Source organism: Xanthomonas sp. fls2-241-TYG-148 (genome assembly GCF_030208815.1).
Classification (GTDB): domain Bacteria; phylum Pseudomonadota; class Gammaproteobacteria; order Xanthomonadales; family Xanthomonadaceae; genus Xanthomonas; species Xanthomonas campestris.
On the sequence record NZ_JARVTE010000018.1, the window covers coordinates 57672 to 115342 of the forward strand.

39 protein-coding genes and 1 riboswitch (2 of these 40 cut by a window edge) are annotated in these 57671 nt (G+C 66.5%); of the genes, 21 read left to right on the top strand and 18 right to left on the bottom strand.

Going from position 1 to position 57671, the window contains the following annotated elements:
• From QRM60_RS16785 to QRM60_RS16810, 6 genes are all read right to left on the bottom strand, one after another.
• On the bottom strand, nt 1-1080 hold the 5' portion of the coding sequence (locus QRM60_RS16785; RefSeq protein ID WP_285446659.1) for a mannitol dehydrogenase family protein. The gene continues 384 nt to the left of window position 1, outside the view; only the first 1080 of its 1464 coding nucleotides appear in the window; its start codon is at nt 1078-1080; the stop codon falls past the left edge of the window.
• A 111-nt stretch (nt 1081-1191) separates the two neighbouring features.
• A complete protein-coding gene (locus QRM60_RS16790; protein WP_285446660.1) occupies nt 1192-3882 on the bottom strand; it encodes a glycoside hydrolase family 3 protein in 2691 nt (896 codons plus the stop codon).
• Nucleotides 3883-3884: 2 nt separating this feature from the next.
• Nucleotides 3885-5567 (bottom strand): glycoside hydrolase family 43 protein, encoded by a 1683-nt coding sequence (locus QRM60_RS16795; protein ID WP_285446736.1) that lies wholly within the window; start codon nt 5565-5567, stop codon nt 3885-3887.
• Nucleotides 5568-5587: 20 nt separating this feature from the next.
• Nucleotides 5588-6847: a D-mannonate dehydratase ManD gene (gene manD, locus QRM60_RS16800; RefSeq protein WP_011039173.1), complete on the bottom strand. Its 1260-nt coding sequence runs from the start codon at nt 6845-6847 to the stop codon at nt 5588-5590.
• 11 nt (nt 6848-6858) lie between these two features.
• Nucleotides 6859-8823 carry a sialate O-acetylesterase gene (locus tag QRM60_RS16805; RefSeq protein ID WP_285446661.1) on the bottom strand — a complete coding sequence of 655 codons (1965 nt, stop codon included), beginning with the start codon at nt 8821-8823 and terminating at the stop codon, nt 6859-6861.
• Nucleotides 8820-11030 (bottom strand): alpha-glucuronidase family glycosyl hydrolase, encoded by a 2211-nt coding sequence (locus tag QRM60_RS16810; protein ID WP_285446662.1) that lies wholly within the window; start codon nt 11028-11030, stop codon nt 8820-8822. The genes QRM60_RS16805 and QRM60_RS16810 overlap by 4 nt, the downstream gene beginning before the upstream one ends.
• Nucleotides 11031-11191: 161 nt before the next feature.
• Here QRM60_RS16810 and QRM60_RS16815 point away from each other — a divergent pair, with 161 nt between their 5' ends.
• The gene (locus QRM60_RS16815) at nt 11192-12277 is read left to right on the top strand and encodes a LacI family DNA-binding transcriptional regulator (protein ID WP_029216879.1); all 1086 of its coding nucleotides are present in this window, start codon (nt 11192-11194) and stop codon (nt 12275-12277) included.
• 65 nt (nt 12278-12342) lie between these two features.
• Here QRM60_RS16815 and xylA read toward each other — a convergent pair whose 3' ends face one another.
• Entirely contained in the window at nt 12343-13683 is a 1341-nt protein-coding gene (xylA, locus tag QRM60_RS16820; protein WP_285446663.1) for a xylose isomerase, read from the bottom strand.
• 416 nt (nt 13684-14099) lie between these two features.
• On the opposite strand from xylA, the gene ttcA reads away from it, so the two are divergent.
• The 3 genes from ttcA to QRM60_RS16835 all read left to right on the top strand — a co-directional run bounded on the left by ttcA (nt 14100) and on the right by QRM60_RS16835 (nt 16804).
• Nucleotides 14100-15002 (top strand): tRNA 2-thiocytidine(32) synthetase TtcA, encoded by a 903-nt coding sequence (gene ttcA, locus QRM60_RS16825; protein ID WP_115541525.1) that lies wholly within the window; start codon nt 14100-14102, stop codon nt 15000-15002.
• Between the two features lie 65 nt (nt 15003-15067).
• Complete coding sequence (locus QRM60_RS16830) at nt 15068-15976, top strand: recombination-associated protein RdgC (RefSeq protein ID WP_114999333.1); 909 nt, start codon at nt 15068-15070, stop codon at nt 15974-15976.
• Between the two features lie 42 nt (nt 15977-16018).
• The gene (locus QRM60_RS16835) at nt 16019-16804 is read left to right on the top strand and encodes a SprT family zinc-dependent metalloprotease (RefSeq protein ID WP_285446664.1); all 786 of its coding nucleotides are present in this window, start codon (nt 16019-16021) and stop codon (nt 16802-16804) included.
• Nucleotides 16805-17411: 607 nt separating this feature from the next.
• Here the strand turns inward: QRM60_RS16835 and QRM60_RS16840 are convergent.
• The gene (locus QRM60_RS16840) at nt 17412-18284 is read right to left on the bottom strand and encodes an alpha/beta hydrolase (RefSeq protein WP_285446665.1); all 873 of its coding nucleotides are present in this window, start codon (nt 18282-18284) and stop codon (nt 17412-17414) included.
• Nucleotides 18281-19246: a ferrochelatase gene (gene hemH, locus QRM60_RS16845; protein WP_043921524.1), complete on the bottom strand. Its 966-nt coding sequence runs from the start codon at nt 19244-19246 to the stop codon at nt 18281-18283. The genes QRM60_RS16840 and hemH overlap by 4 nt, the downstream gene beginning before the upstream one ends.
• Before the next feature lie 154 nt (nt 19247-19400).
• Between hemH and QRM60_RS16850 the strand changes: the two genes are divergently transcribed.
• The 5 genes from QRM60_RS16850 (at nt 19401) to QRM60_RS16870 (ending at nt 22647) form a co-directional block, all read left to right on the top strand.
• Nucleotides 19401-20297, top strand: a complete 897-nt coding sequence (locus tag QRM60_RS16850) for a YSC84-related protein (protein WP_057673647.1) — start codon at nt 19401-19403, stop codon at nt 20295-20297.
• A 72-nt stretch (nt 20298-20369) separates the two neighbouring features.
• On the top strand, nt 20370-20597 hold the full coding sequence (tatA, locus tag QRM60_RS16855; RefSeq protein ID WP_011039162.1) for a Sec-independent protein translocase subunit TatA: 228 nt from the start codon (nt 20370-20372) through the stop codon (nt 20595-20597).
• Nucleotides 20598-20612: 15 nt separating this feature from the next.
• The gene (tatB, locus tag QRM60_RS16860) at nt 20613-21200 is read left to right on the top strand and encodes a Sec-independent protein translocase protein TatB (protein ID WP_285446666.1); all 588 of its coding nucleotides are present in this window, start codon (nt 20613-20615) and stop codon (nt 21198-21200) included.
• Nucleotides 21197-21934 (top strand): twin-arginine translocase subunit TatC, encoded by a 738-nt coding sequence (gene tatC, locus QRM60_RS16865; RefSeq protein ID WP_011039160.1) that lies wholly within the window; start codon nt 21197-21199, stop codon nt 21932-21934. Before tatB ends, tatC begins: the two co-directional genes overlap by 4 nt.
• Nucleotides 21935-22053: 119 nt before the next feature.
• Complete coding sequence (locus QRM60_RS16870) at nt 22054-22647, top strand: hypothetical protein (RefSeq protein WP_042595858.1); 594 nt, start codon at nt 22054-22056, stop codon at nt 22645-22647.
• Between the two features lie 194 nt (nt 22648-22841).
• Here QRM60_RS16870 and QRM60_RS16875 read toward each other — a convergent pair whose 3' ends face one another.
• The 3 genes from QRM60_RS16875 to QRM60_RS16885 all read right to left on the bottom strand — a co-directional run bounded on the left by QRM60_RS16875 (nt 22842) and on the right by QRM60_RS16885 (nt 26939).
• On the bottom strand, nt 22842-23741 hold the full coding sequence (locus tag QRM60_RS16875; protein WP_011039159.1) for a BPSS1780 family membrane protein: 900 nt from the start codon (nt 23739-23741) through the stop codon (nt 22842-22844).
• 45 nt (nt 23742-23786) lie between these two features.
• Nucleotides 23787-24551, bottom strand: coding sequence for a glutamine amidotransferase (locus tag QRM60_RS16880; protein WP_285446667.1), 765 nt, complete (start codon nt 24549-24551; stop codon nt 23787-23789).
• A gap of 576 nt (nt 24552-25127) precedes the next feature.
• Nucleotides 25128-26939 (bottom strand): GspE/PulE family protein, encoded by a 1812-nt coding sequence (locus tag QRM60_RS16885; RefSeq protein ID WP_285446668.1) that lies wholly within the window; start codon nt 26937-26939, stop codon nt 25128-25130.
• Between the two features lie 91 nt (nt 26940-27030).
• Between QRM60_RS16885 and glyQ the strand changes: the two genes are divergently transcribed.
• The 4 genes from glyQ to QRM60_RS16905 are packed head-to-tail and all read left to right on the top strand — an operon-like array spanning nt 27031 to nt 31874.
• The gene (glyQ, locus tag QRM60_RS16890; protein ID WP_285446669.1) at nt 27031-27939 is read left to right on the top strand and encodes a glycine--tRNA ligase subunit alpha; all 909 of its coding nucleotides are present in this window, start codon (nt 27031-27033) and stop codon (nt 27937-27939) included.
• 28 nt (nt 27940-27967) lie between these two features.
• Nucleotides 27968-28210, top strand: a complete 243-nt coding sequence (locus tag QRM60_RS16895; protein WP_285446670.1) for a hypothetical protein — start codon at nt 27968-27970, stop codon at nt 28208-28210.
• Nucleotides 28207-30300, top strand: a complete 2094-nt coding sequence (gene glyS / locus QRM60_RS16900) for a glycine--tRNA ligase subunit beta (protein ID WP_285446671.1) — start codon at nt 28207-28209, stop codon at nt 30298-30300. Before QRM60_RS16895 ends, glyS begins: the two co-directional genes overlap by 4 nt.
• Nucleotides 30300-31874, top strand: a complete 1575-nt coding sequence (locus tag QRM60_RS16905; protein WP_285446672.1) for a tetratricopeptide repeat-containing sulfotransferase family protein — start codon at nt 30300-30302, stop codon at nt 31872-31874. Before glyS ends, QRM60_RS16905 begins: the two co-directional genes overlap by 1 nt.
• A 174-nt stretch (nt 31875-32048) precedes the next feature.
• Here the strand turns inward: QRM60_RS16905 and QRM60_RS16910 are convergent, their stop codons facing one another.
• The gene (locus QRM60_RS16910; protein WP_285446737.1) at nt 32049-34739 is read right to left on the bottom strand and encodes a TonB-dependent receptor; all 2691 of its coding nucleotides are present in this window, start codon (nt 34737-34739) and stop codon (nt 32049-32051) included.
• 237 nt (nt 34740-34976) lie between these two features.
• Between QRM60_RS16910 and QRM60_RS16915 the strand changes: the two genes are divergently transcribed.
• The 5 genes from QRM60_RS16915 (at nt 34977) to QRM60_RS16935 (ending at nt 42340) form a co-directional block, all read left to right on the top strand.
• Nucleotides 34977-36758 (top strand): autotransporter assembly complex family protein, encoded by a 1782-nt coding sequence (locus tag QRM60_RS16915; RefSeq protein ID WP_285446673.1) that lies wholly within the window; start codon nt 34977-34979, stop codon nt 36756-36758.
• Nucleotides 36755-40612 (top strand): translocation/assembly module TamB domain-containing protein, encoded by a 3858-nt coding sequence (locus tag QRM60_RS16920; protein WP_285446674.1) that lies wholly within the window; start codon nt 36755-36757, stop codon nt 40610-40612. The genes QRM60_RS16915 and QRM60_RS16920 overlap by 4 nt, the downstream gene beginning before the upstream one ends.
• Before the next feature lie 637 nt (nt 40613-41249).
• Entirely contained in the window at nt 41250-41672 is a 423-nt protein-coding gene (locus QRM60_RS16925; protein WP_285446675.1) for a hypothetical protein, read from the top strand.
• Between the two features lie 10 nt (nt 41673-41682).
• On the top strand, nt 41683-42132 hold the full coding sequence (locus tag QRM60_RS16930) for a 3-dehydroquinate dehydratase (protein ID WP_285446676.1): 450 nt from the start codon (nt 41683-41685) through the stop codon (nt 42130-42132).
• Nucleotides 42113-42340 (top strand): hypothetical protein, encoded by a 228-nt coding sequence (locus QRM60_RS16935; RefSeq protein WP_040942082.1) that lies wholly within the window; start codon nt 42113-42115, stop codon nt 42338-42340. Before QRM60_RS16930 ends, QRM60_RS16935 begins: the two co-directional genes overlap by 20 nt.
• 182 nt (nt 42341-42522) lie before the next feature.
• Here QRM60_RS16935 and QRM60_RS16940 read toward each other — a convergent pair whose 3' ends face one another.
• Nucleotides 42523-44250, bottom strand: a complete 1728-nt coding sequence (locus QRM60_RS16940; protein ID WP_285446677.1) for a PQQ-binding-like beta-propeller repeat protein — start codon at nt 44248-44250, stop codon at nt 42523-42525.
• A gap of 797 nt (nt 44251-45047) precedes the next feature.
• Nucleotides 45048-45587, bottom strand: coding sequence for a gluconokinase (locus QRM60_RS16945; protein ID WP_285446678.1), 540 nt, complete (start codon nt 45585-45587; stop codon nt 45048-45050).
• 158 nt (nt 45588-45745) lie between these two features.
• On the opposite strand from QRM60_RS16945, the gene QRM60_RS16950 reads away from it, so the two are divergent.
• From QRM60_RS16950 to QRM60_RS16960, 3 genes are all read left to right on the top strand, one after another.
• Nucleotides 45746-47128 (top strand): MFS transporter, encoded by a 1383-nt coding sequence (locus tag QRM60_RS16950; RefSeq protein ID WP_076040948.1) that lies wholly within the window; start codon nt 45746-45748, stop codon nt 47126-47128.
• Nucleotides 47129-47172: 44 nt separating this feature from the next.
• Entirely contained in the window at nt 47173-49527 is a 2355-nt protein-coding gene (locus QRM60_RS16955) for an NdvB protein (RefSeq protein ID WP_285446738.1), read from the top strand.
• A gap of 701 nt (nt 49528-50228) precedes the next feature.
• Nucleotides 50229-53672: a PAS domain-containing hybrid sensor histidine kinase/response regulator gene (locus QRM60_RS16960; protein ID WP_115529495.1), complete on the top strand. Its 3444-nt coding sequence runs from the start codon at nt 50229-50231 to the stop codon at nt 53670-53672.
• Nucleotides 53673-54512: 840 nt separating this feature from the next.
• On the opposite strand, the gene QRM60_RS16965 is transcribed toward QRM60_RS16960, so the two are convergent.
• The 3 genes from QRM60_RS16965 to QRM60_RS16975 form a co-directional block, all read right to left on the bottom strand.
• Nucleotides 54513-55094, bottom strand: a complete 582-nt coding sequence (locus QRM60_RS16965; protein ID WP_225041044.1) for a manganese efflux pump MntP family protein — start codon at nt 55092-55094, stop codon at nt 54513-54515.
• A gap of 4 nt (nt 55095-55098) precedes the next feature.
• A riboswitch (yybP-ykoY riboswitch) is annotated at nt 55099-55270 on the bottom strand.
• 115 nt (nt 55271-55385) lie between these two features.
• Nucleotides 55386-56906, bottom strand: a complete 1521-nt coding sequence (locus tag QRM60_RS16970) for a S41 family peptidase (RefSeq protein ID WP_285446679.1) — start codon at nt 56904-56906, stop codon at nt 55386-55388.
• A gap of 81 nt (nt 56907-56987) precedes the next feature.
• Nucleotides 56988-57671, bottom strand: the 3' portion of a protein-coding gene (locus QRM60_RS16975) for an AraC family transcriptional regulator (RefSeq protein WP_285446739.1). The gene runs 492 nt beyond the window's last position; 684 of the gene's 1176 nt are visible here — the last part of the coding sequence; its start codon lies off the right edge, out of view; it ends in the stop codon at nt 56988-56990.

Sequence of the window (57671 nt, forward strand, 5' to 3'; positions counted from 1 at the left end):
GGGGTTGCGGAAGCGGGCCAGGATGGCCTCGCTGTAGCGGTGCGGGTCGAAGCCGGGCATCGGCGCCAGGCTGGGGGCGATGTCCTCGCGCATCAGCGTTTCGACGAAGCCGGCCAGCGGCGTGTGCTGCATGGCATCGGCCACGGTCTCCAGCTGCAGCAGGCTGCCGAGGTAGGCGAGCGCCGAGTGCGGGCCGTTGAGCAGGCGCAGCTTGGCGCGCGCGTAGCCGGCGATATCGTCGCTGAGCGTGACGCCTGCGCGTTCGAACGCCGGGCGGCCGTTGCAGAAGCGGTCTTCGATCACCCACTGGGTGTAGCGCTCCCGCTGGATCGGCCAGGCGTCGTGCAGGCCGGTCTGTGCGTGCACTTGCGCGCGTAGCGCCTCGTCGGTGGCAGGGGTGATGCTGTCCACCATCGAGCGCGGAAAGCTGACGTGCTGTTCGATCCAGGCGGCCAGCGCGGGATCGCGTTGCTGCGCAAGCAGCACGGTGGCGTGGCGCAGCAGGCTGCCGTTGTCGGCCAGGTTGTCGCAGCTGAGCACGGTGAACGGTGCGCGGCCGTGCTGCCTGCGTGCATGCAGGCCGGCGACCAGGTAGCCGATCGCGCTGCGCGGTGTCTGCGGATGCGCAAGGTCATGCACGATATCGGGGTGGCTGAGGTCCAACGTGTCGCCTGCCAGGCAATAGCCTTTTTCGGTGACGGTGAGGGTGACCAGGCGCACTGCCGGATCGGCGAGGCGGGCGAGCACGGCAGGTTGCTCATCGCTGGCGCAGAGCACTTCGGCGATGGCACCGATCACGCGCAGCTGTGGCTGTGCATCGAGCAGGGCGAGCGTGTACAGGCCGTCCTGCGGGCGCAGCGCATCGCGCACCTGCGGGTTGTGCAGCGACACCGCGCAGATGGCCCAGGCGGGGTCGTCTGCGAGCAGATCATCGATGTAGACGGCCTGGTGCGCGCGATGGAAGGCGCCGGCGCCCAGGTGGACGATGCCGATGGTGGTGTGTTGGGGGTTGTAGGTGGGAGTGAGGACGGTGGCAGGTAGGTGGGCGAGTGTTGCGATGGAGAGCGTTGGAATTGGCATGGGTGTTTGTTTGAAATCGTGGGGTGCTGCAAGTTCGCTTGGTGGCCGTACCCTCACCCCAACCCCTCTCCCGACGGGAGAGGGGCTTTGATTCCGCGGCGTGCGGTGGAATCAGTTTGCGGTGACGGTGATGCGTTGTTTGCTGCGGATGTCTGCGCTGGAGGCGCCGATCTGCAGCTCGTAGGCGCCTGGGTCCACGGCGTACGCTTTGCGCTGTTCGTCGTAAATACGCAGCGCCTCGCGCGGGGTGATGGTGAAGCTCACCTCGCGGTGTTCGCCTGGTTGCAGGGTGATGCGCTGGAAGCCACGCAGCTCCTTGCGTGCGCGTTCGCGCTGCGGGTTGCGCGGGTGCAGATACAGCTGCACCACTTCATCGCCGGCACGCTGGCCGGTGTTCTTCACCGACACGGTGGCGCGCAGCGTGCCATCGGCGGCGACGGTGGTGCGGTCCAGCCGCAGGTTCGAATACGCAAACTGCGTGTAGGCCAGGCCATGGCCGAACGGGTACAGCGGCTTACCGTCGAAATAGCGGTAGGTGCGCCCGCGCATGGCGTAATCGTCGAAGGCCGGCAGGCGTTCGTCTTCCTTGTAGAAGGTGATCGGCAGGCGTCCGCCCGGGCTGGCCTGGCCGAACAGCACATCGCCCACCGCGGTGCCGCCACGCTGGCCGGGGTACCAGGCCAGCAGGATGGCGGGCACGTGTTGCTGTGCCCAGTCGATGGCCAATGCGGAGCCGGTGGTGAGCACCGCGACCACTGGCGTGCCGGTGGCCTGCAGTGCCTGCAACAGCTCGCGTTGGGGTTTGGGCAGGCGCGTGTCGGTGCGGTCGCCGCCGGCAAAGCCGGGGTAATTGACGTCCATCTCCTCGCCTTCGACATCACCGGTGAGGCCGCCGACAAACACCACCACCTCGGCATTGCGCGCGGCATCCACGGCTTCCTGCAACGGCGGTTTGGCGCCGGGCATGCGCCAGGCCAGGCGTACGCCGGCATCGCGGGTGGCTTCGTAATATTCCACGCGCAGGTCGTAGGCCTTGCCGGCTTGCAGCGCCACGGTGGCGGTGCCGCTCCGCATGCGCGGCGCATCGCTCCACTGGTCGATGAGCGGCTTGCCATCCAGATACAGGCGCACGCCGTCGTCGGCGGCAATCTGCAGCTCGTAGTTTCCCGACACCGGCGGCAGCAACTGGCCGTGCCAGCGCACGCTGAAGTCGTCCTTGCCGAGCGCCTGGCCGGGCTGCAGTTCGCCGCGGCCGACCGCATCGTCGGTGGGCGCATTGCGGTCCCAGCGGAAGGCGATGCGCGGGTCGATGCGGGTGAGCACCGGCTGGCCTGCCAGTGCACGGCCACGGAAGTACTCACCGGTGAGGCCGTTCTGGCTGGCACCGGCGGCTGGGCGCAAATAACGCGCGTCGATCGGTGCGGCGGCGTTGGGGTCTTCGCGGCCTTCCACCAGGTCGCTGCCGCGTGCATAGACCACCTCGGCCTGCGGGGCGGCGTCGCGGATGCCTTGCAGGATGGTGACCGGCGCGGCCGGTGTGCCGTAGTAGTTGCCCAGCAGCGACATCGGGTCGTCGGCGGTGGGGCCGACCACGGCAATGCGCTTGAGCGTGGGCTTGAGCGGCAGCAGGCCGTCGTTTTTCAGCAGTACCAGCGATTCGCGCGCAGTGCGCCGGGCCAGTGCATCGTGCTGCGGCGATTGATTGGCCGATGCCGGGATCTGCGCCCACGGCACCTTGGCCGGCGGGTCGAACATGCCCAGCCGCAGGCGCGCGGCCATCAGCCGTGTCAGCGACCGATCGATGGTGGCTTCATCGATCAGGCCGGCACGCACGGCGGCAGGCAACGCGGCATAGGTGTCGCCGCAATCCAGGTCGGTGCCGTGCTTGACGCCGAGTGCGGCGGCGGCTTCGGGCGTGGGCACGATCTTGTGGTTCTGCCAGATGTCGCGGATGGCCGCGCAGTCGCTGACGATGTAGCCATCGAACCCCCAATCACGGCGCAGGATGCCTTCCAGCCGCGTGCTGGCCGATGCGGACTCGCCGTTGACGCGGTTGTAGGCGCCCATCACCGCGGCGACGTGGCCTTCCTGCACCAGCGCCTGAAAGGCGGGCAGATAGGTCTCGTAGAGATCGCGCTCGCTGGGATGCACGTCGAAATGATGACGATCCGCCTCCGGGCCACTGTGCACCGCGTAATGCTTGGCGGTGGCATCGAGCTTGCGATACGGCCCCTGCTGCGCCTGCAGGCCCTGCACGAAGGTGACGCCCATGCGTGCGGTGAGGAACGGATCCTCGCCATAGGTTTCCTGGCCACGGCCCCAGCGCGGGTCACGGAAGATGTTGATGTTGGGCGACCAGAACGTGAGCCCCTGGTAACGCTTGTGCTCGCCGCGCGCCAGGAAGGCATGGTGCTTGGCGCGTGCTTCGTCGCTGATGGCGGTGGCCACCTCGGCCATCAACGGGGTATCGAACGTGGCCGCCAGGCCGATTGCCTGCGGAAACACCGTGGCACCGCCGGCGCGGGCCACGCCGTGCAGGGCTTCGTTCCACCAATCGTATTCGGGCACCTGCAGGCGCGGGATGGCGGGCGCGGCGTTCTGCATCTGCGCGGCCTTTTCCTCCAGCGTCATGCGCGATACCAGATCGGCGGCGCGCGCCTGCAGCGGTTGCGTGGGGTCCAGATATGGCGGGGGTGGCGTCGCGGCGTGCGTGCTGCCGGCGGCCACGCCGAGCGCCAGCAACAGGCCGCGCGCCAGGGCACGGTGCGGCACGCGGGCGTGCGGGGCAGGGTGGGAATGCATGCTCAATCCTCCTTGGTGCGGTCTGGGTCCAGCTGGGCGAAGGGCCCGATCGTGCTGCCGACAAAGCCGCCGGCCTGTGCAGTGCTCAGCATGCTGGCGTCGTCGTGACGCTGCAGCCATTGCCAGCCGTGCCCGGTTGCATCGAAGGCAAAGCTGTAGCGCCCGCCATCGCCGCTGATCTGCAGCCGCAATGGGGCGGTGGTGACCGGGATGCGCGCACGCGCCAGGGTGGTGGTGCGCGTGCCGTCGCGCTTGTCCACGAAGACCTCCGCGCCATCGCCATCGCGGCGTACGCCCAGCGCGTACCACGCGTTGGAATTCTGCACCGCGGCCAGGCCGGCGCTGATGCCCGCATGGGCTGGCAACTCCAGCGCGGTGCTGGCGGTGAAGTGCGTGTGCTGCTGGCGTCGCGCCAGAAACGCCGGGTTGCCGGTGCTGGCCAGTCCTTGCGGTGTGGCGTGCAGGGTGAGCCAGCCCGGACGTGCACGCAGGTCGGCCCAGTCGCGTTTGGGCACGCGCAACGACAGCCATTCGCGCTGTGGCGTGCTGGTATCGAACCCGTCGCGCCAGGTGAAGTTGCCGGACAGCGGCGTTTGGTCGGTGCGCGCCGGCGTGCCGTGCGGTGCCTTGGCGATGTAGGGAATCGGTGCGCCCGGCGGCAGGATCGACGGCCAGCCATCGCGCCACTGCACCGGCAGCAGGAAGGTTTCGCGCCCGGTGTTGTAGCGGTCGTCCGCATACGGCCGGCTGGCCAGGAACACCGCCCACCACTGCCCGTCGGGCGTGTCCACCAGGTCGACATGGCCGGCATTGCTGATCGGCTGCGCGCGCCCGGCAGGCAGGTCGCGCTGGGTGAGGATGGGGTTGTGCGGCGCGGGCGCGTACGGGCCCCACACGTTGCGACTACGCAGCACCACTTGTGAATGCTGCGGCCCGGTGCCGCCTTCGGCGCACGACAGGTAGTACCAGCCATCGCGTTGGTAGAGGTGCGGGCCTTCGATCCAGATCGGCTTGCTGGTCAGGTCCACGCCGCCGTTGAGCAGCACCTTGCGTGGGCCCACCGGCTGGTGGGTGGCCAGATCAAACCGTTGCATCCAGATCGCGCGGTGGCCTTCGTACAACGGCGTGCCTTCCGGCGGGCCGTTGTTGAGCAGGTACGCGCTGCCATCGGTATCGAAGAACAACGACGGGTCGATGCCGTCCACGCTGGGCAGCCAGCTGAGCCTGGACCACGGCCCGGCCGCACTGGTCGCGCTGGCAATGAAATTGCCGCCGCTGTCCACCGCGGTGCCCACCACATAGAACCGCCCGGCATGGTGGCGGATGCTGGCGGCAAACATGCCGCGCGACACGCCCAGGCCATCGTAATCGAGCTGCTCACGCCGCTCGACCACATTGCCGACCTGCGTCCAATGCACCAGATCTGTGCTCTCGAACACAGGAATCGCCGGGAAATACGCGAAGGTGGAATTGACCAGGTAATAGCGCTCGCCCACGCGCGTGATGCTGGGGTCGGGATAGAACCCGGCCAGGATCGGATTGCGGTAATGCCCGGCGGGCAGTGGCGTGGCGAACACCGGGTCATCGCCGCGGTACTCGAACCAGTCGAACGCCACGGCCTGCTTCGGCGCCGCTGGCTGCGCATACGCCGCCAGCGGTGCGGCCAACGCCACGCTCACAGCCAGCAGTAAGGCACGCATGCGCCTCACCAGTCCCACATCGCGCCGTCTTCCAGACGCGCGATCGGCAACTGCTTGGGCACGTAGGGGTACTTCGCGGCCAGGGTTTCATCGATGTCCACGCCATGCCCGGGCGTTTCGCCGCAATGCAGGCGCCCGTCGCGGAACACGTAGTCGTGCGGGAACACCGCATTGGCCTCGTCGGAATGGAACATGTATTCCTGGATGCCGAAATTGGGCACCCAGGTGTCGAAGTGCAGGGCCGCGCCCATGCACACCGGCGACAGATCGGTGGCACCGTGGAAGCCGGTACGCACCTGATGCAGCGCGGCGAAATCGGCCAGCCTGCGCACGTGCGTGATGCCGCCGGCATGGACAATGGTGGTGCGGATGTAGTCGATCAGCTGTTGCTCGATCAGGTGCTTGCAGTCCCAGAGCGAATTGAACACCTCGCCCACCGCCAGCGGCGTCACCGTGTGCTGGCGAATCACTTCGAACGCGCGCTGGTTCTCCGCCGGGGTGGCGTCTTCCAGCCAGAACAGGCGGTACGGCTCCAGGTCGCGACCCAGGCGCGCGGCTTCGATCGGCGTGAGGCGGTGGTGCGCATCGTGCAGCAATTCGATCTCATCGCCGTGGTCGGCGCGCAGCTGCTCGAACAACTTCGGCACCACCCCCAGGTAGCGCGGCGTGGACCACACGGTTTCGGTGGGTAGTTCGCTCTCGGCCGGCTCGTACGGCTTGCCACCGCTGGAGATGCCGTAGGTCTTCTTGATGCCGGGCACGCCGCATTGCGCGCGGATGGCGATAAAGCCCATCTCGCGGAAGCGGCCCACCTCGTCGCTGGTTTCGGCGATGTCGCGGCCGTTGGCGTGGCCGTAAACCAGCGCACCTTCGCGCGAGCGCCCGCCCAGCAACTGGTACAGCGGCAGGCCGGCCATCTTGCCCAGGATGTCCCACAACGCCACGTCCACCGCGGCAATCGCGCTCATTGTCACCGGCCCGCGCCGCCAGTACGCACCACGGTAGAAGAACTGCCAGATGTCCTCGATACGCCCGGCATCGCGGCCAATCAGGTTCGGCACCAGGTGTTCCTGCAGGTACGCTGCCACCGCCAGTTCGCGGCCGTTGAGCGTGGCATCGCCCAGCCCGGTGATGCCCGAGCGGGTGCGGATCTTCAAGGTGACGAAGTTGCGCCCCGGGCAGGTGACGATGACGCGCGCCTCGACGATCTCGCGATCGCGGGCCGAGCCTTGCAGCGGGGAGGGGGAGTCGACGGTCTGTGACATCGGGGTCTCGCTCATCGGGAAGTGGCGGCAGTGATGGGAAGTTCGAACGGGCCTGCAGGCAGGCCGCTGCGGTCGTACAAGGTGCACACCGGGCTGTCGGCCCAGCAGTAGCGCACGCGCGTGGCCTGCAGGTCGGCCGGCACGCGCAGCGTCACGGTGTCACCGTGCACGCTTGCCGGCGCGTAGTGGCAACTGCCGCTGGCCGCGCCGCAGACCTCAAAGCCGATCGGCGCGCTGGCGCTGTAGCTTTGCAAGGCGGTGTCCACGGCATCGAAGCGCACGCGCAGTGCCTCGCCATCGCGTTGCACATCGCGCGGTACCGGGCCGGAAGCGGCAATCGCCTCGCCATACACCACCTTGCGCGCCGCACGTGCCAGGCGCCGCCCAAGTTCTTGCTTGTTGGCCGGATGAATGTCGTAGCGGTCGCCGATATCGATGGCCACCGCCAGCCCGGCATGCGCATCGCCGGCCACGAAGCGGCGCTGCGCTTCGCGGAGTTGCGCCCAGCCGCTTTCCACCGGTTGGGTAGGCGGCATGCCGTAGTTGGCCAGCTGCACCACCAGCAGCGGCAGCTGCGCTCCGAAGCGCTGCCGCCAGTCGCGCCGCCAGGCGTCGAGCAAGGCCGGGTAGTGCACTGCATCGCCGGCATTGGACTCGCCCTGGTACCAGAGTACGCCGCGCAGACCCAGCTGGCCGAGCGGGGCGATCATGCCGTTGTACAAGGTGGTCAGCCCGGCCGCCGACGACCAGGGCGCACGGGGCGGCATGCCCACTGCGGCCGGCACGATCTGGTACTGCCAGGGGCGATCCAGCGGCACGCGGCTGCCGTCGGCAAGCTGCAGCGCACGCGAGGACGCATCGCCCAGTAACCCCCCACGGCGATAGGTGTTGAGCACGTTGAGCACAATGCTGTTGCGCCCGGCCTGCAGCTGCCCGCGTGGCACGCTGTAGCGGCGCGGCTGGTCGGCGCCGTAGCTGCTGCCCACCGCATGGCCGTTGACCCAGGTCTGGTCCAGTTCGTCCACCGGCCCGAGGAGCAGCGTGGCCTCCTGCGCGGCCTGCGCCGCGGTCAGCTCGACAGTGCTGCGGTACCAGACCATGCCGTTGAAACCGACCAGCTGCGGCACGCCCCACTCGTCCCAGGCACCGAGCGTGGCCGGCGCGGGTTGCCATGCGCCCGGCGCATCCGGCTGCCACGGCGCGCCGTCGCCATGCGCACGCCACCAGGTTTCCCACAACCTGCCCCAGCGTGGCGCGGCATCGGTCGGGCTGGTGGCGTAACGCGCCAGCACGTCCAGCGCGGGGCCATCATCGCCGGCCGCGCGCAGTGCGGCGTCACCGATCCACGCCTGCAGTTGCGAGCCGCCCCACGAAGCATTGATCAAGCCCATCGGCACCGCCACGGTCTTCTGCAGTTCGCGTGCGAAGTAATAGCAAGCCGCAGAAAAATCTTTCACCGTCTCAGGCGTGGTGGGTTGCCAGACGGCAGCGCCCCCGAAGCTGCGTTGCGGGGTTGGGCTGGACTGCGCCGGCACCTTGAACATGCGGATGGTGGGGTGATCGGCGTCGGCGATTTCGCTGCGCGAATCCAGCGTGCGATGCACCTGCAGCTCCATGTTGGACTGGCCCGAGCACAGCCAGACATCGCCCACCAGCACATCGTCCAGCTGCTGGGTCACGCCGCCTGCACTGCGCGCACTCAGCGTGTACGGGCCACCGGCGGCGCGCGCCGGCAGGCGTGCCTGCCAATGTCCCTGGCGGTCGGCACGCACCTGCACCTGCTGCTCGCCCAGGCGCAGCGTCACCTGTTCGCCGGCCGGCGCATCGCCCCACAGGCGGATCGGCGCATCACGTTGCAGCACCATGTGCGGCTGGAATAACGCATGCAGCAATGGCGCATCGGCCGCCGCTGCATGGGAAGGTGCGAGCAACACGCTCAGCGCCGCGATCAATGCCACCCGTGTCCGTGCACTCATTTCGGGTTCCCCGGTGCGTATGGAAACTTCAGCGCCTGGTAGTACGCCAGCGGATGCGCCGGTGGCGCCGTGCCAGCCGGCAACGCACGGCCGGACACCTGCTGGAAATACGCAATGCTGGCATCGCGCCACCACTGCGCTTCGTCCTGCTGGATCGCCAGGAACGCTGCGATCTGCTGGTAACGCTGCGCATCGATGCGGCCGTGCAGCTGCTGCCACGTCGCACGCATCTGCTGCACTTCATCCACGCCGTGGTCGTAATGCCACACCAGCTCGTCCCACAGCGGCCGCCCCGAGGCCATGCGGTGATCCCATGACACGTGGTGGAACCACAGCAGGTAACGCTCGGGCACGCGTTGCAGGTTGCCGAACACGCGCGCCACCGGGCCGGCATATTGCGCAGCCGCATTGCTGCCACTGGCACTGCGATCAAATCCAATCCCGTTGCGATCGGCGCGGTGGTAATACACCGGGTCCCAGTCCGGGCGCTCGCTGCCGGCATCCCACGGCGCCGGGCCGTAATGATGGCCACGCCCCATCAGATGATGCAGGCCGAGCGGGGTCATGTAATCCACCACCGCCTCGCGCGAGCGCAACAACAGGTCCACCACCGGCGTGACCACCGCGCTGTCGTTGGAAAAGCTCATGCGCACCCATTCCTGCGCGATCGCTTCCGGGCGCAGATCCGGATCCCAGGCCAGCCTCCCGAACGCATACCAGTTGGCCTGGTCGAAGATCGAGCCACTCCAGTTGCGATCTGCCCCGATGTTGGCCACCCCGGCAATCCCGGTCAGCGGCGAGCGCGTGGTGGCCTTGAACAGGCTGCCATCGACCGTCCTTGCCACGGTCGAGCCCTTGCCGCGCGCATAGGTATCGGCCTGCAGCGTTTCGGAGAACAGGCTGCCCAGGTAAGCCACATGCGTGGAAAAGCCTAGATATTCCTTGGTGATCTGGAACTCCGGCATCAGTGGCGTCTTGCGCATTGCACCGAACAACGGGTGGAACGGCTCGCGCGGCTGGAAATCGATCGCACCGTTCTTCACCTGCACGATCACGTTGTCGCGGAACGTGCCATCCAGCGGCAGGAATTCGCTATACGCCTGCTTGGCGCGGTCGTCCGGCTGCTCATGCGAATAGACGAACGCACGCCACATCACCACGCCGCCGTGCGGCGCCAGTGCATCGGCAAGCAGGTTGGCACCGTCGGCGTGGCTGCGGCCGTAATCCTGCGGGCCCGGCTGGCCTTCGGAGTTAGCCTTGACCAAGAACCCGCCAAAATCAGGGATGCGCGCATAGATCGCATCGGCCGTTTCACGCCACCAACGCTGCACCTGCGGGTCCAGTGGGTCGGCGGTCTTCAAACCGCCAATCTCGATCGGTGCACTGAAGCGCGCGCTGAGAAACACGCGGATGCCATAGGGGCGAAACACCGTGGCCAGCGCCGCGGCCTTGTCCAGATACTGCGGCGTCAAGCTCCACGCTTTGGCGTTGACGTTGTTGAGCACCGTGCCGTTGATGCCGAGCGAGGCGTTGGCGCGTGCATAGTCGGTGTAGCGCGGGTCCAGGTAGCCGGGCAGGGTCTGCCAGTTCCACAAGGAGGCGCCGGCATAGCCACGCTCCACCACGCCATCCAGGTTGTCCCAGTGATTGAGCAGGCGCAGCTGCAGCCGTGGCGTCTGCCGGAGATTCAGCGCGCTCAGCGACTGCCCGGTCTGCACCAGCCGCAGCAGATGGAACGCGCCGTACAACACGCCCACATCGCTGCCGCCAACAATCACGGTCGCCTGGTGCCCATCCACGCGCGTGCTGCGGATCAGGTAACCCTCGCGCCCCAATGCTTGGGTTGCCAGGCCCAACGCGGCAATCTGCGGTGTCTGCGCGGTCCCCAGCACGATCACGCCATCGCGCGTGGCGGCTTGCGTCAGCGCCGGCGCCACACCGAGCAGACCGTGCAGGCCGCGCTGCAGCTCGTCACCGGCTGCCTGCAGCGTGGGCGTTGCGCCCAGCACGACCAATTCGCGCGCGCTGCCTTGCTTCTGTGCCGCATCGGGCAATAAATGGTAGCGCAACCATAAATCGTAGCCGTCCTCGGCATGCGCGGTCATCGCCGGCAACACCGCGCTGCACACCAGCAACGCCAGCAGCAGCCAATGCGCGCAGGCGGCCTGCGTGCGCCGCACAAATTTCCTGGTCATGCGTGCGCTCATACCTTGCATCCGGTTGCCTGATCGTGATGTGCGTGCCTGTCGCCGCTCTGCCTGCTTCCCGGTACCATGCGACGCACAGCCAGGCGCGTTGCTCGCCGCTGCACCAGCGCCGCGGTGCGCTTGCATACCGCATGTTCGTCAGCCATTTGAAGAGGCCACGCTTGGAGAAGGTCAGGAAATCGGTCCGCCGCACCAGCCGTGCGATCACTATCAACGAGGTGGCAGCGCTGGCCAAGGTCTCGCCGATGACGGTATCGCGCGTGGTCAACAGCAACGGCAATGTGCGTGACGCCACGCGCGCGCGCGTCATGCGCGCAGTCGACAAACTGGGTTACACCCCCAACCTCGCTGCCAGCGCGTTGGCCGCCGCACAGAGCACGCGCATCGCGTTGATCTACAGCGACCCCAGCGGTGCGTATCTGCGCGAATTGCTGCTCGGTGTGTTGCGTGTGGCATCGCGCACCTCGATCCAGCTGGTCATCGACTGCTGGGACGATCTGGACGCCGATGCCGAGCGCAAGGCCGCACGCAAGCTCGCCAAGGGCGTGGCTGGTGTGATCCTGCCGCCGCCGCTGTGCGAATCCAAGGCGGCGGTGCTGGAGCTGGTGCGTGCGAAGGTGCCGGTGGTGGCAATCGCCTCCAACCATTTCAGCCCGGATGTGGCCTGTGTGCGCATCGACGAATTCGCCGCCGCCAAGGAAATCACCGAGCATCTGATCGCGCAGGGCCACACGCGCATCGGCTATATCGCCGGCCATCCGAACCTGTCGGCCAGCACGCGGCGTTTTGAGGGATTCCAGGCCGCGCTGTCCGATGCCGGCCTGCGCCTGGATCGTCACCTGGTGCAACCTGGCGACTACACCTACCGCTCGGGTCTGCTTGCGGCCGAAAAGTTGCTCGCACGCAAGCGGCGCCCCAGCGCGATCTTCGCCAGCAACGACGACATGGCCGCCGCTGCCATTTCGGTCGCGCACCGGCGTGGGCTGGATGTGCCGCGTGATCTGTCGGTGGTCGGCTTCGACGATACCTCTGCCGCCACCGCGGTGTGGCCGGAACTCACCACCGTGCAGCAGCCGATCGCGGCCATGGCCGATGCCGCATTGGACATCTTGTTGAAGACGATTCGCGCCAAGGAGCGGCCCGCGCGGACGATGGTCGATCATGTGGTCGCACACCTGCTGGTCAAGCGGGATTCGGTGGCTGCACCGGCAGCCGACGCGGCAGAGCAGCCCTCCGCCGGGCCGTAAACGCTGTCGCCAGCGTCACGGCATTGCACGCTCGCCCGATGCACTGGGCGAGCAGCAGCGAGACATCAACGCGTCAGGTACTGATTGATCAGGTTCTCGTAGGCTTCCTGGCGGCCGCTGAGTTGCGTCGGCTCGCCCTTGCCGGCGGCGTACGTGGCCAGATCCGCCAGCGTGCTGGTGCCGTTGGCAAAGTCTGCGCCCGCGCCGCTGTCGAAGCTGGCGTAACGCTGCGCGCGCCAGGTTTCCAGCGGTGAGGAGGTCAGCAGCGCGTCGGCCACTTCCAGCCCGCGTGCGAACGCGTCCATGCCGCCGATGTGGGCCAGGAACAGGTCCTGCGGGTCGGACGATTCACGCCGCACCTTGGCGTCGAAGTTCAGCCCTCCCGGTGCCAGCCCGCCCTGACGCAGCACCACCAGCATCGCGCCGACGGTGTCGTACAGGTCGGTCGGGAACTGGTCGGTATCCCAGCCGTTTTGCGGGTTGCCACGGTTGGCATCGATGCTGCCGAGCAAGCCGGCATCGCTGGCCACTTGCAGATCGTGCTCGAAGCTGTGGCCCGACAGCGTGGCGTGGTTGGCTTCGATATTGAGCTTGAAATCCTGGTCCAGGCCATGCTGGCGCAGGAAGCCGATCACCGTGGCGCTGTCGAAGTCGTACTGGTGCTTCATCGGCTCCATCGGCTTGGGCTCGATCAGGAAATTGCCGGTGAAGCCGATCGCGCGGCCGTAGTCGCGTGCCAGGGTGAGGAAGCGCGCCATGTTGTCCTGCTCGCGCTTCATCTGCGTGTTGTGCAGGCAGGCGTAGCCTTCGCGGCCGCCCCAGAACACGTAGTTCTCGCCGCCCAGCTCCACCGTGGCATCGATCGCAGCCTTGACCTGCACTGCGGCGCGCGCCACGACGTTGAAGTCCGGATTGGTGGAGGCACCATTCATGTAGCGCGGGTGCGAGAACAGATTGGCGGTGCCCCACAGCAGCTTGACGCCGGTATCGGCCTGGCGCTGCTTGGCAATGCCCACCATGTGCTTGAGGTTGTTTTCGTACTCGCCGATGTCGTCCGCATCCGGCGCCAGATCGATGTCGTGGAAGCAGTAGTACGGCACACCGAGCTTGGTGAAGAATTCGAACGCGGCATCGGACTTGGCTTCGGCACGCGCCAGCGCGGTGTTGCCGACATCCCACGGATACGCACGCGTGCCCGGGCCGAACGGATCGGCGCCATTGCCGCAGAAGCTGTGCCAGTAGGCCACTGCAAAGCGCAGGTGCTCGGCCATGGTCTTGCCGGCGACCTGCTTGTTGGCGTCGTACACCTTGAACGCAAGCGGGTTGTCCGAATCACGGCCTTCGAAGCCGATCTTGCCGATGCCGGGGAAATATTCTTTCGCGCCGATGAAAACGGTGTTGCTCATGGGGTCAAGCTCCTGCAGAGGGAGAGGGCAATGGGGCTGCGCGCAACGCCGTGACGGTGCTGCGCGCGGAGCAGGGTTGCATGCAGCGCACGCTCGGGGGTTGCACAATGTTAGCGCTACCAAAACTGCGACTGAAAAAAGCCGCGCCATGCAGCGAAGCCGAGTGGGTCATGCCGATCCTGCGTCGAACGGTCCGGGCGACTTTACCCAGCCCGCGCCAGAAAGGCTTGCTGCGCTGCGAGATGCGCAGCGCGGCCGCGTGCGCTGTCACACAATCGCCGCAGGGGGCGGGGCTGCCAGTGGCCGGCCGCCGCCAAGGCAGGCGCGACGGCCATCGCCGGCATCGGCGCGGTCACGCCGCGCCAGCGGGCCGGCGCTCAGGCAGCGGCGGTCCGGCCAGCTACAATGGCCGGCTTATGACCGCTGTCCTGCCGCTGCCGCTTCCCTTGGCCGATCCCGCGCCGCGCACCCCGCGGCTGCAGCGCGAGCCGCTGCGCCTGGCCAAGCGGCTGCGCCACGCGGTGGGCCAGGCGATTGCCGATTTCGGCATGATCGCCCCCGGTGACAAGGTGATGGTCTGCCTGTCCGGCGGCAAGGACAGCTACACCTTGCTGGACATGCTGCTGCAGCTGCAGCGCAAGGCCCCGGTGCCGTTCACGCTGGTGGCGGTGAACCTGGACCAGAAGCAGCCGGACTTTCCCGCCGACGTGCTGCCCACCTACCTGCGCGCCCAGCAGGTGCCGTTCGACATCATCGAACAGGACACCTATTCGGTGGTCAGCCGGGTGATCCCGCAGGGCAAGACGATGTGTTCGCTGTGCTCGCGGCTGCGCCGTGGCGCGCTCTACGCTTACGCGCAGGCGCACGGGGTGACCAAGATTGCGCTGGGCCATCACCGCGACGACATCGTGGCGACCTTTTTCATGAACCTGTTTCATCACGCCCGGCTCGCGGCGATGGCGCCCAAGCTGCGCAGCGACGACGGCGCGCATGTGGTGATCCGCCCGCTGGCCTATGTGCGCGAGGCCGACATCGCCGCCTACGCGCAGGCCCGCCAGTTCCCGATCATTCCCTGCAACCTGTGCGGCAGCCAGGAAAACCTGCAGCGCCAGCAGGTCGGGCGCATGCTGCAGCAGTGGGACCGCGAGCAGCCCGGCCGCGTGGACCAGATCGCCCGCGCGCTGGGCGATGTGCGTCCGGAGCAGCTGGCCGACCGCACGTTATTTGATTTTCTGGGATTGGGCGGCGGCGCCGATGCACCGCTGCCCGATGCCGCTGGCTGGTTGGCCGGCAGCGCTGCCGAGCACGCGCGCGACTAGCGCAGACGCCGTTACCGACCACCTCACTCCCGCGCCACCTTCTTTCCTCCTCTTCGGTCTTTCGCATGTTCTTTCGCAATCTCACGCTGTTCCGCTTCCCGACCACCCTGGATTTTTCCGAAATCGAAACGCTGCTGCCGCAGGTGCAGCTCAAGCCGGTTGGCCCGCTGGAAATGACCTCGCGCGGATTCATCTCCCCGTTCGGCCGCGACGAGCACGAATTACTCTCGCACCGGCTTGAGGATTTCCTGTGGCTCACCGTTGGCGGCGAAGACAAGATCCTGCCCGGCGCGGTGGTGAACGATCTGCTCGAGCGCAAGGTGGCCGAGATCGAAGAGAAGGAAGGCCGCCGCCCCGGTGGCAAAGCGCGCAAGCGTCTGAAGGACGACCTGATCCACGAGCTGCTGCCGCGTGCCTTCGTCAAGAGCTCGCGCACCGACGCCATCCTGGACCTGCAGCACGGCTACATCGCGGTCAACACCTCCAGCCGCAAGAGCGGCGAGAACGTGATGAGCGAGATCCGCGGCGCACTCGGCAGCTTCCCGGCGCTGCCGTTGAATGCCGAAGTCGCCCCGCGCGCCATCCTCACCGGCTGGATCGCCGGCGAGCCGTTGCCCGAAGGCCTGAGCCTGGGCGAAGAGTGCGAGATGAAGGACCCGATCGAAGGCGGTGCGGTGGTTAAGTGCCAGCACCAGGAATTGCGCGGCGACGAGATCGACAAGCACCTGGAAGCGGGCAAGCAGGTCACCAAGCTGGCGCTGGTGATGGACGACAACCTGTCCTTCGTGCTCGGCGACGATCTGGTGATCCGCAAGCTCAAGTTCCTTGATGGCGCACTGGACCAGCTCGAGCACAGCGAAGGCGACGGCGCACGTGCCGAACTCGACGCGCGCTTTGCGCTGATGAGCGCCGAAGTGCGACGCCTGTTCCTGTTGCTGGAAGACGCCTTGAAGCTGAGCAAGGCCGAGGCCTGATCGGTCTCACCGGCTGACACATCGCAGCGCTATCCTGTGGCCATGTTCAAGCCTGTCCGCCGCCTCATCGCACCCGCACCGCAGGTCGTCGAACGCGACTGCGTGCGCCTGCAGCTGGAAGGGCGCGAGATCGTCGTGCTGCGCGTGCGCGACCCGCGCGCGCGGCGCATCAAGCTCCGTGTGGATGAACGCGGCGCGCGGCTGACCCTGCCGCTGCGTGCAAGCCTGGTGGCCGGCGAGCGTTTTTTGCACGCGCATCTGGACTGGCTGAGCACGCAGCTGTCGCGCTACCAGCAGGTGGATGCGCTACCGCCGCTGGAGCGTGGCGTGCCCGGCCTGCTGCCGTTGCGCGGCGCGTTGCTGCCGTTGAGCTGGCACGACGGGCGCTATGCCCGCATCGACATCACCGATGACGGCGCCCAGTTCCACGTCCCGGCGCGCCTGGGGGATGCCGGGCTGCGGCGCACCTTGAAGGAATTCTACGAAGCGCAGGCGCGCGCCGATATCGGCCGCTGGCTGCCCACCTACCTGCCGGGATTGCCGCGCGCGCCTGCCCGTCTGCGGTTGAAGGTGATGTCCTCGCAGTGGGGCTCGCTGGCACCGGACGGCTCGCTGGCGCTGGACCTGGCGCTGGTGCTCGGCCGCCCCTCGGCGTTCGAATACGTGCTGGTGCACGAGCTCTGCCATCTGGTGCAGGCCAACCATTCGCCGGCGTTCTGGGCCGAGGTGGAACAGCGCTTTCCCGCCTGGCGCGACGAGCGCAGCTATTTCCACGAACACGGCCGCCAGCTCAAGGCGCAACTGCGGCGGTTGCTGCAGGCGGAGTGATCGGCGGCGCGCAAGCGCGCGTGCTGGACACTCTGGGCGAACGCAACCTCACTGGCGCCAGAGAAGGGACGCGTGGTGCGCTGACGCCGCACCGAGATCTCCCATCTGTCCAGCCGTCTTGATTTGCCGACGCCTGACAGTGCTGTAAAAACCGGCAGGGCCGGGCTGGACAACGCAGACCTCACGGCAGTGCGTGCGGCGCCACGTGCATCGCGCTACCGCCACGCATACGCCGCTGCGCGCGCCAGCTGCCCACACGCAGGCAACGACAGCCACGGATAACGGGTCGCCAATGCGGTCTGCACGGCATCAATCATCACAGCAAGCGGCTCATTGCCGCGCCACAGCTGCGGGTCGCAGGCTGCAGCCCAGACCTGCTGCAGAAGAGGGCGGTCCTGCGCTTGCAGTGACGCGCACACGCTGTCGAAGAATGTCCACGGCGTGTGCCACGCCTGGAACGCTTCGATCGCGGTGACAACGTGGACAGGCGTGTTCAACGCGAGACCTCGATGGTGATGTGCAGTGATCCGCCGTGCAAACAACTACACACGATGCGTTTTTCAGTGCACGCGTTTGTCGAATGCCGTTGTCAGCGGAGCGTGTGTTCTTACGCGCGCGGCGTCGGCAGCCCAGCCAGGAACGCATTGATCACCGCCGCCACCGCCTCGGGTGCCACCATGTGCACATGGTGCGTGCCGGGCAGCAGGTGCAGGCGCGCGTCGGCCACCATCGCCACACGATGGTCGCGCAGGTCGTCGGGGAAATACGGCTGCGCCGGCGTGGCGAAAATGGCCTGGGTGGGGCAAACGATACTGCTCAACAGCGCATCGATCTGCACTTCGGTCATGCGGATGGCGGTGGGCAGGGTGAGCCGCGGGTCCGAGCACCAGCTGTAGCCCCCTTCCACCACGCGTACGCCGCGCTCCACCAGTAGGCGGGCCGCCGGCTCGGTGAGCTGGTTGGCCATCATGCGCGCACGCACCGGCATCTCCATCGACGGGAACACCCGCAGCGGCCGCTGCGCCAGCGTGCGCGTGGAACTGACAGCCTCGCGCAGACGGCTGGCGGTGCTCTCCACCGGCTCGGCCAGCGCGCCCAGCGCCTCGATCGCGATCAAAGCCTCGACCCGTTCCGGGGCAGCCGCGGCCATCAGGCTGGCCACACCGCCGCCGAGCGAGTGGCCCAGCACGGTGAAGCGTTCCCAGCCCAGCGCATCGGCCACCAGCAGCAAATTGTGGATGGCGCTGCTGAGCGTGTATTCGGCGCCCACCGGCAGCCACGCGCTGTGGCCGTGGCCGGGCAGGTCGAGCAACACCAGATCCAGCGCATCGGCCGGCAGGTGCGCGCTCAGCGGCAGGAAGCTGGCTGCGTTGTCCAGCCAGCCATGCAGCGCCAACACCCGGCGTGGCCCGCGCTCGGCAGTGCGCAGCCCGGTGATGCGGCCAATCGGCAAGTCGCAGTGAAACGGCTGCAACCTCACGCGCGGCGGGCCACTGCGGCCAACGCCTGCGCATGCGTGGTGCTGTCATTGAGGCAGGGGATGTAGCTCAGCGTGGCGCCGCGTTCGGCCAGCGTTTCGGCAAAGCCCAGCGCCACTTCTTCCAGCGTTTCCAGGCAGTCGGTGGCAAAGCCCGGGCACACCAGGTCGAAGCTGCGCACGCCGCCTTCGGCCAGTGCCCACAGCGTGGGTTCGGCATACGGCTGCAACCAGCGTTCTGCACCGAAGCGCGACTGGTAGCCCATCTGCCACGCATCCGGGCCCAGGCCCAGCGCGGTGACGATCGCCTGCGCGCTGCGTTCGCACTGCTGCGGATACGGGTCGCCGGCGTTGGCCACGCGTTGCGGCAGGCCATGGAAGGAGAACATCAGCTTCTCGCTGCGCCCATGCACCTGCCAGTGCGCACGGATGGAATCGGCGATCGCCGCCACCCAGCCGGCGTCTTCGCAATAGTCCTGGATCACCTCCACCGCGATCTCCGGCGCGCTCGGGCGCCAAGCATCCACCACGTCCTGGATCGAGGCGGTGGTGGTGGTCGAATACTGCGGATACAGCGGCAGCACTACGATGCGCTTGATGCCGCGTGCACGCAGGCCATCCATCGCTTTGCGCAGGGCCGGCGCGCCGTAGCGCATGGCCCAGGTGACGTGCCAGTCGGGCATGACCTGCTGCAGGCCTTCGGTCAGGCGCCGCGTGTACACCGCCAGTGGCGAGCCGTCCGGCAGCCACACCTTGGCGTATTTTTCTGCCGACTTGGGGCCGCGGATGGGCAGGATCACGCCATATAGCAGCGGCTTCCAGAACAGCGGCGGGATGGCGACCACGCGGCGGTCGCTGAGAAACTCGGCCAGGTAGCGGCGCACGGCCGGGGCAGTGGGCGACTCGGGGGTGCCGAGGTTGACCACCAGCAGAGCGGTGTCGGAAGTGGTGTTCATGGCGACCATTCTGGCAGAGCTTGGCGAGCCTGCCGAATGCACCGATCCGATCACTGCGATCGGGCCCGTCTGCGCCCCGGGTGCGCTCACCACCGATTCATTGCCCCGCGACTAACGTCGCGCCATTGATTTATCTTTGACGGATTGCCCTTTGGAGCTTGTCATGCCTCGTTTGTCGCGCCTGGCCCTGTTGTTGTCGCTGACCTTCGCTGCCGGCCATGCCGTGGCGGGCCCGGAAGAGGATCAGCGCGCGCGTAATGCGGTGCGGGTGCTCAACGAGATCATGAACATCCCCGAGCAGGCCATCCCCGACAAGCTGCTCGACGAAGCGCGCGCGATCGTGGTCATCCCCGACACGCTCAAGGCCGGCCTGGTGATTGGCGGCCGTCGCGGCCACGGCCTGATGTCGATGAAGAACGCTGACGGCAGCTGGTCGCAGCCGGTGTTCGTCAAGCTCACCGGCGGCAGCATCGGCTTCCAGGCCGGCGTGCAGTCTTCCGATGTGGTGCTGGTGTTCCGCAACGACCGCAGCCTGGACAACATCGTCAACGGCAAGTTCACCCTGGGCGCCGATGCCGGCGTGGCCGCAGGCCCGGTGGGCCGCAACGCCGCCGCCGCCACCGACGGCCAGCTCAAGGCCGAAATCTGGTCCTGGTCGCGCGCCCGTGGCCTGTTTGCTGGCGTGGCGCTGGACGGCGCGGTGCTGCAGATCGACGATGCCGCCGACCTCAACGCCTACGGCGGCGGCGCCACCCCGCGCATGATCTTCGAAGGCCGCACCAACGAGCGCCCGTCCACCGACGTGATCGCCTTCCGCGACCGTCTGGAAGAGGTCACCTACACCGCGCGCACCAACCGCAGCAGCGATGGCGACACGCCGCCGCCCGCGCCGCGCCCGGTCAGCCAGTCGCCCGCGCAGGCCCCGGCGACGCCACCGCCGCCGGGCAACGAGGCCAGCACCATGCCGATCCAGCCCTCGGCCACGCCGCCCCAGCAGCAAGGCTTTCAGCCGGTCTCCGATGGTGAAATCCGCACCGAATCACTAGACGGCAACCGCTGACCGGCTGTCATCCCCCTGCGCGGTGCGGTGGGGTATCCTGAGTCTCCTATTCTTCAAGCGAGCGAGCGGATCATGGGCAGTTTCAGCATTTGGCACTGGCTGATCGTGCTGGTGATCGTGCTGCTGGTGTTTGGCACCAAGCGGCTCACCAGTGGTGCCAAGGATCTCGGCAGCGCAGTCAAGGAATTCAAGAAGGGCATGCACGACGACGACAAGCCGGCTGGCAAGCTCGGCGACGACTCGCGTAGCGCCGAGCAGGCCCGCGAGGCGCAGGCCGAGCGCGACCGCGACGCGCGCTGATCCGGAACAGCGTCCGTGTTCGATATTGGGTTTAGCGAGCTGGCGCTGATCGCGGTGGTTGCCCTGGTGGTGCTCGGTCCCGAGCGCCTGCCCAAGGCCGCGCGATTTGCCGGGTTGTGGGTGCGCCGCGCGCGCATGCAGTGGGATTCGGTCAAGCAGGAACTCGAACGCGAGCTCGAAGCCGAAGAGCTTAAGCGCAGCCTGCAGGATGTACAGGCGTCGCTGCGCGAAGCCGAAGGCCAGCTGCGCAACACGCAGCAACAGGTCGAAGACGGCGCACGCGGCCTGCATGACCAAGCACGCGAACTCCACGACGAGGTCGGCCGCGATATCGACATCCGCACCAGCGCCACGCCGCTTGCCGCACCGCTCGAGCTGCCGGCCGATGCGCCGGTGGTGCTGGAGCCGGGCAGCGCGCAGCCGCACGCGCCTGTTCCAGCGCCTGCGCCGGTGGTCGCCCAGGCACAACCGATGGCGCCGGCGCCCAAGCAGACCTTGGTGCCGGCACCGCACGGCAGCCTGACCTCCACCCCGGTCACGACGCATGCTCCCAGCGCGTCGGTGACCGCCAGCAGCACCAGTCCCCAGGAGAAGGCGCCTTGAGCCTGTTCGACGACGCACAGGCCGAAAGCAGTCTGATCGAGCATCTGGTCGAATTGCGCAGCCGGCTGGTCCGCGCGCTGATCGGCCTGGGTGTGGTGCTGATCGCGTTGCTGCCGTTCTCGCGCACCATTTACTCGTGGCTCGCCGCCCCGCTGATCTCGCAGCTGCCGCTGGGGCAGACGATGATCGCGATGAACCCGGCCGGCGCATTCTTCGCCCCGCTCAAGCTGACCTTCTTCGTGGCGGTGTTTTTCAGCGTGCCGTGGCTGTTGTACCAGGCATGGGCGTTCGTGGCGCCGGGCCTGTACCAGCGCGAAAAGAAGCTGGCCTTCCCGTTGCTGGCCTCGGCGGTGGCGCTGTTCTACATCGGCTGTGCGTTTGCGTACTTTCTGGTGCTGCCGGCGGTGTTCCACTTCCTGACGACCTTCAAGCCGGACGTCATCGCCATTACGCCGGACGCCAATTCCTACCTGGACTTCGTGCTGGCGATCTTCTTCGCCTTCGGCGCGAGTTTCGAGTTGCCGGTGGCGCTGGTGATCCTGGTGCTGATGGGCTGGGTCAGCCCCAAGCAGCTGAGCGAAGGCCGCGGCTACGCCATCGTCGGCATCTTCGTCCTGGCCGCCGTGCTCACTCCCCCGGACGTGGTCTCGCAGCTGATGCTCGCCATCCCGATGTGCCTGCTCTACGAACTGGGCATCATCGCCTCACGTGCCGTGGCGCCGAAGGCGAGTTAGTGCGCGCAGCAGCGCAAGCGCGCTCTTACGGATGCCGTGGCACGGGTACAAACACGCTCCCGGACACGAAGGTGCTGACAGACGCGTAGGCTGCATCCAGCCACCAGGTTGGATCGAAAATGCCGAAAACCGCTTCGGAGCAGCTATTCGAGATTTTCTGCGCCCACCATCGGTTGGACTGTCAGCGGATTGCCGAGACGTCTGCCAGTACACCCGACTATCACGTCCGGCTGGGCAGCACGGCGGTGGCCGTCGAAATCAAGCAGATCGAAAGTAGACGCGGAGTCGATCCAGACGGTGGATGGTCACGAACCATTGGCTGGCACGTCCGTCAGAAGATTGCCGAGGCGCGTGCCCAGCTGCGCGTCGCCGCCAGTGCGGGCATGCCGGCCATCTTGTTGATTCACAACACGGTTGATCCGATGCAGCTGTTCGGTACCGAACAGCATGACTTTCTCAGCGCCATGTATGGCGAGCTGACGGTCCGAATCGATGCGTCTGGCCGTGCGGCAAGCGGTCTTTTCCACGGGCGCAATGCGCGCTTGCGGGAGACTGCGAACACGTCTTTCAGCGGCGTGGGGCATCTGCACGCAACGCGCTCAGGTGCGGAGGTGATCATTTACGAAAACGTGTTTGCAGCGCATCCATTGCCATTTGGCGCCATACCCGACTGCATCACGACCGTTCGGGTGGAACTCGACCATACGGTCTGACGCTGCGGAACCGGATCGAATTTCGTAGGAGCGCACCCGGGCGCGATGGGCTTTTCCGGGAAATCTCCGGCGTCGAGAGAAGCTAGCCTCCGCGCTCGCCAGAATGGCTTCTGGTAGGAGCGCACTTGTGCGCGACGAGGCCTTACCGGTAGAGCCGCATCGCGCGCAAGCGCGCTCTTACGGATGCTGCGGTATCAGGCAGCAAATACGTCCGGGCGCGAGGGCGGCGGCGGGCGGGCGACGGCGCCTTCGTGGGTGAACATCTGCTTCCAGGCCGCGTATACCGAGCCGGCGAAGACCGGCATCAGCACGGCCATCAGCAGCAGCTGGGCAAGCCACATCGCCACGGTCTGGCCGGCCACCAGGCCGACGATCAGCGCCACAATCATCACCGCGAAATAGATCGCGAAGATGGCGATGAAGGCCAGTACGAAGAACACCAGCATCGCCGGCAGGTTGTGCAGGCTGGCGCGCAGGCTTTCGCGCAACGCATGGCCGCCGGTGCTGCGGTCGAACATCACCTGCGGCGGCATCACGAACAGGGCCAGCGTCAGCGCGGCGAAGGTCGCCACCATCAGCAGCAACCACAGCAGGATACGGCCGGCCGGCAAGCTGGCGGCCAGTTGCTCGATCTGCACCGGGTCCGGCTGCGCGCCGGACTGGCTGATCTCGTTGATCTTGACCATCACCTCGGACAGCTGCTGCAGCCCGCTCGGGCCGATCATCACCAGCAGCAGCACGCCCAGCACCAGGCCGGCCAGCAACTGCGGCAACAGCGAGACCAGCAGATGCGGCGCGCGGCCGTCCTGCAGGCCGTGCAGCAGGTGCCCGGGCCGGGCAACGCGGCCTTCGTCCACTTCGCGCACCGCCCACAGCAGGCCGCCCATGAACAACGGGCCGGCCAGCACCATCAGGAATTGCAGCGCCGGGCCCAGCAACGGCACCAGCACCGACAGCGACACCACCAGGGTGGCGGCCACACTCCAGATCACCCCCAGCGTGCCCAGCGCCAGCGGCGCCCGCTTCAGCAGGGAGAACCCGGTCAACAGCCATTCTGCGCCGGCAGATGCCGGCACCTTGCGGATTTCGCTCATTCCCATTCCGGATCGATACGCACCGGACCACCCGGCGAATGGGGATTATCGCTGCTTTTGCGTGTGCGCGGCGGGATGGCCGGCCACAGTTTGCAAGCCACGTGCGTGGTGGACGAAGCGCCGCAGCAGCTTGCGCGCCATCGGTGCGGCGCTGACCTCGCTGGCCACGGTGCGGGCGCAGCGGCCGTGGCGGGCGATGCAGTCCGCCCGCGCGCGCACATAGCCGCGCATATGGTGGGTGGCGAACTCGGGGTGGAACTGCACGCCCCAGGTGGACTGGCCCCAGCGGAACGCGTGGCACTGATCCTGCGGCGAGCGCGCCAGCACCACCGCGCCGTCGGGCGCACGCAGCACGGTCTGCAAATGGGTGGCATGCGCCGGGAACTGCGGCGGAAGCCCGCCGAACAAGGGGTCTTCGTGCGCGGGCGGGTGCAGTTCCAGGGCGATGGTGCCGGATTCGCGCCCGGCCGGGTTGTAGTCGACCTGCCCGCCGAGCGCGTGTGCGATCAACTGGTGGCCGTAGCAGATGCCCAGCAAGGGCATGCCGGCGTGCGCCGCATCGCGCAGCCACTCCGCACTGCGCTCGCTCCAGTCGGCGCGATCGGTGACGAACGCGGCCGAGCCGCTGATCAAGGTGCCGGCAAAGCCGCGGCGGTCGGGTAGGCGGTCGCCGTTGGCGACATCGATGACCACCGTCTCACGCTCGGCCAGCCCGGCCGCCACGCGGATCCAGTGCGGAAATCGCCCGTACCGTTTCATCCCCGACACAGGGTGGCCGGTTTCGATGATCAGGAACGGCAAGGCGGACATGCGGACGAAACACCCGGCAGCGATGGATGGGTCCGATTGTAGGCAGCAGCGGCCGGGTTTTTTCAACTGGCGTGCCAACGCATGTAGCTAAGGTTATGCCGGATGGCTATGTATGAGGTTTGGAGACCGGGCTAGGCGGGGGGGGGGGGCTGGCTACGCGCGCTGTGCAGGGAAGAGCAGTGATGGCTGGGATGGTTTGTGGTCACGTTGGTCCCCGACTTGAGTGTGCAGTGATCGCCGCGCCACTGATTCGGCCGTCCTCGGCCGTGCCGTGGACTTGGTCAATGGTGAGAATTCCCCGCCGATTGCGACTTGCAACATGTGCGTGCTGACGTACCCTCATCCGCCCTTCGGGCACCTTCTCCCGCTGGGAGAAGGGAGCAACGGTGTGAGAACGGAGCGAGCCCCTCTACCGCCCGGGCGAGAGGGCACGGCTTGCGCGCCACTGGCGCGCGTGCCTTTGGGCGTCCACGTCGCAAACGCGGGCCGGGGCGCGATCGAGGCCCCTCTCCCGCCGGGAGAGGGGTTGGGGTGAGGGGTGCCTGCGCCGTTAACGGTGCAAACCCCAGCAATCCGCTATTCCCGAGGTGGCAACACCGACAGCACCTCTTCCACCGTGGTCAGACCAGCGGCGACCTTTTCCAGGCCGGTGCGGCGCAGGGTGCGTAGCCCGTCGCCGCGGGCGGCCTGGCTGAAACTGGCCAGGTCGGTGTCGGCGCGGATCAGGCTACGCAAGCGTGGGGTCACCGGCAGCAGTTCGTACAGGCCCACGCGGCCCAGGTAACCGGTGCGGCGGCATTCCAGGCAGCCGACCGGGGCGTGCACGGTGAGCACCTCCGGCAAGGCTTCGCCCGGTTCCTGGATGGCCGCCCAATCCGCCTCGCTGAGCGTGTGCGGGCGCTTGCAATGCACGCACAACGTGCGCACCAGGCGCTGGGCAAGCACGCCGTTGAGCGTGGAGGCGACCAGGTAGTGCGGCACGCCCAGATCGAGCAGGCGGGTGATCGCCGAAGCGGCATCGTTGGTGTGCAGGGTGGACAGCACCAGGTGCCCGGTGAGCGAGGCCTGCACCGCCATCTGCGCGGTTTCCAGGTCGCGGATTTCGCCGATCATGATGATGTCCGGGTCCTGCCGCAGCAGCGTGCGCACGCCGCTGGCGAAATCCAGATCGATGTTTTGCTGGACCTGCATCTGGTTGAATTCGGGGGCGATCATTTCGATCGGGTCTTCCACGCTGCAGACATTCACATCCGGCGTGGCCAGGCGCTTGAGCGTGGAATAGAGCGTGGTGGTCTTGCCCGAGCCGGTCGGGCCGGTGACCAGCACGATGCCATGCGGGCGCTCCACCAGCGCGCTCCAGCCGGCGGCTTCTTCGGCGCTGAAGCCGAGTTGTTCGATGCTCTTGAATGCCGAATCCGGGTCGAAGATACGCATCACGCACTTCTCGCCGAACGCGGTGGGCATCGTGGACAGACGCATTTCCACTTCGCGCCCGCCCGGCGACCGGGTCTTGATGCGGCCGTCCTGTGGGCGGCGGCGTTCGGCCAGGTCCATGCGCCCGAGCACCTTGATCCGGCTGACCACCGCGGTCATCACCGTGGGCGGCACTTCCAGCACCTTGTGCAGCACACCGTCGATGCGAAAACGCATACGCCCGGCTTCGCGGCGCGGTTCCAGATGGATGTCGCTAGCGCGTTGTTCGTAGGCGTACTGCAGCAGCCAGTCGACGATATGCACGATGTGGTGGTCGTCGGCGTTGACGTCGCCGGCGCGGCCCAATTCCACCAGCTGTTCGAAGCTGGGCAGGCCTGAGCCGGGTTCGACACTGCGCGCATCGCCACGCGCGCCACGCACCGATTGGGTGACGCCGAAGAACTCCATCGTGTAGCGGTGCAGATCCAGCGGGTTGATCAGCGCCAGCTCGATGCGCCGGCGGCTGAGGTGCTGCACGTCGGCCAGCCAGTCCAGCGCCAGCGGCTCGCTGGTGGCCACCAGCACGCGCTCGGCGTCCAGTGCCAGCGGCAGGATGCGGTGGCGGCGTGCATACGCATGCGAGACCACGCCGGTGACCGCGGCCACGTCGATGCGGGTGGGGTCGATGCGCAGGTAGCGCAGCCCGGTGCGGGTGGCCAGCCATTCGGTCAGCCGCTCCAGGCCGAGCTCACCGGCTGGCGGCTGCGCGGCGTGCAGCTTGAGGTTGGCCAGCAGCACCAGCGGATGCACTTCGCTGGCGTTGCGCACGCCGGCGGCGGAGAACTGCACGCGCTCGTGTTCGTGCGGCACCACCATGCCATCGGCCAGCAGCGCGGCGGCCACCGGATCGAACATCAGGCGTCCGCGCGGCAGCGGTGCGGAGGTGCTGGGATCGGCCGGGCGCCGCTGTTCCATCTGCTGTAGTCCCCTGCGGCGGTGCTCCCGCGGCAAAGCGCTGCGGGTCGGCCGGTATACTAGCGCACCCCTTCCGCACGGCCTTTGCTGCATGTCCGATTCCCGGCGCGTTCCAATCACTTTCCAGGGCCTGATCCAGACCCTCAACCAGTACTGGGCCGAACAGGGCTGTGTGCTGATCCAGCCACTGGACCTGGAAGTGGGCGCGGGCACGTTCCATCCGGCCACCTTCCTGCGCGCGCTGGGACCGGAGCCGTGGAATGCGGCCTACGTGCAGCCCTCGCGCCGTCCCACCGATGGCCGCTACGGCGAAAACCCCAACCGGCTGCAGCGTTACTACCAGTACCAGGTGGCGATGAAGCCCAACCCGGACAACATCCAGGACCTGTATCTGGGCTCGTTGCAGGCGCTGGGCATCGACCCGCTGGTGCATGACCTGCGCTTTGTCGAAGACAACTGGGAATCGCCCACGCTGGGCGCCTGGGGGCTGGGCTGGGAAGTCTGGCTCAACGGCATGGAGGTGACCCAGTTCACCTACTTCCAGCAGGCTGGCGGGCTGGAGTGCAAGCCGGTGCTCGGCGAGATCACCTACGGGCTGGAACGGCTGTGCATGTATCTGCAGAGCTGCGACAACGTCTACGACCTGGTGTGGACCTATGGCCCGGATGGCACGCCGGTGAGCTACGGCGATGTGTACCACCAGAACGAAGTGGAGCAGAGCGCCTACAACTTCGAGCATGCCAATGTGGAAGAGCTGTTCCACCGCTTCGACGCCTGCGAGGCCGAAGCCAAGCATCTGGTGGAGGTGGGCCTGCCGCTGCCGGCGTACGAACAGGTCACCAAGGCCAGCCACGCCTTCAATCTGCTGGATGCGCGCCGTGCGATCAGCGTGACCGAGCGCCAGCGCTACATCCTGCGAGTGCGTGCATTGGCGCAGGGCGTGGCGCAGGCCTACTACGCGCAGCGCGAGAAGCTGGGCTTTCCCGGCGTGAAGCGCTGAGTCGAGACCGGTGCGACCGAACAGCGAAATGATCTGGGTGATTGGCGCGCTATGGTCGGCGCCGCTGGCGTTCGGCTACTTCTGCGCCTGGTGGGCGCAGCAGCGCGGCCGCAACGCACTGGGCTGGTTCCTGTTTGGCTGCTTTCTGCTGCCGGTGGCCGGACTCTGGCTGCTGGCGATCAATGGCGACGACCGCGATGCCCGCGGCAAGTCGAAAGACAAAACGATTGGGCGCGGCGACCTGCTGGCGACCCGGAAGGACGTGATATGAGCATGCAACCCCTGCTGATCGAACTGGGCACCGAGGAGCTGCCGGTCAAGGCGCTGCCGGGCCTGGCGCAGGCCTTCTTCGACGGCGTGCGGGCCGGGCTGGAAAAGCGCGGCGTCGCCGTCACCCGCGGTGATGCCAAGCCGCTGTCCACCCCGCGGCGCCTGGCGGTGCTGCTGCCGGGCGTGGCCACCGAGCAGCCCGAGCAACGCTCCGAAGTGCTGGGCCCGTATCTCAACATCGCGCTCGATGCCGAAGGCAAGCCGACCAAGGCGCTGGCCGGTTTTGCGGCCAAGGCCGGGATCGACTGGACCGCGCTGGAGCGCACCAGTGACGCCAAGGGCGAGCGCTTCGTGCACCGTGCGGTGACGCCGGGCGCACAGACCGCCGCACTGCTGCCGGAGATCCTGCGCGAGGCGATTGCCGCCATGCCGATCCCCAAGCCGATGCGCTGGGGCGCGCATGAATACGCGTTTGCGCGGCCGGTGCAATGGCTGGTGCTGTTGTTCGGCGATACGGTGATCCCGGCCGAGCTGCTGGGCGTGCGTGGCGACCGCATCACCCGCGGCCATCGGTTCATGCATGACGGCGACATCGCGCTGGCGGCGCCGGGCGATTACATCGACGCGCTGCGCGCCGCGCACGTGCTGGTGGATGCCGATGCACGCCGTGCGCGCATTGTCGAAGAAGTCGATGCGGCCGCCAGGCAGGCCGGTGGCAGCGCACGCATCAGCGACGACAATCTGGAGCAGGTGGTCAACCTGGTCGAATGGCCGTCGGCGGTGCTGTGCAGTTTCGAGCGCGCGTTCCTGGCGGTACCGCAGGAAGCGCTGATCGAGACGATGGAGATCAACCAGAAATTCTTCCCGGTGCTGGACGACGGCGGCAAGTTGACCGAGCAGTTCATCGGGATTGCCAATATCGTCTCCAAGGATGTCGCCGAAGTCGCCAAGGGCTACGAGCGCGTGATCCGTCCGCGGTTTGCCGATGCCAAGTTCTTCTTCGACGAAGACCTTAAGCAGGGGCTGGAGGCGATGGGCGCGGGCCTGGCCAGCGTCACGTATCAGGCCAAGCTGGGCACGGTGGCCGACAAGGTTGCGCGTGTAGCGGCGCTGGCGGAAGCAATTGCGCCGCAAGTAGGTGCCGATCCGGTGCAGGCGCGTCGCGCTGCGCAATTGGCCAAGAACGACCTGCAGTCGCGCATGGTCAACGAGTTCCCGGAACTGCAGGGCATCGCCGGCCGGCATTACGCCAAGGCTGCCGGTGAGCCGAGCGAAATTTCGCTGGCGATCGACGAGGCCTACCAGCCACGCTTTGCCGGCGACGACATCGCGCTCTCGCCGCTGGGCAAGGTGCTGGCGATTGCCGAGCGGCTGGATACGTTGGCGGGTGGCTTTGCGGCTGGATTGAAGCCGACGGGTAACAAGGATCCGTTTGCGTTGCGGCGCAATGCGTTGGGGTTGGCGCGGACGGTCATTGAGTCTGGATTTGATTTGGATCTGCCGAAGCTGATTGATGTGGGCCTGGCGTCGTTGCCGGATGCAGTGAAACCGCATGCCGACCGCAACACAGAGACGGTACGGGCGGATCTCTACGACTTCATCCTCGACCGCCTGAAGGGCTACTACGCCGACAAGGGCGTCGCGGCCACGCACTTCAATGCTGTTGCCGAGTTGACGCCTGCATCGCTTTACGACTTCGACCGCCGCATCGACGCCATTGGCATCTTCGCCACCTTGCCTGAGGCCGAAGCCCTGGCTGCAGCCAACAAGCGCATCCGCAACATCCTGCGCAAGGTCGAAGGCGAAATCCCCGGCGACATCGACACCACGCTGCTGCGCGAACCGGCCGAAGAAGCCCTGGCCGAAGCAGTGGAAGCGGCCATCGGCGACACCGGCGATGCGCTGCACCGCCACGACTACGTCGCCGTGCTCGCCCGCCTGGCGCGCCTGCGCCCGCAGGTGGATGCCTTCTTCGACGGCGTGATGGTCAATGCCGAAGACCCGCAGCTGCGCGCCAACCGGCTCGCCCTGCTGAAGAAGCTCGGCGACCGCCTGGGCAGCGTTGCCGCCATCGAGCATCTGTCCAGCTGATGGCGACCTCCGCCGGCGCGGTTCACTGGCAACACGCCCAGGCCGCGCTGGCACGTCGCGACATGGGCGTGGCGGCCGCCGCGTTGCAGGCATTGCTGGCCGAAGAGCCTACGCATGTTGCGGCACGGGTGCTGCTGGCCGGCACCGTGCTCGCCAGCGGCAGGATGCGCGAAGCGGTCGCGCAGTTGCGGCTGGCCGCCCAGGACCTGGGCGATGATGTGGCCTTGCGTTGCCGGGTGGCGCAGGCGCTGCTGCGTGTTGGCGAGCACCGCGCATTGCATGCACTGTTGCGGCATCCTTCGGTCACCGACTGTCACGATGGCGCGACCTTGGCGCTGCTGGCGCATGTGCATCAATCCCTGGGCGAACACCCCGAAGCGCTGGCGATGATGCAACGCGCGCAGGCCGCTGGCTTCGATGGCGCTGACTTTCGGTTTTTCCTGGCCGTGCAGCTGCAATTCAACGGGCACCTCGATGCGGCCGCGCAGGCGCTGGAGCATGTGTTAGCGCAGTCGCCCGGCTATGGGCGGGCGTCGTTGACGCGTGCGCGCTTGCGCCGCCAGACCCACGCCAGCAATCATGTCGACCACTTGCAGCACCAGCTGCGTCAGGCCGCGCCGCAAAGTGAAGATCGCGCTGCGATCGCCTTCGCGTTGTACAAGGAACTGGAAGATCTGGGCGATACCGAGGGCGCCTGGCAGGCGCTTGCGCACGGCAATGCGGTGATGCATGCCCGCCTGCGCCATGACGCCGCCGCCGAGGTCGGGTTGTATGCGCAGTTGGGTGCCTTGGCCGAGCAGGGCGTGTTCTCAACGCCCGGTGCGCAACAGATGCAGGGGCCGCAACCGATCTTCGTGCTGGGCCTGCCACGTTCGGGCACCACGGTGCTGGAGCGCATGCTCGGCAATCATTCGCAGATCGTGTCGGCTGGCGAATTGAACGACTTTGGTCATCAGTTGCGCTGGGGCGCCGACCAGGCGGGCCGCAGCCTGCTGGACGCGCGCCTGCTGCAGGCGTTTCCCACACTGGACTATGCGCAGATCGGCCAGCGTTATCTGGAACAGACCCAATGGCGTGCCGGTGGCGCGCGCTGGTTCATCGACAAACTGCCGGCCAATGCGGTTGCGATCGGCGCGATTGCTCGCGCCCTACCCAATGCGGTGATCGTGCATCTGGTGCGCGACCCCATGGCGGTGTGTTTCTCCAACTACCGTGCGCTGTTCGGTGACTCTTATGCGTACAGCTACGATCTGACCACGCTGGCGCGTCACTACCAGGCGTACCACGCATTGATGGCGCAGTGGCGCGCGGCCTTGCCCGGGCGGGTGATCGATGTGGACTATGCGCAGATGGTGCGCGCGCCATCTGCGATCCTCGAGCAGTTGATGGCGCGCTGCGGCTTGCAGATCGAGCCGGAGCAGGTCGACATCACCCGCAATGCGGCGGCCTCTGCCACCTTGAGCAGCGCACAGGTGCGCGAAGGCGTGCATGCACGCAACGTCGAAGAATGGCGCCGCTATGCCACGCAGCTGGAGCCGCTGCGGCAGTCCTTGTTGCAGGCCGGGCTGATCTGAGCCACTTGCCGGGGCACTGGGTCATTGCCCGACGCGCCGATGCAGCCCATCCCTTTGAGGTATCGCCCCGCCCGCGTGGCCCTCTGATGGACAAACACGGCTGCACCAGCCAATCCCTGAAACACCAACGGCAGCCAGTGGCTGCCGTTGGTCGAAGACGGCCTGACGGTAACGTCAGTGCGCGCCGAAACGCCAGTTCAATTCCAGCATGTAGGAACGGCCATAGCCGGTGTAGTTGAAGATGTTGTAGTACGGGTAGTCGGTGTAGGTACGATCACGCGGTGGGCGCGTGTCGGCGAGATTGTTGACGGTGGCCGTCAGCGAGATGTCGTCGTTGATCGCATAGTCCAGTGTTGCATTGAGCGTGGTCCAGGCGCCGACCTTGCGTGCGCCTTCCACCGCATAGCCATCGGTGCTCTGCTGCGCGGTGAGGTTGGGGGTGCGGCCGTAGCGCTGGCCGAACAAGGTGGTGGTCCACGCATCTTTCTGCCAGGTGATCGAGGCATTGGTGATGCTGCGGAACTCGGATGAGAAGAACGGCTCGCTCAGCAGGTCGCGCACCGGGTCTTGCGGGAACTGCTGGCTTTCGTGCTTGAGTGTCAGGTTGTATTGCGCGTCGAACACAAACAGGCCCCAGGATTCGGTGGCCAGGTTGTAGGTCGCCTTGGTCAGCACGCCGGAGATTTCCTCGTTGGAAATATTGACCGGATTGATGCGGATGTTGCTCAGGCGATTGGGTACCGGCGCATCGGCGGCCGTGCGGTCGATGCGCGACAGCGCGTCGACGCAGGTCGGCGAGTTGATGTCCAGGGCACCGAGCCGGCAGGCCGATTCGTTCTGCAGCAATGCATCGGTGCTCAGGTCGCTGACCTTGTCATCGATCTTGATGTTGTAGTAATCAGCATTGACGCTGAAGCGTGCGCTCGGCGACCACACCACGCCGGCGCCCCAGGATTTTGCGGTGATCGACTTCAGATCCGCATTGCCGGACCGACGGCCCTGGATGCTGGTGCCGGCATAGGTGCAGTCGGAAATCGGCACACCGGGTTCTTCAACCGCGCAGCGGTAATAGTCATTGACGCCCTGGAAGAAGCCGCTGTCGCCAGCGAACGAGAACGCCATGTCCGGTGCCTTGAATGCGGTGGCGTAGTTGCCGCGGAACAGCAGCGAATCGATCGGGCGGAACTCCAGCGCAGCCTTGTAGGTGAACTTGGAGTCGCCACCGCCGCCCTGGTTCTTATAGTCATCGTAGCGGCCGGACAGGTTGGCCGTGAGGGTGCTCAGGATCGGCACCCGCATTTCGAAGGCGGCCGCCCAGTTCTCGCGCTTGCCGCTGCCCTGGGTGCCGGTCAGCTGGTAGAAGTCGCCGGCGATCACGCGTTGGTCGGTCGGGTTGGTCCAGTACTGATTACCGGCCTGCAACACACCGGCAATGCCGACCGCACCGGCCGGCATGTTGAACAACTCGGTGTTGGTCAGCTGCAGGTTGACGTTCTGGGTCCAGGTCCTGGACTTGGTGCGGATTTCATCGTTGAAGCTGCGGTACTGCGCCGGCGTCAACGCGCGATAGAAATTGGCATCGTTGGGCGAATAGATCGGGTAGCCGTAGTACTCGCCCTGCTGAGCGCCAAGGAACTGTTCGCGGAAGAAATCCTCGATGCGGTCGGCCAGCGGCCACTGCTGACGGCTTTCGATGCGATATTCCGAGCGTGCGTAGTACGCATCGTAGGTCCAGTTGCTGGCACCCAGGCCGCCTTTCAGGCCGAGTGCGATGTTGTAGGAGTCGGCAGTCTGGCGGTCGTTGTTGAAATTCTGATTGCCGGTTTCTTCAGGCGCAAAAATACGTTGATAGCTTTCGAGCTGCTGGCTGTTCTGGTTGTAGAAAAAGCCACCGGTGTCTGACGAGGTCTGCCAGAAGCGCGAGCCACCGTTGACTTCCACCTTGGTGCGATTGAGCAGCAAGGTGGAATAGAGCTCGGCATTGTCGTTGAACGCATAACTCAGGTTGGCATAGCCGCTGGCGCTACGTTCCTTGTTGAGGATGCTGGCGTACCCCGGCACTGCGCGGCTGCTACAGAAGTTGCCGCGGTTGGCGCGATTGTCGTACTGCACCGAACCATTGAACAGCGGTCCCAATGCAGCGCAATTTTCGGCACCGGGATCGATATAGGTGGTTGGCAGGTTATGCAAGGCAATACGCGAGCCATAGCGCAGCGTCGGGTCCGGATTGTCGTTGGTGGAATCGAAATCGCGGCGCTGATAGCCGTAGATCGGGTCCTGATTGTTGAGCTGCAGGCCCCACACGATATTGGCGCCGCCGATCTCGTTGCCGCCGGTGAGCTGAAAACGCTGGTTGTTGCCGCCACCGCCATCATAGGTGCCCATGCGGTAATTCATCTGCACGCCGTCCATGCGCTTTTTCAGGATGATGTTGACCACACCGGCAATCGCGCTGGAGCCGTAGATCGAGGACTGGTTGCCGGGCGCCACGTCGATGCGCTCGACCATACCCACCGGCACGCTGGCCAGATCGACGAAGTTGCTCTGGCCGTTGTAGAGCAACGGGTAGTCGGCCATCGGCCGGCCATCGATCAGCACCAGGGTGAAGCCGGGATCCAGGCCGAGCAGGCTCAGCGACTTCGCGCCCGCGGTGAAGCCGTTGCTGAACTGGCCATCCTGGACCGCACCAGTCGCCATCGGCTGCGAGCGCAGTACGTCGTAGACGTCCTTGAAGCCGCGCCGCTGGATGTCCTGGGCGGTAATCGAAAAGACCGGGGTTGCGGTTTCGACCTGGGAACGGGGAATCAATGACCCTGTCACCGTCACCTTGTCCAGTTGAGTCACTTCGCCTTGCGCCTGCGCCATTGCAAGCGATGGCATGGTCAGGGCGGTGCACACGGCGGTAACCAGCAAATGACGCTTCATGTAACGAACCTCTCTCTCCAAAGGTCTAACGGGCGTGCGGAAATCGGGATGCCGCACGCAATGGGTGTCAACAAAACGTTAACGCGTACCGACTGTACCCAGTTCAGTCCGGTACCGTATAGGCATGTTTCTTCAGATTTTTTGTCCCTTCACGCATAGGCTGGGTATCCTTTGCCGATGCTTAAAGTCGCGTTTGCTCTTTCCCTGCTGTGTACTCTGCTGATTCCGCTGCAAGCGGCTGCCCGCGGAACCATCGACAAGATCGAGATCAAGGGGTTGGACGGCGACGACGACGCCGAGATGATCGAGAACATCGAGGTGTCCTTGTCGCTGTATGAGGCTGTCGGCAAGGAGCAGGGTGAGTCGCGGCTTGAGTACCTGCTGGCGCAGGCGGAGCGGCAGACGCGCGAGGCACTGGAGCCGTTTGGCTATTACTCGCCCACCATCGACATTGCCGCGCCGCGCGATGGCGAGCGCCTGACCGTGGTGATCACCGTGAACCGTGGCGAGCCGGTGCGGGTGCGGCAGTCGCATATTTCGATCACCGGCTGGGCCGAGCAAGACCGCTACCTGGGCCAGGACCTCAAGCAGTTCGAGCCGCGCGAAGGGCAGGTCTTCAGCCATCCACAGTACGAAGCCAGCAAGGTGCGCATCACCCGCCGCCTAGCCGAACGCGGCTATTTCGATGCCGACTTCACCCAGCGCCGGGTGGCGGTGACGCGTGCCGAGCATGCCGCCGACATCGATCTGAACTGGGACAGCGGCCGCCGCTACGACATGGGCACCGTGCGCTTTGACTACGATTATTTCCGCCCGGGGCTGTTCGAGCCGCTGGTGTATTGGGACGAGGGCAGCTACTACCACGAAGGCAAGCTGGATCGGCTGCGCGAGTCGCTGACCAAGCTCGATTACTTCAGCACCATCGACATCCAGCCCAAGCCGGAAGAAGCCGATGACCAAGGCCGGGTGCCGGTGGACGTCAAGCTCACCCGCGCCAAGCGCACCGTGTACACCTCCGGTCTGAGCTATGGCAGCGAGAGCGGCGCCGGTGTGCGCGGGGGCGTGGAGCGGCGCTATGTGAATTCGCGCGGCCACAAGATGGACACGCAGCTGGACTACGCGCAGAACCGCAAGAGCCTGACCACCAGCTACCGGGTGCCGGCGTTCCGCTGGCTGGATGGCTGGTACACCGCCTCGGCGCGGCTGTACGACGAGCAGACCGAATACATCGACCTGCGCAACGTCAAACTCACCGGCAGCCGCAGTGGCCAGATCAACGAGCGCTGGAGTGCGATCGCCTCGATCAACGCCTTGCGCGAGCGTTGGCGTTTCAGCAGCGGCAGCGATTTCACCGATGCCGTGTACGAGACCTCCACGCTCATCTATCCGCAGCTGCAGGCCAACTACGTCAACGTCGATGACCGGCTGTTCCCACGCAGCGGCGTGTCCGGGCAGATGTTCATCCGCGGCGGCGCCGAGGGTGCCGGGTCGGACACCAATTTCGGTCAGCTCTACGGCCAGCTGCGGTGGTTCCTGGGCGCTGGCGAAAACGGCCGGGTGATTCTGCGTGGCGAAGGTGGCACCACCTGGACCAGCGATCTGGTGGCGATGCCGCCGAGCCTGCGGTTCTTTGCCGGTGGCCCCAACAGCATCCGCGGCTATGCATTCCGCGAAGTGGGCCCGCGCACGCCCAAGCCGGACGAATTTGCGCTGGGTGCCAAGAACGTGGTCACCGCCAGCGCCGAATACGAGCATTACCTCAAGGGCGGGCCGTGGGGCGGGGCGGTGTTCGTCGATAGTGGCAGTGCCTTCGATGACACCCCGGACTGGCGCACCGGCATTGGCTTCGGCCTGCGTTGGCGCTCGCCGGTGGGGCCGGTGCGGGTGGATATTGCGCACGGCTTGAACGACCCCGATTCGCAGTTTCAGCTCTACATCGACATCGGGGCGAACCTGTGAATACACCAACGCCCCCCACCAGCCCCGCGCCGCGCCCGCGCTTCTACCGGCGCCGCCGGTTCTGGGTGGGCTCCGGCCTGACCGTGCTCGGCCTGGGCCTGCTGGCATTGATTGCGTTGTACTGGTTGCTGCAGACCGTGGCCGGGCGCGATGTGTTGCTGGCCCAGGTCACCGCGCGCCTGCCGGTGGGTGCCAGCTTCACCTATGGCAGCGTCGAAGGCCCGGTGGCCGGCCCGCTGACCCTGCGCAATGTCGACTTCAGGTATCAGGACATCCACTTCACCGCCGAGCGCGTGTACCTGGAGCCCGACCTGCGCCCGCTGCTGGGCCGCAAGCTGCAACTGGACGCGGTGCAGGTCAGCAATGCCACGTTGAACCTGGGCAAGAGCGACGAGCCCTTCACCCTGCCGAGCTGGCCGGAGTCGTTGCCGCAGATCAACGTGCCGCTGGCGATCCAGGCCGACCACATTGGCGTGGACAACCTGCGCATCACCCAGCTGCAACAGCCAATGATCACCCTGCACCGCGTGCAGGGCGGCCTGGAAGTGGCCACCGGCGAATTGCGCACGCGCAATCTGGTGGTCGATACCGACATGGGCGACTTCCGCCTCAACGGCGATTACGTGCCCAGTGACGATTACCGCGCCGACCTCACCGCCACCGCGGTGTTGCCGGCCGCACGTGGGCGCACGCCGGCCAGCCTGGGCCTGGTGGCACGCGGTGACCTGGACAAGATGGAAGTGGCGATCGCCGGGCGCGCGCCGGCGCCGCTGCGCGCCAGCCTGGTGTTCACCGGCCGCGACGACCCGACCTGGGCCTTCAAGGCGGTGACCGAGGCTCTGGATACCTCACTGCTGATACCGGCGCCCGCCGGGCAGGAGACCCCGCCGGCCACGCCGATCGCGCTGGACCTGCAGGCCTCGGGCAAGGGCGGCAAGGCCGACTTGCGTGGCAGCGTCAAACAAGGCGAGTTGAGTGCCACCTTGCAGCCCTCGCACGTGAGCCTGCAAGACCAGGTGCTCACGGTGGAGCCGTTGATCATCGATGCGTTCGAAGGCCGCACCCAGCTACGCGGCAGCGCCGATTTCCGCGATGCCGACAACGCCAGCTTCCGGTTTTCGGTCAATGCCAGCGGCCTGCGCTTTACGCCTGCGGCGGACCCTGCCACTCCGGATGCGCCGGCGGTGCCAGTGGAACTCACCGACGCACGCCTGGGCCTGGCCGGGACGCTCAAGGCCTGGGCCGCCATCGGGCGGGCCACCGTGCAGCGCGATGGTCAGCAGGCCGAACTGGTGTTCGACAGCCGCGGCAACGACCAGCGTGCCCAGCTCAAGCAGGTGCAGGCCAAGACCCCGGGCGGCTCGCTGGATCTCACCGGCGAGGTGGCCTGGGCACCCGCACTGCAGTGGGACCTCACCGCGCAGCTGGCCAAGTTCGACCCGGGCTATTTCGTGCCGGGCTGGAACGGCAATCTGTCCGGCCAGGTCGCCTCCAAGGGCCGCCAGTTGCCGGCACCGGCCGGGGGCGTCTCGCCGGGCTACGAGGCCACCGCCGACATCCCGACCTTGACCGGCCAGTTGCGCCAACGGGCGCTGTCGGCCAATGGCAAGTTCGCCTTGCGCGGCACGCAGGGCGAAGGCCAGCTGCAGCTGGCACTGGGCAGCAGCCGCATCGACGCCAAGGGCACGGTGGGCGACCAGCTCGACATCGCGGCGCAATTGCAGCCGCTGCAGCTGGACGACCTGTTGCCTGGCGCCACCGGCACCGTGCGTGGGCAGCTGCAGGTCAACGGCCGCCGCGATGCGCCGACTGTCACTGCCGACCTGGCCGGCACTGGGCTGCGCTGGGACGACTACAGCGCGCAGAGCGTGAGCCTGCGCGGGCGCCTGCCATGGAGCGGCAGCGACGGGCAGCTGGCCTTGCAGGGCACCGCCATCGAAGCGGGCGTGGTGTTGGACAGCGTGCGCGTGCAGGCACGCGGTGCGGTGGAAGCGCTGCGGCTGGATGCGGACATCGCCAACAGCATGGCCAGCGTCGCGCTGCAGGGCGATGTGCGCCGCAACGGCGCGCGCTGGCAGGGGCAGGTGAGCACGCTGCGCATCGTGCCGGCCAAGGGCGATGCCTGGGCACTGCGCCAGCCGGCGCAGTTCAGCACCGAGGGCGCTGCATTCACTCTGTCGGATACCTGCCTCGGCGCCGCCACCGGCGGTGCGCTATGCGCCAGCGCCAACTGGCCGCGCGAGGGCATGGTGGTGCATGGCGACGCGTTGCCATTGTCGCTGGTGCAGCCGTGGCTGCCCAAGCAGGAAGGCCGGCAGATCTATCTGCGCGGTGACCTCACCCTGGACGGCAGCTTCAAGCCACGCGGCAATGCCTGGGAAGGCTCGTTCCGCATCGCCTCGCCGGAAGGCGGCGTGCGCTTGGGCGAGAACCGCTACGCGGCGGTGGCCGGCAATCCCAATCGTGGCGAGTTGCTGCGCTACGACCAGTTCAGCGTGCAGGCCGATTTCACCCCGCAACAGATCCAGGGCAAGCTCGGCGTGGGCTTCCAGGGCAATGGCTTTGTGGATGCCAAGTTCAACACCGGCTGGGATGCGTACGCGCCGCTCAACGGCGAGCTGTATCTCAACATGTCGCGGCTGTATTGGCTGGAGCTGGTGGTGGCCGATGTGGTGCGGCCCAAGGGGCTGGTCGAAGGCCACGTGAGCCTGCGCGGCACGCGCGACAAACCGCTGCTCGGCGGCGATGCGACCTTGAGCGATTTCACCGCTGAATACCCGTCGATGGGCCTGACCCTGAGCGAAGGCAAGGGCCGCTTCGACGCGCTGCCGGATGGCTCGGCCAAGATCACCGCCTCGGCCAAGTCCGGCGACGGCACGCTCAACATCGATGGCGGGCTGTCGTGGTTCGGCACCAGCACGCCGCTGCTGCTCAATATCCGCGGTGAAAACGTGCTGGCCTACAACACCAGCGAGTTGCGCATCGTCGCCAACCCGGACATGCAGTTCGGTATCGTCGACACCACCATGCAGCTGCGTGGCAAGGTCACCGTGCCCGAGGCCGACATCGATCTGGAACGGCTCGACCGCGGCACCTCGGTGTCCGAAGACGTGGTGGTGCTGGACCCGGTGGACCCGGAAGCCGCACCCGCTTCGCCGCTGGATATGGACCTGGCCATCGTGCTCGGCGACAAGGTCAACATGAGCGGTTTCGGCCTGAAAGGCGGGCTAAGCGGCCAGATGCAGATCCGCGCGCGCCCGGGCCGCGAAATGACCGCCAATGGCGGGCTGGACGTGCGCGGCCGCTACAAGGCTTATGGCCAGGATCTGACCATCAGCCGCGGCCAGCTGACTTGGAACAACAACATCGTCTCCGACCCGCGCGTGAGCCTGCGCGCCGAACGCAAGATCGGCGACGTCACCGCCGGTATCGACGTCAGCGGACGCGCCGAATCGCCGCGTGCGGATGTGTGGTCGGAGCCGGCAATGTCGCAATCCGAAGCGCTGTCGTACCTGGTGCTCGGCCGCGGCTTGTCCACCGCCAGCAGCGACGAAACCCAGCAGGTCAGCGCCGCCTCGGCCGCGCTCTCCGCCGGCAGCAGCCTGATCGCCTCGCAGATCGGCGCCAAGCTCGGCCTCGACGAAGCCGGGGTGAGCGAATCCAGCACCGTCGGCTCGGTGGTGGGCTTCGGCAAGTACCTCTCGCCCAAACTCTACGTCGGCTACGGCGTCTCGATGGTCGGCAGCGGCTCGGTGCTGACGCTCAAATACCTGCTCAGCCGCGGCTTCGATGTGGAAGCCGAATCGAGCACGGTGGAGACCAAGGGATCGATCAATTGGCGGAGGGAGAAGTAGGGGTCAACAGTTCGCTGGCGGAAACTGCTGGTCCATCTGCGAAGTCTGCCGCCGGTGGCTTGCAGATCTTTGTTGCGTTGATAGAAGGTTATATCAGTTGCGTCGGCATGTAGCTTCCGAGTGGTGGTGAGAAATGACTCCAGCCGGACTGATCTACGATTGACCCGGAAGTGGTGTTGCACAATGATTTCCAGGTAATTCAGGCAAGCGAGCACAGCATGAGGGGTGCCAGAAGAAGATGGCTTCGGACGGTTGTCGTTTATCAGGTCGGTTACATCATCTTGTTTTCCGTGTTCTTTCTGATACTCCAGTGGTCTGGAGTCGATTTGGCATTGGCCAAAACCGTGAAGCTGTTTTTCTTCTCGGAATTGTTGCTAATGGTAGCGCTGGCAATCGACTACAAAAAAATGCTTAGGCGGTAATTGAACGCCCTGCGGGACAGTGTTCTCACGGCATAAACGCGTTTCAGCCCTGTGCGCGTTGAGCATTGTCATCACTTGCATGTCGCGCCGTTTCGACTGGTGACGGCAAGCCGTTACGTACTCTTTATGCCCGCGAAGTGTAGCGGGCATAGCCTCTTTACGCCGTGCAGACCTACCTTGGCACTCCCGCACTGTGGTGCGTTGAGTCGAAGACGATGTGTATCCTGATTTTGCGTGGCCCGCAGTCCGATGCAATGCTGGTGGCGCCGCTGCCGCTGTGTGCCGGGCGTGACCTGCGCATGCTGGCGTGTGCTGACCTTGCGAGCTTGATCGCCGGGCTGCAGGCAGCCGGTGGCGATGCCGAGGTGGAATTGGTGCTGCTGGATTCCGGCGATCTGCCGCTGTCCGAGCGGACGTATGCGACGGCCTTGCGTGCGGCAGTAGATGCCTTGCCCACGCCGTATATCGAGCTGCATGCCGACGCCGGACAGGAGCTGGAGCCGTGGCTGCATCCGCAGCATGCGCCGCTGGCGGTGGTGATTACGCCACACGATGCGCCGCGTGCGTATGCGATGTCACTCGGCATTGCGGCGCGGTGTTTGCCGGCGCTGCATGCGCCGATGCGCGTGGCTGCCTGAGGCCGCCGACATGTCGATCATGATTCTGCGTGGGCCGGAAGCGGCGTCGTCGCTGGTGCGTGGGCCGCAGGCATTGCCGCGTGCGGTGATCACCCAGTTGGTGCGCTGCGCCGGGGATGCGGGCAAGACGGTGGCGCTGCGCGCCTGTGGGTCGGAGCAGGAGTTGCTGGATGCCTTACGCGTTGCCGGGCAGGCGCGCATGGAGATCGCGCTGATCGATCCGGGCAGCTGCGTAGACAACGTGCGGCTGCACTGCGTGCTCGCCGGGCTGGCGTATCCGTATGTGGAAGCCCACGACGATAGCGCGGACCGGCCGGAGTGTTGTTTGCCCGCCGGGCTGGGCCAGCGTGTGGCCATCGTGCGTGGCTATTGCGCGCAGAGTTATTTGCTTGGGCTGGAGATCGCGCTGGAACATCTGGGCTGCACGGAGATTCAGGGCGATGTCCACGTTGGCACCTGAGCGGCAGCTGCTGCATTACTTCGCCGACTACGAAGGCTATTGCGATGGTCGGCCGGTGCTGTGGGGGCAACTGGCCCACAGCGTGGCGGTGCCTGCCGATGGTGTGCTGGATGCCGCAGAACTAGTGTGCGCGTTGCGCCGTCGCGCGGCCGAAGCGCATGGGTTGGAGGCGGGGCAGATCCGCTTATGCCAGGTCACGCGGCTGTAGGGCGTACTCGCGCTCGAAGCAAGGCCGGTGTGGGACGTGCAGCAATGAGGGCGCCGATCATGTGCACACGCGCATCGGATGCGGCCCGTCTCTCGGCGCCACACACAACGACGCCACCCGAAGGTGGCGTCGCTGTTTTGCTGTCACTGCGCGTCATTCAACGCAGCGCACGTACTTGCCGATTACTTGGCCGCGCCGCTATCCGGCACGAACTTGATCAGCTGGTTGCTGGTGGCGGCGGTGCCGAAGTTGAAGCGGCCATAGCCCGCGCCCCAATACAGCGCGCCGTCGACCACTGCCGGCGAACTGATCACCGAACCGGTGGCGTTGTAGTTCCACAACGTGGCGCCGGTGTCGGTATCCAGGGCGACCATGTTGCCGGCCATCGAACCGGCGTACAGCAGGTTCGGCGACACGGTCAGCGAGCCCTGACCACCGGCCGGCACGTTCGGGTTGACGCTGTTCACGCCGGGCACCTTGACCTGCCACTTGATCTTGCCGGTGGCCGCATCCAGGGCTGTCCACGAGCCGCCGTTGTGGCTGACGGTGTTGTCCGGCCCCAGGGTGTAGGTAGCGTTGGAGCTGTTATTGATGGCCACATAGACCTGCGACTTGTACGGGTCGAACGCGGTGCCCCACTCGACGCCGCCGGTGGTGCCGCCCGGGCCTACCTGCGTGGACCACACCTTGGCGCCAGTCCTGGCGTCGAAGGCCCAGTAAATGCCGCTCTTCTGGCCGGCGCCGACCAGCTGCTGCGGCTTGCCGTCGCGCCAGACGGTGAACAGTTGCACGCCGGCGCCGCCGAAGTCGTAGTCAGGACCGGTCAGGTTGGTGGCCTGCGTGTTCGGGCACAGCCCATTGGTGGGCGCCACGATGCAGGACAGGTTCCAGGCGTCGTAGCCCTGCGCGCGGTCGGCCCAGGCCAGCTTGCCGGTGTCCAGGCTCAAGGCGACCACCGAGTCGACGTAGTTGTCCGGCGCCATGCAGTTCAACTCATCCTGCACGGTGAGTTCGCTGCCGCGGTAGGAGCGCGCATTGGAGACGCAGTTGCCCACGCCAGCGGGGATGTTGTAGTTGTTGCCGGTGCCGAAATACAGGCGGCGGCTGATCGGATCGATTGCCACCTGGCCCCACACCGATGCGCCGGTATAGCCCTCGGGCACGTTGTAGAACTGCCACACCTTCTTGCCGGTGTTCAGATCCAGGGCCACCACGCTGCCGCGGAAGCTGAAGGTGTGGTTGGCGGCCAGGTTGCCCCAGTCACCCGAGGAAATACCTACGTAGATACGGTTGCCGTAGATCACCGGCGAAGAAGTGATGCGTGCCTGCGGGTTGGATTCGGCCACGCTGCTCCACAGCAACTTGCCGGTCTTCTTGTCGATTGCCATCACCGTACCGGAGGCCTGGTCGCCAACGATGATGCTCCTGCCGCTGATCGCCGGCGTATTGCGCGTCACCGAGTTGGCGTTGCCGGTGTAGTCGGACAGCTTGGCCTGCCAGTTCGGCTTGCCGCTCTGCGTGTCCACGCTATACAGCGTGCCGCCCCAGTCGGGCACGTACAGCGTGCCGCCTTCTACGCTCGGCGTCGCCGAGATGTCGCCAGTGGTGGTCAAGGTCCACGCCGGCTTGAGGGTCGGGGCGGTAGTGCGATTGATCTTCCATTCGCCAGGCGCGAAGCGGCTGTTGAAATAACCGCCACCGGCGGTAGGCCAATTATTGGGGCTGGCAAACGGAAGATTGCTGCCAAAGGAACGCCAGACCTGGCCGGACGCTGCAAAGGCGCGGGTATCCAGGGAGGACACCGACGGTGGGGCGGTTGTGCCGGACTGGGCGAAAGCCACTGCGCTGGCGAGCAGGCAGGGGATGAGCGTCAAACTGCGAAACCGCAAGCGGCGAAGAGAATTGGTCATCACGGCGTGTCCATTGGTGAAGGAAATCGCTGAATCCCCCCGGATCTGCGTGGTGAAGATCGCCGATTGCGATGACCGTGCAACCCATCGGTGGCGCCGTGTTCATGTCGCGGTCGGGTCTGGTTGTGTCTGGTAGTACCAGCTTGGAAAAATTCTGTTCAGCGCGTTCGTTATTCGCACAAATACTGATGATGCATCACGATCTGCGCGGGCTGCGATAGACAAAATGATTCAATCGGACGATCACGCAAATCCCTGTAAAACAGCGGTCTACTGAAAGTAACCTGGCCACGTTGCGCATCCTGTGTGACGCCCGGCACACGCGTGAGCTGCCTTGTATCGCGGCATTTGCAGACCACCAAAACGTCGCGCTCCAAGCGGCCCGATGCGTTCGATCCTGTAGCGGTGCAGCACGCTGCGTGTGTACGCGCATGCGGATCACGGTGAGGGTTCGATGCATGTACCGATACCGATTACGTGTTGGTGCATGCCGTGGATATGCGAAGCCGCTTTGAGTTGGATGCTGTGGATGCAGCCAGCTGCGCATCGTCGCCGAATGCGAACGCGATGGTGCCGTTTGCTGCAACGTGCCGTGCGCCGCAGCGTCAGCGGCACGTGCTGCGGCAGCAATTTTTTCGCATCCGTAAGCTGGAGCTGCGCGACCTGCAGCTGGCCCATGCGCTGCCACGTCGCGCAGTCACCGCAATCGGGCGGCGCTGCAGCGGCGCTATCGCACGCCGCCACGCACGCATGCGACCCATCGATCCCACTGTCACTACCACTGCAACGCGTTTGCGTTACGCCAATGCCAGCTGCGCGATCGCGTCCTGCACCACCTCCGGCACGGTGGCATCCACGTCCACCGACACCACGTCGGCTTCGTCCAGCGGCAGTTCCAGCGTCTGCAGCTGGCTGTCGAGCAGGCTCGGCGGCATGAAATGGCCCGCGCGTGCGCTCAGGCGTGCGGCGATCACGTGCGGCGCGGCATGCAGGAACACAAAGCGCATCGGAACCCCGCTGCGGCGCAGCAATTGGCGGTGCGTGCTGCGCAATCCGGAGAACGCCAGCACCACCGATTCACCGCTCTGCACGCAGTCGCGCAAGGTCGCCGACAGCAGCTCTACCCAGGGCAGCCGCATCGCATCGGTAAGCGGTTGCCCGGATGCCATCTGCGCGCGCGCGGCCACGCTGTGATAGTCGTCGGCATCGAGAAAACGGAAGCCGTAGTGCGTGGCCAGGGCCTGCGCAATGGTGGTCTTGCCGCTGCCCGAAACGCCCATCACCACGATGGCCAGGGGCGAAGCGGGCGCGGGCGTGGCAGCTGCTGCAGTCTCCATCACGTCAGGTTATATCTCCGGATCGATTCGGCATGTTGCCGGATTTCACGTTGGCGGCAGGCCGATGCGTGGTGTAGCGTCGGCGCTCCTTGCCAGGTGAGCGGTCCAGCAGCGTAACGGTGCGCTCCGCCGGGTTCAACGCATCCGAAGGTCTGTCGATGACGTCATCGCCTGCAACGCCTCCGCCGTTGGCGCCACTGCGCCTGCGCGAAAAACTCGGTTACGGTGCCGGCGATCTGGGCCTGAATCTTTACTGGGCCAACATTTCCGCGTTCCTGCTGATCTTCTACACCGACACCATGCACCTACCGGCCGCGGCCGTGGGCACGATGATCCTGCTTACCAAGATCGCCGATGCGATCGCCGACCCGGCGATGGGCGCGCTGGCCGACCGCACGCGCAGCCGCTGGGGCAAGTTCCGCCCGTATCTGTTGTGGGGCGCCGTTCCGATGGCGGTGACCGGCGTGCTCGCCTACACCACGCCGGCGCTGGATCAGAACGGGCGCATGTGGTGGGCCACGATCAGCTTCCTGGTGATGATGCTGGCCTACACGGTGGTGAGCATTCCGTACTCGGCGTTGTCGGGCGTGATCACTGCCGACAGCAACCAGCGCACCAGTCTGATCAGCCTGCGCTTCATCGCTGCCTTTGCCGGCACCACGCTGGTCAATTACTGCACGATGGATCTGGTGAAGTGGTTCGGCGGCGGTAACGATGCGCTGGGCTGGCAACGCACGATGATGCTGTATGGCGCAGTGGCGGTGGCGTTGTTCGTCACCGTGGCGCTGACCACGCGCGAACGTGTGCAGCCACCGCCGCAGCAGCGCTCGCCGATCCGCCAGGACATCGCCGACCTGCTGCACAACCGCCCGTGGTGCGTGCTGTTTGTGCTGTCGCTGATCATCATGATCACCATCGTGATGCGCGGCGGCGCGGGCGTGTACTACCTCAAGTATTACGTGCAGCGCCCGGAGCTCACCGGGTTGTTTCTGGGTGGCTATTCGGTGTCGCTGGCGGTGGGTGCGGCAATCACGCCGCTGCTGACGCGTCACTGGGACAAGCGAACGCTGATGACTGCGCTGATGGCCAGCGTGGGCCTGCTCAGCTGCCTGATGTTCTTCATCCCCGCCGATATGGTGTGGGCGATTTTCGCCTTGAACATGCTGATCGGCGTGGCGCTGGGGCCGAAATCCCCATTGGCGTTTTCGATGTATGCCGACAGCGCCGACTACACCGAATGGAGCACCGGGCGGCGTGCCACCGCGATGACCTTTGCCGCGGCCACGTTCTCGCAAAAGCTTGGCGGCGCACTGGCCTCGGCCGGTATCGCCTGGGTGCTGGCCGGCATGGGCTATGTCGCCAACAGCGCGCAGTCGCAAGCGTCGTTGACCGGCATCGTGCTGCTGTTGACGGTGATCCCCGGCGTGGTGGCCTTGCTGGCCGCCTGGACCATGCGTTTTTACCCGCTGGACGACGGCCTGCTACGCCGCATCCAGCTTGAACTGGCCGCGCGCAAGCGCGACGAACCGGAGCACTCCTGACAGTGTCTGCAGCCTCCCCCGCACCCGACGATCTCGCCACGTTGATGGCGCCCAGCGCCGACGGCATGCGCTATGCGCTCTACAGCCCCACTGCCATGCCCACGGCCGGCGGCTTCCTGTGGAACCGCCGCATGATGGTGCAGCTGACCTGCCGCGGTTACGCCACCGCGCAATTCATGCAGCCGGAGCCGGCCAAGTACGCGCATGCGCCGCTGCTGGAAGCGCGCAATTTCATGATGCCGGAGCAGCCGTACTACGCGCATCACCCCGGGCGCTTCTTCTACCTCAAGGACGAAGACACCGGCGCGCTGTATTCGGTGCCGCATGAGCCGGTGCGTGCGCCGGCGGAAGCGTTCGAGTTTTCCGCCGGCAAGCACGATGTGCGCTGGCGGGTGCGCCACGACGGCATCGTGGTGGAGCTGTGCGTGTCGCTGCCCACCGACGATGCGGTGGAGTTGTGGGAATGCCGCGTGCACAACCAGTCCGGACGCGCGCGGCGGCTCAGCCTGTATCCGTATTTCCCGATCGGCTACATGTCGTGGATGCACCAGAGCGGCGGCTACTCGCCGGAGCTCGGTGGCATTGTCTGCCGCAGCGTGACGCCGTATCAAAAGGTGGATGACTACTTCCGCCAGCGCGATTTCAAGGACTGCACCTTCTTGCTGCATGAGCAGCCGCCGGTGGCCTGGGACGCGCAGCAGATGGCGTTCGAAGGCGAGGGCGGGTTGCATGCACCGTCGGCGGTGCAGGCCGAGCAGTTAGGCAACCACGACGCGCATTACGAAAACCCCGCCGCCGCGCTGCAGTACCGGCTCAGCCTGGAGCCGGATGCGGCAACGGTGTATCGCTTCGCGTTCGGCCCGGCCAAGGACGATGCGGAGATTGCGGCCCTGCGTGCGCGGTACCTGTCGGCCGAAGGTTTCGCCGCTGCCGCACAGGACTACGCGCAGTATCTGCAGGCCGGGCGCGGCTGCGTGCAGATCGCCACGCCCGATGCGGCGCTGGACAACCTGGTCAATCACTGGCTGCCGCGCCAGGTGTTCTATCACGGCGACGTCAATCGCCTGACCACCGATCCGCAGACGCGCAACTATCTGCAGGACCACATGGGCATGGCCTATCTGCAGCCGGCCACCGCGCGCGCGGCGTTGCTGCATGCGTTGTCGCAACAGGAGCCCAGCGGTGCGATGCCCGACGGCATCCTGCTGGTGGAAGGCGCCGAGCTCAAATACATCAACCAGGTGCCGCATACCGACCACTGCGTGTGGCTGCCGATCTTCCTGGACGCGTATCTGGCCGAAACCGGCGATGTGGCGGTGTTGGATGCGGTGGTGCGCACGCACGACGGGCAGGCGCTCAGCGTGGCCGAGCGGCTGGACGCAGCGATGCAATGGCTACTGGATGCGCGCGACGCACGCGGGCTGAGCTTCATCGCGCAAGGCGACTGGAACGACCCGATGAACATGGTGGGCTGGCGCGGCGTGGGTGTGTCCGGCTGGCTGACCGTGGCCACGGCCTATGCGCTGCGGCTGTGGTCCGGGATCTGCGCCGCTAACGGGCGCAGCGCGCAGGCAACGCAGTTCGGCCAGGCGGTGGAGGAGGTCAACGCTGCCGCCAACCGCGAGCTGTGGGACGGCCACTGGTATGCGCGCGGCATCACCGATGATGGCGTGCGCTTCGGCATCGCCGACGATGAAGAAGGCCGTATCTATCTCAATCCACAGAGCTGGGCGCTGCTGGCAGGGACCGCCGATGCCGAACAACGCACGGCGCTGCTGGCCGCGGTGCGCGAGCAACTGCACACGCCGTACGGGCCGGTGATGCTGGCGCCGGCATACACGCACATGCGCGACGACGTGGGCCGCCTGACCCAGAAATGGCCAGGCGCCGCGGAGAACGGTGCGGTCTACAACCACGCGGTGGCGTTCTATCTCTACAGCCTGTACCAGATCGGCGACGCCGACCGCGCCTGGGAGATCCTGCGCGCCATGCTGCCGGGCCCGGACATGGCCGACGCGCTGCAACGCGGGCATCTGCCGGTGTCGCTGCCCAATTACTACCGCGGTGCCTGGCACCAGTATCCGCGCACCGCCGGGCGTTCCAGCCAGCTGTTCAACACCGGCACGGTGGCCTGGGTGTACCGCTGCGTGCTCGAGGGCCTGTTCGGGCTGGTGGGTGAAGGCGATGCACTGGCGGTGCGCCCGCAGCTGCCCTCGCACTGGCCGCAGGCGCAGGTGACCCGGCAGTTCCGCGGCGCGCAGTTCGAGGTGGCCCTGACCCGCGAGCCGGGCCGCACGCAGCTGGAAGTGCTGGTGGATGGCGTGGTCAGCCCGGACCAGCGCGTGCACGGCATCGTCGCCGGACGCACCTACCAGCTCCAGGTACGGCTGCCGGGCTAAGCGCCCGGTGACGGTGGAGCGTTTGACGGCGCAGTGTTGAGGATTGAGGTGCGCGATGGGGTTCCTGGTGACGCCCATCGCTGGTAGAGCCCATCGCGCGCGAGCGCGCTCCTACGGGAGCGGGGCAGCGGACGTTGGCCAGATCGTTCCTGTGCGGATGGGCGCCATCGGCCGCGCTGTCACGTTAAACGCCAACGGATAGGCCACGCGCGTTTCGATACGACAGCACATGCGGTTCTCGATGCCCCCCGCAGGCCGCCACCAGCCAGTCGCCACGAACACAACGCCCTGTAGGAGCGCGCTTGCGCGCGATGAAGCCGTCCCGATACGCCGAACGCATAGCGCCGTCTCACCGCGGCTGTTTAGTCCCCAACGGCACGCACGTCCGGCAAGGCGCCTCACCTAGCAGCTGTAGCTACGGCCCAGCTGCAGCTGCTTGCCCGGCCTAATTGCACCGGTAACGGCGCAGCGTGGGCGCGAGGAGCACGATGGGCGTCCCGGTAAAGCGCATCGCGCGCAAGCGCGCTCCTACGAGAGCCGCCCAGCGGACGCCTGCCAGTACCCTCCGCGCATGACCGGCATCCACCGCCATAGCCAACACCCTCCACCGCGCCCCAGCCAACCGCTCTTGCGATTCCCGATTCCCGATTCCCGACCCCACTGCGTAAACTCCCCCCTCGCATTCCCGCCTAGGAAGCCCGTTGGTCTCGAGCTGGATACTGCTGCTGGTCTCGCTGGGATATGCCGCGCTGCTGTTCGGGGTGGCGTGGTGGGGCGATCACCGCCCGCTGTACCCGGAGCGGCCGTGGCTGCGGCCGGCGGTGTACAGCCTGGCGTTGGCGGTGTACTGCTCGTCGTGGACCTTCTATGGCGCCGTGGGCTCGGCGGTGCGCAACGGCATCGGCTACCTGCCGATCTACCTGGGCCCGCTGCTGTTGCTGCTGTTTGGCTGGCGCATCATCGAACGTTTGGCGCTGATCGCGCGCGCCGAAAACACCGTCTCCATCGCCGACTTCATTTCCTCGCGTTATGGCCGCTCGCGGCGGCTGGCGGCGCTGGTGGCGGTAATCGCGCTGGTCGGCATCGTTCCCTACCTGGCCCTGCAGTACAAAGCGGTGGCGATGAGCCTGGAAGTGCTCACCGGCCACAGCAGTGCCGGGCGCGGCATCTTTGCCGATCCGGCGCTATACGTGGCGCTGCTGATGGCGTTGTTCGCCACCTTGTTCGGCACCCGCCAGGTGGATGCCACCGAGCATCACCACGGCATGATGCTGGCGATTGCGCTGGAGTCGGTGATCAAGCTGGTGGCGATCGTGGCGGTGGGCGTGTTCGCCTGGCTGTGGCTGGGTGACCACCAGCTGCACATCGCCGATTCGGCGCGCACGCTGTTCCAGCACACGCCATCGGTGGGCTTCATCTCGCAGACCTTGCTCAGCTTCCTGGCCGTGGTGTGCCTGCCGCGGCAGTTCCATGTGGCGGTGGTGGAATGCAGCGATGTCGGCGACATCCGCCGCGCGCGCTGGTTGTTTGGCGCCTACCTGGTGATCATCTCGGCGATGGTGGTGCCCATCGCCTCGGCCGGTGTGGCCTTGTTCGGCCAGGACAGCTCGGTGGTGGACGACGCGGTGGTGCTGGCGCTGCCGCTGAGCCAGGGCAACACCGTGCTGGCACTGGTGGCCTACGTGGGCGGGTTCTCCGCGGCCACCGGCATGGTGATCGTGGCCAGCATCGCGTTGGCCACCATGGTCAGCAACGACCTGGTGATGCCGGTGCTGCTGCGCCGGCGCAGCAGTGCCGACGCGCGCGCCACCGTGGCCTCGCGGGTGTTGTGGATCCGCCGGGTGGCGATCCTGTTGCTGGCGTTGATCGCCTACGGCTACCACCGCAGCGTGGCCAACGACACCACGCTGGCCGCCTACGGGTTGATGGCCTTTGCGGCGGTGGCGCAATTCGCGCCGGGCGTGATCGGCGGCCTGTACTGGCGCGGCGCCAGCCGCAAGGGCGTGGAGACCGGCATGGTGCTGGGCTTCATGACCTGGATCTACACGCTGCTGCTGCCAGCGGCCACGCGCGCCGGCTGGCTGCAGCCGGAGTGGCTGGTGGATGGCCCGTTCGGCATCGGCTGGCTTCAGCCGCAGCAACTGTTCGGCATGAGCGGCTGGGACCCGCTGGCGCATGGCACGTTCTGGTCGCTGCTGATCAACACCGGCACCATGATGGTGGTGTCGGCGCGCTGGCGTCCCGGTGTGGACGAGCGCCTGCGCGCAGCGCCGTTCCTGGACCCGTATTCGCAGCGGCCGGCGGTGGCCGGCGAATGGCCTGGCCACGTGCATGTGGCCGACCTGCAGGCGCTGGCCGAGCGCGTGGTGGGCGAGCGGCATGCGCATCGTGCGTTTCTGGATCAGGCGCAGTTGCTGGAACGCGAGCTGCAGCCCACCGCCGTGGCCGACCGCGCCTGGGTGCAGTTCACCGAGCGCCTGCTGGCCGCATCCATCGGCGCCGCGTCCGCGCGCCTGGTGCTGACCAGCCTGTTGCGGGGCTCGGGCATGGAGCTGGGCGAGGTGGTGGCGGTGCTCGACGAGGCCGGCCAGGAGCTGCGCTTCAATCGCGAAATTCTCTCCACCACGTTGGAAAACATCAGCGCCGCGGTCAGCGTGGTCGACCCGGACATGCGCCTGACCGCGTGGAATCGCCGCTACCAGCAGCTGTTCGGCTACCCCGACGGCATGCTCTATGTCGGCCGCCCGGTGGCGGACCTGATCCGCTACAACGCCGAGCGCGGCGAGCTGGGCGAGGGCGATATCGAAGATCAGATCGACCGCCGCATCCGCCACATGCGCGCCGGCTCGCCGCATGTGTTCGAGCGCACCCGCAGCGACGGCAAGGTGATCGAAATGCGTGGCCAGGCACTGCCCGGCGGCGGCTACGTCACCAGCTACAACGACATCACCGACTACAAGCGCGCCGAGCGCGCGCTGCTGGATGCCAACGAAAACCTGGAGCAACGCGTGGCCGACCGCTCGCGCGAGGCCGAGCTGGCGCAGCAGTCCAAGACGCGCTTTCTGGCGGCGATCAGCCACGACGTGTTGCAGCCGCTCAACGCCGCGCGGCTGTTTGCTTCGGCATTGCGCGAGAGCCACCAGAACAACGAAGAGCAGCGCCACCTGGCCGAGCGCGTGGATGCCTCGCTGCGTGCAGCCGAAGAGTTGCTGGACGGCCTGCTCGACGTTTCGCGGCTGGATGCCGGCGGCTTGCGCCCCACGGTCGAAGACTTCGATGCCAGTGCCCTGATGCATGAGCTGGCCGCGCAGTACGCGCCGGTGGCGGCCAGCCGCGGGCTGCGGCTGCAGGTGCACGCCCGCGCGCTGTGGGTGCGCAGCGACCGCCGCCTGCTGCGCCGGGTGATGCAGAACTTTCTGGCGAACGCGCTGCGCTACACCCGCCAGGGCCGCATCGTGCTGGGCATGCGCGGGCGCGGCGCGCAGGTGGAGCTGCAGGTGTGGGATACCGGCCCGGGCATTCCCGAGCACCACATGCGGCAGATCTTCGAGGAATTCCGCCGCTACCAGCAGCCGTTCGACTGGGGCGAGCAGGGGCTGGGGCTGGGCCTGTCGATCTGCCAGCGCATCTCGCGCCTGCTCGATCACGACCTGAGCGCGCGTAGCCAGGTCGGCCAGGGCAGCATGTTCTCGATCCTGCTGCCGCGCGTGGACGCGGTGCCGGCCGCACCGGTGCCGGTGCTGGCGGTGCGCCCGCAGGCCAGCGGCGATTCGCTGGCCGGGCTGCGCGTGCTGTGCGTGGACAACGACCGCGAGATTCTGGACGGCATGCGCGCGCTGCTCGGCCGCTGGCAGGTGGAGGTGATCACCGCCAGCACCGTGGACCAGGCGCTGGAGCGTGCCCGCGAACGCCCGGACGTGATGCTGGTGGACTACCACCTGCACGACCGCCTCGATGGCCTGGACACCCTGGACGCCTTGCAGGCCGCCGCCGTGGACCCGATCGCCGGCGCACTGCTCACCGCCGACGGCCGCGATGAACTCAAGCAACTCGCGCGCCAACGCGGCTACCGCCTGCTCACCAAACCGGTCAAACCGGCGTCATTGCGCGCGTTCTTGAGTGCGTATCACGACACCATGCGGTGACGTGCGTTAGTTGCGGCTTGATCGCGCTACTTACAAAACACGCAACACCGTAGGAGCGCGCTTGCGCGCGATGAAGCCGTACCGGGAACGCCACACATCACCGGGAATGCCCATCGCGCGCGAGCGCGCTCCTACGAGTGAGTCGTGCCCTGATCCAGGAGTCTGTGCGCAGGCAACGGTCGCTGATGTCGCCGTGCGCATTCTTGAGCGCCCATCGCGACAAGATGCGTTGATGCACGGCGGCATCTTTGATGCACCACGCTGCTTACACGCAACACCGTAGGAGCGCGCTCGCGCGCGAAGAAGCGTTACCGAGAACACGGCATCACCGGGAACGCCCCATCGCGCGCAAGCGCGCTCCTACCAGTGCCCAGGCCGATACCGGTGTCTGCGCGCAGGCATTTTTCCACTGATCTCGACGCGCGCATCCCTGAGTGCCTATTGCGCATGATCCGCTGATACGCGGGGTTTATGGATGCACCATCCTGCTTACAGCAGACGCGAATTCCGTAGGAGCGCGCTCGCGCGCGATGAAGCGTTACCGAGAACACGGCATCACCGGGAATGCCCCATCGCGCGCAAGCGCGCTCCTACCAGTGCCCGGGCCGATATAGAAGTCTGCGCGCAGGTAGCTGTCGGCTGATCTCGACGTGTGCACGTCTTAAGTGCGTATCACGACATGATGCGTTGATACGCGGCGGCCTGACGCGATCGCGCTGCTTGCAGAACACCCAACTCGGTAGGAGCGCGCTTGCGCGCGATGAAGCTTTACTGAGAACGCGGCATTACCGATAACGCTCCATCGCGCGCAAGCGCGCTCCTACACGGCAACCACGCTGCTTACGCCGCGCCGCTGAGGTGTTCGTACAGGATGGTGCTGCCGATGAGGATCAGGATCACGCCGCCCAGGATCTCCGCGCGCTTGCCGATCAGCGCGCCCAGTGCACGGCCGAGCATCACGCCGGCGGTGACCATGCTCAACGTGCACAGCCCGACCACGGCCGCCACCACGCCGATGTGCACATCCAGAAACGCCAGGCTCACGCCCACCGCCATCGCATCGATGCTGGTGGCAAAGCCGGTGGCGGCCAGTGCCAGCAAGCCATAGCGCTTGGGCGTATCGCGCAGTGCCTCATCCACTTCGGACTCGTTGCGCAGCCCGGCCAAGATCATGTGCGCACCCAGCGCGCCGAGCAGGCCGAAGGCGATCCAGTGATCGAAGGCGGCGAGGTAATCGGAGGCCGCGCGTCCGAGCATCCAGCCGATCACCGGGGTGATCGCTTCGATGCAGCCGAACACCAGCCCGGCACGCACGGCATCGCGCCAGCGCGGCCGCCGCATCGCCGCGCCCTTGCCGATGGCCGCGGCAAACGCGTCGGTGGACATCGCAAAACCAAGTAACACGATAGAGAGCGGAGACATCGACAACCTCGGGTTGGGCACGATCACAACGGCATGCGCCCGCGCCCAACCATCGTTGTGCACGCATGCCGCTGGTCTCGCCAAACCAAGAGTGGTTGCCCGCACCACGGCGCAACGGCCGAGTATGTTGATGCGGGCGCTTCCATCGACTGGAAGCAGGCTACTCCCCAAGGGGGCGCGCAGTGTACCAATGTGCGCCACGGATCAGCGCGTTTTGCCTGCACGCGAAGGTCGGTCTGATCTTTATAGCCGAAGCTATGTAGCCGCACTGCGGAAGGCGACTCACCCGGCTCACGCACCGGGCGGCAACGTGGTGACCGCCGCCATTTCCGCATCAATACCGTGCTGCAGATCCGCAGCGCTTGGCCGCACGGCGATGTCGGGCAGCACGCCGCGATCCGGTTGTGCGGTCACGGGGAACTGGCCTACCAGCGGCAGGTCCACTTCGATGTGCGAGTTGGGCAGCTGCACGAAGAAGAACGCGCTGCCATTGATGCCACGCAGATTGCCACCGGTGGGTTGCCCGACCAGCGTGGCCAGCCCATTGGCTTGCACGCGTTGGGCGAATTCGAACGTGGCCGAGCTGTTCTCGGCGCCGATCAGCACGAACACCTTGCCGGCAAAATACGGCGCGCGCGGCGCGCTCTGCGTTGACGTCTCGATAGATGCACCGTCGCTGGCCGCGTCATGCAGTGTGTAGAAGCGTGCATCGTCAGCGTCTTCAACCGCGCGCGCGCCCCAATCGCGAAAGGAAGCGTCCCAGGTGGTGACGAATGGCGCCAGCGACGCGGGCAGGCGGCGGTAGCGCACCCGCTTGCGCATCGGCGGCACACCGAGCGCACGCGCGGACAGGTACCCCTGCAGCACGCTGCCCACATCAAGCCCGCCTTCGTTACCACGCAGGTCGATCACCAGCGCGGGGACCTTGCGCGCGGCCAGGGTGGAAAAACTCTGCGCCAGAAATCCGCGCCAGTCCCACTGGCTGTCGTACAAGGCCCAATCGGGCATGCGCAGGATCGCCAGCTGTGCGTTTGGCATCTCCAGGCGCCATGCCGGCGCGGTGCTGTCGCGCGGTTGGATCGGCGCCATCGCCTGCCGTTGCGCTGCCGTCAGGCTGTGCACCCGCAGCGTGCGCACTGCGCCACCCCCAGGCCCGCGCACACGCAGCAGCGGTTCGGCGCTGATCTGCGGAAACAGCAGCGGCAGGTAGGCATCGAACGCCTCGATGCGCGCGAAGCCCTGCACTTCCATCTGCGCGATGCGCTTGGCATCGTTGCTGCCGTCCGCGCGTGCCACGCCCATCAGGGCCGACAGGATCTGCGCGGCGTGCACGCCGTCGATCGCCAGCACCTCGGTGCCGGGGACCAGCGACCGCTGGTTCGAGCCGTTGCGGCTGATGACCATGCGCCCGTCCAGCCAGCGGAAGTAGAACGGCAGATGGCGGTCGTGGTCGAACAACGCGTGCTGGATCGCCTCGGGTTGATTGAGGAAGTTGGGGAAGCTGTGGCCGCAGCGCACGCTGGCGGTCAGGCGGGAGATCGCCAGATAGGCCTGGGCGAGTGTGGCGCCCTGGCCGAGTTCGGCGCGCAGCGCTGCAAAGCGTTGCGCCACCGCCTGCTCGCTGGAATACCGATACAGCCCAGGATGCAGCGCACCGTACGCCTGCTCCAGCACCGCGATGTCGGCAAGCAGGGCGGGGCCGGGCAGGACGCTATCACTGCGCACCGGTGGCGCAGGGGCTGCAATGGTGGCGCCAGCCGGCTGCCAGCTCAGCAGTGCCACGACCAACAACAGGCGAAGGCGACGGGACATGGCGACTCCTTGATAGGGAGCCCCCAGCCTGCTGATCGCTGCTGCACCAGACGACTCAACGGCCCAATTGCGCGTTGATTTTCAGGCGATGGGACGTTGCGAACGGCGGTAGTCGCTGGGCGTGCACTGCACGCTGGCGCGGAACAGGCGGTTGAAGCTGGCCTTGGAGCCGAAGCCGACCGCCAGTGCGATGGTGAGGATGTCCTGGTCGCCGGCAAGCAGACGCTGCGCCTCGGCAATCCGCAGCCCGTTGATAAACCCGCTGAAGGTCTGCTCCAGCCCCTCGTTGAGGCCGCGCGAGAGGTAGTTGCTGTTGGTGCCCATGCGCCGCGCCAGTTCCGGCAGGCTCAGGTCCGGCTCGCGCCACCAGCCATGTGCATCGACCTCGGCCGCAATGCGCGCGCCAAACGCGTGCCAGTCTTTTTCCTGGGCTGCGCTGACCGCTGCCAGCCCCGCCGGGGCGCTGGCGTGCTCCGGCAGCGGAACGGCGGCTGGCGCGGACGCTGCACGCGCCGGCGCATCGGCCGGCGCACCGCCGCTCAGCAGAAGATCGCGGCGCGGATACCGGGCCCGCGCATGGCGCCAGCCTTCCAGGCCCAGGTAATAAACCACTGCCACGGTGGTCAGGTAGCGTGGAAATTCGTCGAAGTACGACAGCCGTTGCCACCAGCGGTCGCTGACCGTGAAGCCGAGCCGCAACAGCAGCAGCGCGCTGGCCGCCAGCAGGAAGCCACGCAGCCACGGCAGGCGTAGTTCCTCGCGCGC

Coding starts and splice junctions, on each gene's coding strand:
- QRM60_RS16790 (WP_285446660.1), bottom strand. CDS start 3,882: ATGCATTCCCACCCTGCCCCGCACGCCCGCGTGCCGCACCGTGCCCTG.
- manD (WP_011039173.1), bottom strand. CDS start 6,847: ATGTCACAGACCGTCGACTCCCCCTCCCCGCTGCAAGGCTCGGCCCGC.
- QRM60_RS16805 (WP_285446661.1), bottom strand. CDS start 8,823: ATGAGTGCACGGACACGGGTGGCATTGATCGCGGCGCTGAGCGTGTTG.
- QRM60_RS16810 (WP_285446662.1), bottom strand. CDS start 11,030: ATGAGCGCACGCATGACCAGGAAATTTGTGCGGCGCACGCAGGCCGCC.
- xylA (WP_285446663.1), bottom strand. CDS start 13,683: ATGAGCAACACCGTTTTCATCGGCGCGAAAGAATATTTCCCCGGCATC.
- ttcA (WP_115541525.1), top strand. CDS start 14,100: ATGACCGCTGTCCTGCCGCTGCCGCTTCCCTTGGCCGATCCCGCGCCG.
- QRM60_RS16830 (WP_114999333.1), top strand. CDS start 15,068: ATGTTCTTTCGCAATCTCACGCTGTTCCGCTTCCCGACCACCCTGGAT.
- QRM60_RS16835 (WP_285446664.1), top strand. CDS start 16,019: ATGTTCAAGCCTGTCCGCCGCCTCATCGCACCCGCACCGCAGGTCGTC.
- hemH (WP_043921524.1), bottom strand. CDS start 19,246: ATGGTCGCCATGAACACCACTTCCGACACCGCTCTGCTGGTGGTCAAC.
- QRM60_RS16850 (WP_057673647.1), top strand. CDS start 19,401: ATGCCTCGTTTGTCGCGCCTGGCCCTGTTGTTGTCGCTGACCTTCGCT.
- tatA (WP_011039162.1), top strand. CDS start 20,370: ATGGGCAGTTTCAGCATTTGGCACTGGCTGATCGTGCTGGTGATCGTG.
- QRM60_RS16870 (WP_042595858.1), top strand. CDS start 22,054: ATGCCGAAAACCGCTTCGGAGCAGCTATTCGAGATTTTCTGCGCCCAC.
- QRM60_RS16875 (WP_011039159.1), bottom strand. CDS start 23,741: ATGAGCGAAATCCGCAAGGTGCCGGCATCTGCCGGCGCAGAATGGCTG.
- QRM60_RS16880 (WP_285446667.1), bottom strand. CDS start 24,551: ATGTCCGCCTTGCCGTTCCTGATCATCGAAACCGGCCACCCTGTGTCG.
- QRM60_RS16885 (WP_285446668.1), bottom strand. CDS start 26,939: ATGGAACAGCGGCGCCCGGCCGATCCCAGCACCTCCGCACCGCTGCCG.
- glyQ (WP_285446669.1), top strand. CDS start 27,031: ATGTCCGATTCCCGGCGCGTTCCAATCACTTTCCAGGGCCTGATCCAG.
- QRM60_RS16895 (WP_285446670.1), top strand. CDS start 27,968: ATGATCTGGGTGATTGGCGCGCTATGGTCGGCGCCGCTGGCGTTCGGC.
- glyS (WP_285446671.1), top strand. CDS start 28,207: ATGAGCATGCAACCCCTGCTGATCGAACTGGGCACCGAGGAGCTGCCG.
- QRM60_RS16905 (WP_285446672.1), top strand. CDS start 30,300: ATGGCGACCTCCGCCGGCGCGGTTCACTGGCAACACGCCCAGGCCGCG.
- QRM60_RS16910 (WP_285446737.1), bottom strand. CDS start 34,739: ATGGCGCAGGCGCAAGGCGAAGTGACTCAACTGGACAAGGTGACGGTG.
- QRM60_RS16915 (WP_285446673.1), top strand. CDS start 34,977: ATGCTTAAAGTCGCGTTTGCTCTTTCCCTGCTGTGTACTCTGCTGATT.
- QRM60_RS16925 (WP_285446675.1), top strand. CDS start 41,250: ATGTGTATCCTGATTTTGCGTGGCCCGCAGTCCGATGCAATGCTGGTG.
- QRM60_RS16930 (WP_285446676.1), top strand. CDS start 41,683: ATGTCGATCATGATTCTGCGTGGGCCGGAAGCGGCGTCGTCGCTGGTG.
- QRM60_RS16935 (WP_040942082.1), top strand. CDS start 42,113: ATGTCCACGTTGGCACCTGAGCGGCAGCTGCTGCATTACTTCGCCGAC.
- QRM60_RS16940 (WP_285446677.1), bottom strand. CDS start 44,250: ATGACCAATTCTCTTCGCCGCTTGCGGTTTCGCAGTTTGACGCTCATC.
- QRM60_RS16945 (WP_285446678.1), bottom strand. CDS start 45,587: ATGGAGACTGCAGCAGCTGCCACGCCCGCGCCCGCTTCGCCCCTGGCC.
- QRM60_RS16950 (WP_076040948.1), top strand. CDS start 45,746: ATGACGTCATCGCCTGCAACGCCTCCGCCGTTGGCGCCACTGCGCCTG.
- QRM60_RS16955 (WP_285446738.1), top strand. CDS start 47,173: ATGGCGCCCAGCGCCGACGGCATGCGCTATGCGCTCTACAGCCCCACT.
- QRM60_RS16965 (WP_225041044.1), bottom strand. CDS start 55,094: ATGTCTCCGCTCTCTATCGTGTTACTTGGTTTTGCGATGTCCACCGAC.
- QRM60_RS16970 (WP_285446679.1), bottom strand. CDS start 56,906: ATGTCCCGTCGCCTTCGCCTGTTGTTGGTCGTGGCACTGCTGAGCTGG.